45 protein-coding genes, 3 tRNA genes and 1 pseudogene (2 of these 49 only partly in view) are annotated in these 57,671 nt (G+C 71.1%); 25 read left to right on the top strand and 24 right to left on the bottom strand.

Translation table 11 applies throughout. From position 1 onward, the window contains the following. Positions 1-109: the 5' end (the start) of a hypothetical protein gene (locus AB5L52_RS30175; protein WP_369367208.1), read on the bottom strand. 389 nt of this gene lie to the left of the window's left edge; the window shows 109 of its 498 coding nt (coding positions 1-109); it begins with the start codon at positions 107-109; its stop codon lies beyond the left edge, outside the window. A gap of 2,054 nt (positions 110-2,163) precedes the next feature. Between AB5L52_RS30175 and AB5L52_RS30170 the strand changes: the two genes are divergently transcribed. Further along, positions 2,164-2,670, top strand: coding sequence for a LysR substrate-binding domain-containing protein (locus AB5L52_RS30170; protein WP_369367207.1), 507 nt, complete (start codon positions 2,164-2,166; stop codon positions 2,668-2,670). 96 nt (positions 2,671-2,766) lie between these two features. Here the strand turns inward: AB5L52_RS30170 and AB5L52_RS30165 are convergent, their stop codons facing one another. The 6 genes from AB5L52_RS30165 to AB5L52_RS30140 form a co-directional block, all read right to left on the bottom strand. Continuing rightward, the gene (locus tag AB5L52_RS30165) at positions 2,767-3,207 is read right to left on the bottom strand and encodes a hypothetical protein (RefSeq protein WP_369367206.1); all 441 of its coding nucleotides are present in this window, start codon (positions 3,205-3,207) and stop codon (positions 2,767-2,769) included. 55 nt (positions 3,208-3,262) lie between these two features. Then, the gene (locus AB5L52_RS30160; protein WP_369369001.1) at positions 3,263-5,365 is read right to left on the bottom strand and encodes a PrsW family glutamic-type intramembrane protease; all 2,103 of its coding nucleotides are present in this window, start codon (positions 5,363-5,365) and stop codon (positions 3,263-3,265) included. A gap of 301 nt (positions 5,366-5,666) precedes the next feature. Then, the gene (locus AB5L52_RS30155; RefSeq protein WP_369369000.1) at positions 5,667-6,620 is read right to left on the bottom strand and encodes a DUF6177 family protein; all 954 of its coding nucleotides are present in this window, start codon (positions 6,618-6,620) and stop codon (positions 5,667-5,669) included. Continuing rightward, positions 6,582-6,658, bottom strand: a tRNA-Ile gene (locus tag AB5L52_RS30150). The genes AB5L52_RS30155 and AB5L52_RS30150 overlap by 39 nt, the downstream gene beginning before the upstream one ends. A gap of 176 nt (positions 6,659-6,834) precedes the next feature. Next, a tRNA-Asn gene (locus AB5L52_RS30145) sits at positions 6,835-6,907 on the bottom strand. A gap of 6 nt (positions 6,908-6,913) precedes the next feature. Then, positions 6,914-6,986 (bottom strand) — tRNA-Asn (locus AB5L52_RS30140). 158 nt (positions 6,987-7,144) lie between these two features. Between AB5L52_RS30140 and AB5L52_RS30135 the strand changes: the two genes are divergently transcribed. From AB5L52_RS30135 to AB5L52_RS30120, 4 genes are all read left to right on the top strand, one after another. Beyond that, positions 7,145-7,450 carry a YtxH domain-containing protein gene (locus tag AB5L52_RS30135; protein ID WP_351020568.1) on the top strand — a complete coding sequence of 102 codons (306 nt, stop codon included), beginning with the start codon at positions 7,145-7,147 and terminating at the stop codon, positions 7,448-7,450. 144 nt (positions 7,451-7,594) lie between these two features. Beyond that, positions 7,595-9,046, top strand: a complete 1,452-nt coding sequence (locus AB5L52_RS30130) for an FGGY family carbohydrate kinase (RefSeq protein ID WP_351020566.1) — start codon at positions 7,595-7,597, stop codon at positions 9,044-9,046. A gap of 166 nt (positions 9,047-9,212) precedes the next feature. Next, complete coding sequence (locus tag AB5L52_RS30125; protein WP_369367205.1) at positions 9,213-10,946, top strand: ABC transporter ATP-binding protein; 1,734 nt, start codon at positions 9,213-9,215, stop codon at positions 10,944-10,946. Further along, positions 10,946-12,874 carry an ABC transporter ATP-binding protein gene (locus AB5L52_RS30120; protein ID WP_351020562.1) on the top strand — a complete coding sequence of 643 codons (1,929 nt, stop codon included), beginning with the start codon at positions 10,946-10,948 and terminating at the stop codon, positions 12,872-12,874. Before AB5L52_RS30125 ends, AB5L52_RS30120 begins: the two co-directional genes overlap by 1 nt. A gap of 32 nt (positions 12,875-12,906) precedes the next feature. Here AB5L52_RS30120 and AB5L52_RS30115 read toward each other — a convergent pair whose 3' ends face one another. After that, positions 12,907-14,184, bottom strand: coding sequence for an RNA polymerase sigma factor (locus tag AB5L52_RS30115; protein WP_369367204.1), 1,278 nt, complete (start codon positions 14,182-14,184; stop codon positions 12,907-12,909). Positions 14,185-14,372: 188 nt separating this feature from the next. Between AB5L52_RS30115 and AB5L52_RS30110 the strand changes: the two genes are divergently transcribed. Next, a complete protein-coding gene (locus tag AB5L52_RS30110) occupies positions 14,373-14,717 on the top strand; it encodes a hypothetical protein (RefSeq protein WP_369367203.1) in 345 nt (114 codons plus the stop codon). 6 nt (positions 14,718-14,723) lie between these two features. On the opposite strand, the gene dnaG is transcribed toward AB5L52_RS30110, so the two are convergent. The 4 genes from dnaG to AB5L52_RS30090 all read right to left on the bottom strand — a co-directional run bounded on the left by dnaG (position 14,724) and on the right by AB5L52_RS30090 (position 20,284). Continuing rightward, positions 14,724-16,628 carry a DNA primase gene (dnaG, locus tag AB5L52_RS30105; protein ID WP_369367202.1) on the bottom strand — a complete coding sequence of 635 codons (1,905 nt, stop codon included), beginning with the start codon at positions 16,626-16,628 and terminating at the stop codon, positions 14,724-14,726. 39 nt (positions 16,629-16,667) lie between these two features. After that, positions 16,668-17,930, bottom strand: coding sequence for an FAD-dependent oxidoreductase (locus tag AB5L52_RS30100; RefSeq protein ID WP_351020554.1), 1,263 nt, complete (start codon positions 17,928-17,930; stop codon positions 16,668-16,670). 114 nt (positions 17,931-18,044) lie between these two features. Then, positions 18,045-19,313, bottom strand: coding sequence for a deoxyguanosinetriphosphate triphosphohydrolase (locus AB5L52_RS30095; RefSeq protein WP_351020552.1), 1,269 nt, complete (start codon positions 19,311-19,313; stop codon positions 18,045-18,047). Positions 19,314-19,429: 116 nt separating this feature from the next. Continuing rightward, entirely contained in the window at positions 19,430-20,284 is an 855-nt protein-coding gene (locus AB5L52_RS30090) for a sirohydrochlorin chelatase (protein ID WP_369367201.1), read from the bottom strand. Positions 20,285-20,437: 153 nt separating this feature from the next. Between AB5L52_RS30090 and AB5L52_RS30085 the strand changes: the two genes are divergently transcribed. The 3 genes and pseudogenes from AB5L52_RS30085 (at position 20,438) to AB5L52_RS30075 (ending at position 24,586) form a co-directional block, all read left to right on the top strand. Then, entirely contained in the window at positions 20,438-21,115 is a 678-nt protein-coding gene (locus AB5L52_RS30085; RefSeq protein WP_369367200.1) for a vancomycin high temperature exclusion protein, read from the top strand. A 574-nt stretch (positions 21,116-21,689) separates the two neighbouring features. Then, a pseudogene (locus AB5L52_RS30080) lies at positions 21,690-23,699 on the top strand (molybdopterin oxidoreductase family protein). A 56-nt stretch (positions 23,700-23,755) separates the two neighbouring features. Further along, positions 23,756-24,586: an arylamine N-acetyltransferase gene (locus tag AB5L52_RS30075; protein ID WP_369367199.1), complete on the top strand. Its 831-nt coding sequence runs from the start codon at positions 23,756-23,758 to the stop codon at positions 24,584-24,586. Between the two features lie 19 nt (positions 24,587-24,605). Here AB5L52_RS30075 and AB5L52_RS30070 read toward each other — a convergent pair whose 3' ends face one another. Beyond that, positions 24,606-25,049: a gamma-glutamylcyclotransferase family protein gene (locus AB5L52_RS30070; RefSeq protein WP_351569476.1), complete on the bottom strand. Its 444-nt coding sequence runs from the start codon at positions 25,047-25,049 to the stop codon at positions 24,606-24,608. 74 nt (positions 25,050-25,123) lie between these two features. On the opposite strand from AB5L52_RS30070, the gene AB5L52_RS30065 reads away from it, so the two are divergent. From AB5L52_RS30065 to AB5L52_RS30050, 4 genes are all read left to right on the top strand, one after another. Continuing rightward, positions 25,124-26,092 (top strand): histidine kinase dimerization/phospho-acceptor domain-containing protein, encoded by a 969-nt coding sequence (locus tag AB5L52_RS30065; RefSeq protein WP_369367198.1) that lies wholly within the window; start codon positions 25,124-25,126, stop codon positions 26,090-26,092. Next, the gene (locus tag AB5L52_RS30060; RefSeq protein ID WP_369367197.1) at positions 26,077-26,373 is read left to right on the top strand and encodes an ATP-binding protein; all 297 of its coding nucleotides are present in this window, start codon (positions 26,077-26,079) and stop codon (positions 26,371-26,373) included. Before AB5L52_RS30065 ends, AB5L52_RS30060 begins: the two co-directional genes overlap by 16 nt. 243 nt (positions 26,374-26,616) lie before the next feature. Continuing rightward, entirely contained in the window at positions 26,617-27,120 is a 504-nt protein-coding gene (locus AB5L52_RS30055) for a hypothetical protein (protein WP_351020536.1), read from the top strand. A 318-nt stretch (positions 27,121-27,438) separates the two neighbouring features. Further along, positions 27,439-28,086 carry a class F sortase gene (locus AB5L52_RS30050; protein ID WP_369367196.1) on the top strand — a complete coding sequence of 216 codons (648 nt, stop codon included), beginning with the start codon at positions 27,439-27,441 and terminating at the stop codon, positions 28,084-28,086. Positions 28,087-28,121: 35 nt separating this feature from the next. Here AB5L52_RS30050 and AB5L52_RS30045 read toward each other — a convergent pair whose 3' ends face one another. Further along, positions 28,122-28,904 (bottom strand): sulfite exporter TauE/SafE family protein, encoded by a 783-nt coding sequence (locus AB5L52_RS30045; protein ID WP_369367195.1) that lies wholly within the window; start codon positions 28,902-28,904, stop codon positions 28,122-28,124. Between the two features lie 142 nt (positions 28,905-29,046). On the opposite strand from AB5L52_RS30045, the gene AB5L52_RS30040 reads away from it, so the two are divergent. The 3 genes from AB5L52_RS30040 to nirD are packed head-to-tail and all read left to right on the top strand — an operon-like array spanning position 29,047 to position 33,226. Further along, positions 29,047-30,261, top strand: a complete 1,215-nt coding sequence (locus tag AB5L52_RS30040; protein WP_369367194.1) for an NAD(P)/FAD-dependent oxidoreductase — start codon at positions 29,047-29,049, stop codon at positions 30,259-30,261. Then, a complete protein-coding gene (gene nirB, locus AB5L52_RS30035; RefSeq protein WP_369367193.1) occupies positions 30,261-32,879 on the top strand; it encodes a nitrite reductase large subunit NirB in 2,619 nt (872 codons plus the stop codon). Before AB5L52_RS30040 ends, nirB begins: the two co-directional genes overlap by 1 nt. After that, a complete protein-coding gene (nirD, locus tag AB5L52_RS30030; protein ID WP_351020526.1) occupies positions 32,876-33,226 on the top strand; it encodes a nitrite reductase small subunit NirD in 351 nt (116 codons plus the stop codon). Before nirB ends, nirD begins: the two co-directional genes overlap by 4 nt. A gap of 6 nt (positions 33,227-33,232) precedes the next feature. Here nirD and AB5L52_RS30025 read toward each other — a convergent pair whose 3' ends face one another. The 5 genes from AB5L52_RS30025 to AB5L52_RS30005 form a co-directional block, all read right to left on the bottom strand. Then, positions 33,233-34,066: a carbohydrate ABC transporter permease gene (locus tag AB5L52_RS30025; RefSeq protein ID WP_369367192.1), complete on the bottom strand. Its 834-nt coding sequence runs from the start codon at positions 34,064-34,066 to the stop codon at positions 33,233-33,235. Next, positions 34,059-34,961, bottom strand: coding sequence for a sugar ABC transporter permease (locus AB5L52_RS30020; protein WP_351020522.1), 903 nt, complete (start codon positions 34,959-34,961; stop codon positions 34,059-34,061). Before AB5L52_RS30020 ends, AB5L52_RS30025 begins: the two co-directional genes overlap by 8 nt. Beyond that, entirely contained in the window at positions 34,958-36,220 is a 1,263-nt protein-coding gene (locus AB5L52_RS30015; RefSeq protein ID WP_351020520.1) for a sugar ABC transporter substrate-binding protein, read from the bottom strand. Before AB5L52_RS30015 ends, AB5L52_RS30020 begins: the two co-directional genes overlap by 4 nt. A gap of 105 nt (positions 36,221-36,325) precedes the next feature. Beyond that, entirely contained in the window at positions 36,326-36,739 is a 414-nt protein-coding gene (locus AB5L52_RS30010) for a cupin (protein WP_351020518.1), read from the bottom strand. Then, positions 36,736-38,199 carry an MFS transporter gene (locus AB5L52_RS30005; protein WP_369367191.1) on the bottom strand — a complete coding sequence of 488 codons (1,464 nt, stop codon included), beginning with the start codon at positions 38,197-38,199 and terminating at the stop codon, positions 36,736-36,738. Before AB5L52_RS30005 ends, AB5L52_RS30010 begins: the two co-directional genes overlap by 4 nt. A gap of 170 nt (positions 38,200-38,369) precedes the next feature. Here AB5L52_RS30005 and AB5L52_RS30000 point away from each other — a divergent pair, with 170 nt between their 5' ends. Beyond that, the gene (locus AB5L52_RS30000; protein ID WP_351569508.1) at positions 38,370-39,044 is read left to right on the top strand and encodes a TetR/AcrR family transcriptional regulator; all 675 of its coding nucleotides are present in this window, start codon (positions 38,370-38,372) and stop codon (positions 39,042-39,044) included. Between the two features lie 50 nt (positions 39,045-39,094). Here AB5L52_RS30000 and AB5L52_RS29995 read toward each other — a convergent pair whose 3' ends face one another. Beyond that, entirely contained in the window at positions 39,095-39,781 is a 687-nt protein-coding gene (locus AB5L52_RS29995; RefSeq protein WP_369367190.1) for a DUF4097 family beta strand repeat-containing protein, read from the bottom strand. Between the two features lie 224 nt (positions 39,782-40,005). On the opposite strand from AB5L52_RS29995, the gene AB5L52_RS29990 reads away from it, so the two are divergent. From AB5L52_RS29990 to AB5L52_RS29980, 3 genes are all read left to right on the top strand, one after another. Further along, on the top strand, positions 40,006-40,761 hold the full coding sequence (locus tag AB5L52_RS29990) for a helix-turn-helix domain-containing protein (RefSeq protein WP_351020511.1): 756 nt from the start codon (positions 40,006-40,008) through the stop codon (positions 40,759-40,761). Between the two features lie 214 nt (positions 40,762-40,975). After that, positions 40,976-41,575, top strand: a complete 600-nt coding sequence (locus AB5L52_RS29985) for an isochorismatase family protein (RefSeq protein WP_369367189.1) — start codon at positions 40,976-40,978, stop codon at positions 41,573-41,575. A 10-nt stretch (positions 41,576-41,585) separates the two neighbouring features. Continuing rightward, on the top strand, positions 41,586-42,497 hold the full coding sequence (locus AB5L52_RS29980; protein WP_351569520.1) for an AraC family transcriptional regulator: 912 nt from the start codon (positions 41,586-41,588) through the stop codon (positions 42,495-42,497). A gap of 166 nt (positions 42,498-42,663) precedes the next feature. Here AB5L52_RS29980 and ppdK read toward each other — a convergent pair whose 3' ends face one another. Together ppdK and AB5L52_RS29970 are read right to left on the bottom strand one after the other, a co-directional pair. Continuing rightward, a complete protein-coding gene (gene ppdK, locus AB5L52_RS29975) occupies positions 42,664-45,384 on the bottom strand; it encodes a pyruvate, phosphate dikinase (RefSeq protein ID WP_369367188.1) in 2,721 nt (906 codons plus the stop codon). A gap of 430 nt (positions 45,385-45,814) precedes the next feature. Next, positions 45,815-47,047, bottom strand: a complete 1,233-nt coding sequence (locus tag AB5L52_RS29970; protein WP_351569526.1) for an ROK family protein — start codon at positions 47,045-47,047, stop codon at positions 45,815-45,817. Between the two features lie 142 nt (positions 47,048-47,189). On the opposite strand from AB5L52_RS29970, the gene AB5L52_RS29965 reads away from it, so the two are divergent. The 3 genes from AB5L52_RS29965 to AB5L52_RS29955 all read left to right on the top strand — a co-directional run bounded on the left by AB5L52_RS29965 (position 47,190) and on the right by AB5L52_RS29955 (position 52,669). Next, a complete protein-coding gene (locus AB5L52_RS29965; RefSeq protein ID WP_369367187.1) occupies positions 47,190-48,797 on the top strand; it encodes a hypothetical protein in 1,608 nt (535 codons plus the stop codon). After that, complete coding sequence (locus AB5L52_RS29960; RefSeq protein WP_369367186.1) at positions 48,794-50,731, top strand: glycogen debranching N-terminal domain-containing protein; 1,938 nt, start codon at positions 48,794-48,796, stop codon at positions 50,729-50,731. Before AB5L52_RS29965 ends, AB5L52_RS29960 begins: the two co-directional genes overlap by 4 nt. 369 nt (positions 50,732-51,100) lie before the next feature. Further along, positions 51,101-52,669, top strand: a complete 1,569-nt coding sequence (locus tag AB5L52_RS29955) for a CDP-alcohol phosphatidyltransferase (RefSeq protein WP_369368999.1) — start codon at positions 51,101-51,103, stop codon at positions 52,667-52,669. Here the strand turns inward: AB5L52_RS29955 and dusB are convergent, their stop codons facing one another. Together dusB and AB5L52_RS29945 are read right to left on the bottom strand one after the other, a co-directional pair. Next, positions 52,670-53,827 carry a tRNA dihydrouridine synthase DusB gene (gene dusB, locus AB5L52_RS29950; RefSeq protein ID WP_351020973.1) on the bottom strand — a complete coding sequence of 386 codons (1,158 nt, stop codon included), beginning with the start codon at positions 53,825-53,827 and terminating at the stop codon, positions 52,670-52,672. Positions 53,828-53,898: 71 nt separating this feature from the next. Beyond that, entirely contained in the window at positions 53,899-54,864 is a 966-nt protein-coding gene (locus AB5L52_RS29945; RefSeq protein ID WP_369367185.1) for a helix-turn-helix transcriptional regulator, read from the bottom strand. A 101-nt stretch (positions 54,865-54,965) separates the two neighbouring features. On the opposite strand from AB5L52_RS29945, the gene AB5L52_RS29940 reads away from it, so the two are divergent. Both AB5L52_RS29940 and AB5L52_RS29935 read left to right on the top strand, forming a co-directional pair. After that, the gene (locus tag AB5L52_RS29940; protein ID WP_369367184.1) at positions 54,966-56,390 is read left to right on the top strand and encodes an MFS transporter; all 1,425 of its coding nucleotides are present in this window, start codon (positions 54,966-54,968) and stop codon (positions 56,388-56,390) included. Between the two features lie 46 nt (positions 56,391-56,436). Further along, on the top strand, positions 56,437-57,671 hold the 5' portion of the coding sequence (locus tag AB5L52_RS29935) for an MFS transporter (protein WP_369367183.1). The gene runs 217 nt beyond the window's last position; 1,235 of the gene's 1,452 nt are visible here — the first part of the coding sequence; its start codon is at positions 56,437-56,439; its stop codon lies off the right edge, out of view.

Genomic DNA, 57,671 nt, shown 5'->3' with positions numbered 1-57,671 from the left:
CGGTGTCATTGACGGCGGCGGCAGGGGTGGCGATCCCGACGGCGGCGACTAGCCCCGCTACTGCTGCGATACCTCTGCGCTTTTTCCTCGAATGTGTCACTGTGAGCATCGGAATCTCCTTAGTGCCCGCGAATGAACTAATCATTTCGGGTGTTGTTGACGTGTGTGGGAGCGGGCCAGGGGCGGCTCATGAGACTGAATTACCGACCACTTGACCGTGGCCTCACGGGTGGACGCGCAGACGTTCGTAGTCGCGTACGCAGCAACTCCGTTGGAAGATCCACGGGAGGATTACTCCTCGCACCCCTGCACGGGAGGACGACGAAGCCTTCGGCAGGCGCTGTCGACTTTGACCGAGCATCAGATGCTCGGCAAGGAGGTTCGCGCCGGTGACCATCTGACGGCTCCGGAAGAGTTGGCAGCGCCCCTGGCGGCGGACGAAGCGGCACTGTGCCGCTGTACCGCGCTGGCGGTGCCATCCGCGACGGACTGCAGGTCAGCCTGGGCGCCTAGAGAGAGACCGGCGCGAACCTCAGAACTGGCCAACAAGACGCGGGGCTCAGCGGCGCTGAGCGTGGGCTCCGTCTGAGCGATGGCGGCCACGCCAGCCTCAGCGCGGCGGTGCTCAACAGCGGAGGCCACCGGGGCGGCGACGCTGAAGGTGACAGCAGGCCATGGCAGTGGCCGCACTCGTGCCCAAGGTAACGCGCTTCACGTACCCTCTCCTTGTGTGTATCACACGGGTGGAGCGGTCGTGATCTTTGGACGGAATACGGCCGCTTCCACACCCACCTGGTCAACGGTGAGTAAAGTTGATCTAAAGCGAACTCCTCTGCGCAGGTCAACTTGAACCTAGGCGGGTGTGCGATTGGTCACAGTGGTCGCTATGTTGCGATTACGAACTCACCAAGAAACCACTGCGGTTGGAACCTGCGTCGCCTATCACTCGTCGGCAAGCACCAGGATCAGGCCGACACTCACCCTTCAGTTGTAGATCATGATCGGGGTCACAGCTTGTCGATGTCGTTGGCCAGATAACTGGCATGTATGCACGTCGAGTTGCTGGAGGTCCCGCCTCAGGTATCAGACCGGGAGCGGGCGGAGGAGTCAGGGCCGATTCGCAGTCCTGGTGATCACGTGTTGGTGCAGGTCAGCCGATGCCGAGCAGGTCGAGCGGTTAGGTGAAGGGCGCGTAGGAGGCCTGCCGGAGCCCGGCGGCGATGCTGTGGTGTCCGGCGTCGCGGAGGATGTTGACCGCGAGGTTGCGCAGGGGCCATGTTCGCCGGGCCGTGCCCGGTGCGGACCTTCGAGGCGTGCTCGGCGAAGGTGGTGTCTCTCACATGGTGCAACCGCAAAACTTCCCGTCACGCGCCAAGAAGAACCAGCAGCGGGTCACGGCAACGTGATCCGACTACCCGACCACAGGTCTTGCCTCGCCGTTCACCTCCGGCGCCCCGTCACGATCGCGGCAGAGGCTTCGTCAGGCCGGACTCATCCGGACGAGAGCCCGCCGACCCAGCTCAAGATCACGATCCCCGCAAACTCGAGGGGCGGGGGAGGATCGGGATTCCTGGGGAAAAGTTGGTTGGTGGATGGGCGGTTCGCGGTTCGCGCGACCTGCTGGCGCGCTGTGGCCCCCTGTCCTCCGGGGGCCAGGGCGCGCACGAGAGCGGCCGGGCAGTCCGTCCGAACACGGCGCGGCCCCTTGCACCGAGCTGGCAGTGCGCGCGGTGGTCCGCCAGGGTGCTTGTCGCCACGCCGCACAGCAAGCTCGCGCCGCAGTGCGGCGGGTGATGCTGTCGCGCCGGCGGAGTGACCTCCGTCCGCGCGGCGCGTTGTGTTTCGTGTCAGTGAAGAGGTGAAACCGATCCCCCCATCTGGTCCGGTTCCATGTGGTGACGGCCTCGACTCCCGCCCGGCGTCGAGGCCGTCACTGTGTTGGTCACGCCTTGAAGACCTCGCCGGTGTTGCAGGCTGCACGTGCCGGCCGGGACCTCCCTGAGCAACGAGCGCATACGCCTCGGTGGGGTGTAGGGCCCGCGTTCGTTCACGCGCGGCCGAGTGAACGAACGGGTGAACGATGTCGGCGGCGGCTTGAACCCCGAAGTCCCCCGCCGCGCGCCTCCGCGACGCCCGTTACGGCGGCCCGAAGGTGATGTTGCCGTGGACGTCGCGAGCCTGGATGAGGTTCGTGACGGTTCCGCTGTTGGTGTTGTGCAGGTCAGGCATGTCGGGCAGTTCGCGTACGACGTCGAGCAGGGTCGGGCGCTCCGCAAGAACGCCAGCGAGGAGCCCCGGATGCGCGTGGTCCCGCGCGGCCATCCCTTGGCCGACCGTGCGTCGGTGACCGCGGAAGAACTGGCCGGCGAAGAGGCGGCGCCGTGCGCGTTCGAGACCGCAGACTGGACTTCCTACCGGATCCTCGGGGCTGGCGTGCCGCCGATCGAGAGCTATGAGGACAAGCTCGAACTCGTTGCGAGTGGCGAGGCGATCGCGGTGCTACCGGTCGGCGATCGGCGTAGCTCACTGCGTCCCAACCTCGTTACTGTCCCGATCGAGGGCGCTCCCTCCAGCCAGGTCGTCCTGGTCAGCCGCAAGGGAGACCCAAATCCGATGATCAGGAATCTCCGGCTGGCGGCCAAGGCCGCCCTGACCGCCCCGGCAGCCTGACCGGGACCAGCCGACTCGCTTGGCGCAGAACTGCACCAAGCGGTGCTCACCGGGGTCGGTGGCCGCAAGTGTCCCTTCAGTTGGCAGTCCCCAGCGTCAAGCACGGTCGCGTCGAATCAACGCATCGTAGGCACCGAAGCTCGGAACCGACTCCCAGTTTCTGGTGACGTCAATGCCGTGCCGGCTTTCCTTGGATTCCTCCCCATCGACCTCCACAGTGCGCCGGATGATGCCATCGGTGGTGAACTCGTAGGATTCCACGCGTTCCGCGTCTGCATATCCACCGCGCTCCTGTGAATCGCCGTAATCGTATGAGGTAGCTGTCTCCAGGAAGAGGGAGCCGTTGATAAGGGTGAAGGTGCAGTCGAGGGAGTCGCGGCCGTGCTCATCCATGAAAATGACTGAGGTGTATCCGGTTTCCAGGCGCATTTCCACGCGCAACGTTGCGGCGGAGTGCTCATCGGGGGAGGCAACGGCGGTGTACAACTGGCCGGATGTGTGCCTGGCTTGAGCCTGGTCGGACGTCAGCGGGTTCATAGGCGTCTCGGTAAGGTTGTTCCACTGCTCGCAGTAGGTCCAGATCATGGCTGACTTAGCCCGTGCCCTTCGGTAGCCGGTATACGAAGCCCTGCACGTCCCGGATTATCACGCCGTGGTCCGCCGCTTCCCTGAGTGCCCAGTCTGGCACAGGCTGGGACTGAACCGGGACTTCCAGATAATACTTACCCTTCAAGGGCTTTCCGATCAACTGCGGGTATTCTCTGCGCGCCTTTGGCGTGTCCGGGATCTTTGTTCCCGCCTTATATTTCTGATTTATCTCGCGCAGATAATTCCTAAACGTGTCCGGCTTGATCTTCCATATCTGTGTCTGTTTGCGCGATACGATCTCTCTTCCGGGCCGGTACGAGTCCAGGACCTTACCGTTTTCGAGATAGATTTCGTTTGCCGGGTAGTGCGGCCAGTTGTCCTCGTTGAACTGACGTCCCTCGTTCCACTTGTCGCGCAGCCACTGCGGGACTTTGCTGCGCTTCCCGCTGCTCGACTCGCCGCCACCGGTTCCTCCTGCCCCGACCGCCATCAACACGACGCCGGCGGTACCGAGGACGCCGGCGTTGAGGGCAGCTTCGGTGGTGAGGGCGCCGATTGCTCCGCCTCCGGCGAGCGCGAGGCCTCCGGGAGGGAACAGGGCGAGGAGGGACAACAGCAGGAGGGCGAAGCCGAGGTAGACCAGGAAGGCGTTCAGCGCGTCGAGCAGGTGGAAGGTGTGGATCGCCCTGCCGCCAGGGCCGGCGTCGCCGAACCCGCGCCACAGCAGAAGTGCGCCGGTGGTGGCCGAGCCCAGTGCGGTTCCGAGACGGAAGCGGTGGATCGCCAGCGGTTCCGCCGTGGGCTGGGCCGACGCCGTTCGCCAGGTACGAAGCAGGACGGTGAGCTGATAGGCGATCCAGGCCAGGGCGGCGATGCCGAAGCTCATGAGGATCTTCGGCCCTGAGCCGGTGCTGAAGAACCTCTGGAGACCGGCAGCCGAGGTGAACGAGCCGACGCCCAGGAACAGTAACGAAGGCAGTACGAGCACGCATGGGATCGCCAGGAGCCACCGTTCCCGGGAACCGCGGGCCGTTCGGGCTGCCTTCAGCAGGGCGCGGACATTCAGAGCCCGCCAAACGTGCGGGTTGTCGGATACGTCCATCCGAGCGGTGATCCCGGCGGCCACCCGACGCAGTTCCTCGGTGTCGACGGGTGGTGCCGACGCGGCGGCGTACAGCAGGGAGCGCCGCAGTCTGATGTAGCGCAGGACGATCAGCAGGCTCCATGGCGGATGCCAGGCCGCGTACCGCAGCAGGGCTCCCAGGCTGTCGCCGTCGACGCGTTCGGAAGCAAGCAGTACGCCCGGCACGCTGCGTTTACCGCGGTGGATGTGGCGCAGGTCGACGACCATGGCGATGGCCAAGCATATGAGTGGCGCCGCCCATGCCTTCGCGTCCAGGGAATCAAGCCAATGCCTGGCCGGGCTCGCGCGTTTCTGCACTGCGTAGTTGTTCACGGTGTGGTGTACGGCGGCGGCCGCGATCGGGAGCACCGAGAGCAGGCGCAGCCATCCTCGTGCACTCCAGAGCAGCCCAACCCCCAAGCCGGCCATCGCCGTCCACACCAGATGCGAAAAGGTCTGCGCGACCGGCGGGCCGCCCAGGTCGAGTTGGCTGAACGGTGCGGGGAGCCAGGCCGTCAACACCTGCCCCAGGCCCGGCACATAGGGCGGGGACAAGCTGTCCGGGATGATCCAGCCCCCACCCCGAGTAATCGCCCGGTTCGCGTCCAGGCCGTACCGAAGTACCGCCTCCAGCAGCCCGAACCCACCCCCCAGCGCCGCACCCAGCACCACGAAGTCGGTCAGCCCCCACTGGCGGCGAGCCTTCACGCTCAGCCCGGCCAGCAGCAGCGGAGAGACCTTGATCAGCTCTTCCACCCAAGGAGCCACCGTGTAACTGGTGGTGTTCACCACCGTGATCAGCGACTGGCCCGACTGGACCGCGTAGAAGCGGGTGTAGGCGAGCTCCACCAACGCCGTCGCCACGCCGCACCCATACACCCCCACCGCGAGCGCCAGCAGCACCGTTGACAAGCGCACCGAACGCGTCGGCCAGGAAACGGCGAACAGTTGCAGCACACCCCAGACGGCGGCCGCCGCCATCATCAACGTCACACCAGGCCCCCGATGCACTGGAACAACAATCGATTCGCGACAGTGAACGTGATGCTATGGCGTCAACTCCGTAGGCAGCAACTGAGTTGCCAGACTCAATGAGAAGTCGCCAATGAGGATGCAAATGTTCGTCCTGTGCCAGGTGCTGAAGGCGCTGGATTGCGTCGGCAAGACGACGGTGGGGTGGGGGGCTTCGGCTCTGCTGCGCGAAGGTCCTGCCTGCCGAATTGGGTGTCAGTGGCGACTGGCAGCGTGGCCAATATGAGCCGGATCATCTCGTACATTCAGAAGCTCATCGCGGTGCCCTGAGGTGATCGTTGAGCTGTTTGAGGCGTTGCCAGGAGGTGAGGTCGGTGCCGTCGCCGAGCGGGTAGTGGAGGGCGGGCCGTGACGCGGGGCCGAGGCGGATGGGGCAAACGTCTGGGCCCGACTCGGCAACCGTAGGACCTACGAGACGTACCGCGTCGCAGCCCAGGGTGAAGGAGAGCGGAACGAGTGGCGCCTCGTGGTGCGGCGGAATGGTCGGGTCGGCGCGGGCGGTGCGGAGGTAGGTGAGCATGGAGGTGAGGCGGTGGCGGGTGGCCAGCGTCTCGGCCAGCTCAGCGAGAGCGTGGAGAGGAGCCCGGCCAGCGGTGTAGCCGAAGGCGAGTGTGATCTGTTCCTCCACACCGGCCGGGGTTCGGATGACACGGCAGGTGGCGATCGCTGGGCGGTCGGGGGCTCCGACGGCGACCAGCCAGGTGGGGGCGGACTTTTCGGCTCGGGTACGGGCCAGTTCGGTCAGCTGGCGTGGTGACCAGGGGAGGTTGACGGGTTCGGCGGTGGACCAGCCGGCGGGTGGGGCGCCGGTGAGTGCCTGCCAGGTGGCTTCCAGGGCGCCGCCGAGGAGGAGGTTGTCGTCGGCGGGGTGGGTGGTGCGGATGGAGAGGTGGAGTTGCTGTTCACCTTGGGTGGCGGGGTGTGCCTCGAAGGCATCCGCGACCGATGCCCGGCCGTCCGCCGTGGGCGCGGGAGTGAAGCGGCCCTCGTGCCAGTGGAGCACGGCGCCGGTGAGACCGTCGTAGTAGGTCCGTCCCCTGGAGTGGCCTGTGTCCCCTGTGTGTCCCCTGGATCTTGATCTGAACGAATGAAGAGGGCCGCCACGCCGGGCGTGGCGGCCCTCCTTCTCCGCTGCCGCAGGTAGAAACGCTTCTGCACCTGCGACGCCTGGTGGGGCGGGTGGGACTCGAACCCACGGCCGACGGATTATGAGTCCGCTGCTCTAACCGGCTGAGCTACCGCCCCATAGCGGCGTGTCGCGTACATGTGTGCGCGCCGTCTGCCGCAGCATAGCCGCTCATACGATCTCCTGCTTCGGATGGTCGGCATCTGCGCTGCTCATGACCTTGAGGACATCGGCGCAGGCACGGCGGTTCCCGCGGGCATGAAAAAGGACCCCCAAGGGGTCCTCGTTCACTGCGCTCCCCCGACTGGACTCGAACCAGTAACCTGCCGGTTAACAGCCGGCTGCTCTGCCAATTGAGCTACGGAGGACCGAAGCTCCCCCGACTGGACTCGAACCAGTAACCTGCCGGTTAACAGCCGGCTGCTCTGCCAATTGAGCTACGGAGGATCGCCTCGATTGCATCGAACGTACCTACCTGGGTATTCGCCAGGGGGCGGGCGCTCGCTGCGACACATACATTAGCGCAAGCAGGGGGGTGCTCCGCCAATCGGTTCCCCCGGCGCCCACGTCGCACCGCAGACCAAGGCAAGGGAAGGGTGGCAGTCATGCGCTACCGGCTCACGTTCGTCGCCGGACTGGCCCTCGGTTACGTACTCGGCACGAGGGCCGGTCGCGAGCGCTACGAGCAGCTGAAGAAGTCCGCCCGGCGGATCGCCCAGAACCCCGCCGTCCGCAACACGGCCGAGAGCGCTGCCCACCAGGGCCGCCAGTACGCCGGCAAGGCCTTCCACACGGTCAGCGGCAGGGTGGGTGACCGGGTTCCCGAGACCGTCGCCCAGCGGGTGCGCTCACTCCGCGAGCGGAACCTCAACGGCACCCCCGAGGACGACTGGGGCACCAGCAACACGTAAGCGGGCCGAGCGCCGTTTCCCCAGGGCTGCGGGGAACTGCGCGACCGGCCACCACGGACCCGCACCCGCCGCTACGGAGACGGTCCCACCCCATTGGGCGCCCATCGGCCGAAGCCGGCGCGGCGATGCGGCAAAATTCTCCGCATGGGGATAGTCGCCGGGCTGGACAGCTCACCGGACTTCACACGCATCGTGGTCTGCGACGCGGACACCGGTGCCGTACTACGGCAGGGATACGCACCGCATCCGGTCGAGGCGCCGGACGGCGCCCGCCCGAGCGACACGGACCCTCAGGCCTGGCTGCTCTCCCTCGGCGAAGCCGCAGGTGGCGGCCTGCTGGAGGGCGTGCAGGCGATCGGTGTGTCGGCCCAGCAGAACGCGCTGATCCCGCTGGACGCCCAGGGCAACACCGTCCGCCCGGCCATGGTCGGCGGTGACAAGCGGGCCCAGGTCGCGGCGGCCGATCTCATCGACGCGCTCGGCGGGCGCGAGGCCTGGGCGCAGGCCGTGGGGTGCGTGCCGTCGGCCGCGCAGCCGGTCACCAAGCTGCGCTGGCTCGCGAAGAACGAGCCCGAGAACGCCCGCCGAACGGCCGTGCTGCTGCAGGCGCACGACTGGCTGGTCTGGCAGCTGCTCGGGCGCCCGGTGCGCAGGACCACGGATCGTGGCGGGGCCTCCTCGACCGGGTACTGGTCGGCCGGCACCGGTGCCTACCGGCCCGACCTGGTCGAGCTGGCGCTCGGCCATCAGGCGATGCTGCCGGAGGTGATCGGCCCGTCGGACGCGGCCGGTACGACCCCGGAGGGGCTGCTGATCTCCGCGGCGACCGGGGAGACCATGGCCGCCGCGTTCGGGCTGGGGATCGGGCTGGGGGACGCCGTCGTCTCGCTGGGGGCGTCGGGCTCCGTGATGGCCGTCCATCCCGAGGCGCTCGCCGACCAGTCCGGGATGATCACCTCCCTCGCCGACGCCACCGGCATGCACCTGCCGGTCGTCACCACCCTGAACGCCGTACGCACCCTGCGCGGCACCGCGGAACTGCTCGGACTGCCGGATCTGGAGAGCCTGTCCGACCTGGCGATGAAGTCCACTCCGGGTTCCCACGGGCTGGTCATGCTCCCCTATCTGGAGGGCGAGCGGACGCCGAACCTGCCGCACACCGCCGGGACGATCGCCGGGCTCAGGCGGGAGTCGATGAAGCCCGAGCATCTGGCGCGGGCCGCGTTCGAGGGCATGCTGTGCGGGCTCGCCGACGCGCTGGACGTGCTGCGCGGGCGGGGCGTCGACGTGCGGCGGATCTTCCTGCTGGGCCCGGCCGCCGAGCTGCCGGCGGTGCAGGCCGCGGCGCCCTCGCTGTTCGGTGCGCAGGTCGTCGTACCGCAGCCCGCGGACTACGCGGCGATCGGCGCCGCCCGGCAGGCGGCCTGGGCGCTGGGGGTTTCCCAGGGCACGCTCGATCCGCGCACCCCGCCCGCCTGGCAGGGGGCCGCGGCGCAGGTGCTGGAGCCGGGTGACGAGCTGGCCGTGGGGCAGGCGGTGCGGCAGCAGTTCGCGGCGGTGCGGGAGCAGACCCACCCGGGAGCATTCCGCTCCTAGCGCACCGGCAGCACCCCGGCCCTCTGAGCTCCGCGAACCGAGTCCAGAGGGCCGTACGCGCTGCGCCGTCGGGTTAATTCGGTTGAGGTAACGCGGGTGGAGTGTCCGACGATAGGGGCCAAGGGCACACCGACCCGGCCCTGTCGCCGACTCCGAGAGACCTAGCGTGCTCATACGACTCCTGCGGACCTATCTGAGGCCCTACAAGAAACCCATAGCCTTGCTGGTGCTGCTGCAGTTCCTGCAGACCTGCGCCACCCTCTATCTGCCCACCCTCAACGCGCACATCATCGACAACGGTGTCGTGAAGGGTGACACGGGTTACATCCTGTCCTTCGGCGGCTTGATGATCGGCATCTCGCTGGCGCAGGTCGTGTGCAACATCGGTGCCGTGTACTACGGCGCCCGGACCGCCGCCGCGCTCGGCCGGGACGTGCGCGGCGCCGTCTTCGAACGGGTGCAGTCCTTCTCCTCGCGTGAAGTGGGTCACTTCGGGGCGCCGTCGCTCATCACGCGTACGACCAACGACGTACAGCAGGTCCAGATGCTGGCCCTGATGACGTTCACGCTGATGGTGTCGGCGCCCATCATGTGCGTGGGCGGCATTGTGCTGGCGCTCGGCCTGGACGTGCCGCTGTCCGGGGTGCTCGTCGCCGTGGTGCCGGTGCTCGGCATCTCCGTGACGCTGATCGTGCGCCGGCTGCGGCCGCTGTTCCGGTCCATGCAGGTCCGCCTCGACACGGTGAACCGGGTGCTGCGCGAGCAGATCAGCGGCAACCGGGTGATCCGCGCCTTCGTCCGCGACGAGTACGAGCAGGAACGGTTCGGGAAGGCCAACGGCGACCTGACCGAGATGCAGCTGGCCACCGGCCGGATGCTCGCGCTGATGTTCCCGATCGTCATGACGGTGGTGAACCTGTCGTCGATCGCGGTGGTGTGGTTCGGCGCGCACCGCATCGACAGCGGCGGCATGGCGATCGGCGACCTGACCGCGTTCCTCGCCTATCTGATGCAGATCGTCATGTCCGTGATGATGGCCACCTTCATGTTCATGATGGTGCCGCGCGCGGAGGTGTGCGCCGAGCGCATCGAGGAGGTCCTCGGGACCGAGTCGAGCGTGGTGCCGCCGGTGGCGCCCGTCACCGAGCTGCGCCGGCACGGCCATCTGGAGGTCCGGGGCGTCGGCTTCCGCTATCCGGGTGCCGAGGAGCCGGTGCTGAAGGCCGTCGATCTGGTGGCCCGGCCGGGTGAGACCACCGCCGTGATCGGCTCCACCGGCAGCGGCAAGTCGACGCTGCTCGGGCTGGTCCCGCGGCTGTTCGACGCCACCGAGGGCGAGGTCCTCGTCAACGGCGTGGACGTGCAGGAGGTCGAGCCGAAGCTGCTGGCGAAGACGGTCGGCCTGGTGCCGCAGAAGCCGTACCTGTTCGCGGGCACCGTCGCCACCAACCTGCGCTACGGCAACCCGGACGCCACCGACGAGGAGCTGTGGCACGCGCTGGAGGTGGCGCAGGCCAAGGACTTCGTGAGCAAGCTGGAGGGCGGCCTGGACGCGCCGATCGCGCAGGGCGGCACCAATGTCTCCGGCGGCCAGCGCCAGCGCCTGGCCATCGCCCGCACCCTCGTGCAGCGCCCGGAGATCTACCTCTTCGACGACTCCTTCTCCGCGCTCGACTACGCCACCGACGCGGCGCTGCGCGCGGCGCTCTCCCGCGAGACCGCCGAGGCGACCGTCGTGATCGTCGCCCAGCGGGTGGCGACCATCCGGGAGGCCGACCGGATCATCGTGCTGGACGAGGGCCGGGTCGTCGGCACCGGCCGGCACCGGGACCTGATGGCGGGCAACGACACCTACCGGGAGATCGTGCTCTCCCAGCTGACGGAAGCGGAGGCTGCCTGATGGCCGGGCCCATGGGTCGCATGATGGCCGGGGGCGGCCCCGACCAGCGCTCGATGGACTTCAAGGGGTCGGGCAAACGGCTCGTCTCCCTCTTCAAACCGGAACGGCTCACGATCTACGGCCTGCTGCTGTGCGTGGTCGTCAGTGTGACCCTGAGCGTCATCGGGCCGAAGATCCTCGGCCGGGCCACCGACCTGGTCTTCGCCGGCATCATCGGCCGTCAGATGCCGGCCGGGGCCACCAAGCAGCAGGTCCTCGACCAGATGCGGGCCCACGGCAAGGGCCGGATCGCGGACATGCTGGGGAGCACCGACTTCACGCCCGGCAAGGGCATCGACTTCGGTGCCGTCGGGAACATCCTGCTGCTCGCGCTCTGTACGTTCCTGGTCGCCGGCCTGCTGATGGCGGTGGCGACCCGGCTGGTCAACCGGGCCGTGAACCGCACGATGTACCGGATGCGCGAGTCCGTGCAGGCGAAGCTGTCGCGGCTGCCGCTGTCGTACTTCGACAAGCGACAGCGCGGCGAGGTGCTCTCGCGCGCGACCAACGACATCGACAACATCGGGCAGACGCTCCAGCAGTCGATGGGCCAGCTGATCAACTCGGTGCTGACCATCATCGGCGTGCTCGTGATGATGTTCTACGTCTCCTGGCTGCTGGCGCTGGTCGCGCTGGTGACGGTGCCGCTGTCGTTCGTGGTCGCCACCCGGGTCGGCAAGCGGTCGCAGCCGCACTTCGTGCAGCAGTGGCGCTCCACCGGCAAGCTGAACGCCCACATCGAGGAGATGTACACCGGGCACACCCTGGTGAAGGTGTTCGGCCGGCAGGACGAGTCGGCGAAGCAGTTCGCCGAGCAGAACGAGGCGCTCTACCAGGCCGGGTTCAAGGCCCAGTTCAACAGCGGTGTGATGCAGCCGCTGATGATGTTCGTGTCGAACCTCAACTACGTCCTGGTCGCGGTCGTCGGCGGGCTGCGCGTCGCCTCCGGTTCCCTCTCCATCGGTGACGTCCAGGCCTTCATCCAGTACTCGCGGCAGTTCTCGATGCCGCTGACGCAGGTCGCGTCGATGGCGAACCTGGTGCAGTCCGGTGTCGCCTCGGCCGAGCGGGTCTTCGAACTCCTGGACGCGGAGGAGCAGGAGGCGGATCCGGTGCCGGGCGAGCGGCCGGCCGAGCTGCGCGGGCGGGTGCGCCTGGAGCGGGTGTCCTTCCGGTACGACCCGGAGAAGCCGCTGATCGAGGACCTCTCGCTCACGGTGGAGCCCGGTCACACGGTGGCGATCGTCGGCCCGACCGGCGCGGGCAAGACCACGCTGGTCAACCTGCTGATGCGGTTCTACGACGTGTCGGGGGGCCGGATCACGCTCGACGGGGTCGACATCCGCGGGATGTCCCGGGACGAACTCCGGTCCGGGATCGGCATGGTGCTGCAGGACACCTGGCTGTTCGGCGGCACGATCGCGGAGAACATCGCGTACGGGGCGTCGAGGGAGGTCACCCGCGGGGAGATCGAGGAGGCCGCGCGGGCCGCGCACGCCGACCGGTTCGTCCGCACCCTCCCCGACGGGTACGACACCGTGATCGACGACGAGGGCACGGGGGTCAGCGCGGGTGAGAAGCAGCTCATCACCATCGCGCGGGCTTTCCTGTCCGACCCGACGATCCTGGTGCTGGACGAGGCGACGAGTTCGGTCGACACCCGGACCGAGGTGCTGATCCAGAAGGCGATGGCGAAGCTGGCGGCGGGGCGGACGTCGTTCGTGATCGCGCACCGGCTGTCGACGATCCGGGACGCGGACACGATTCTCGTGATGGAGAACGGGTCGATCGTGGAACAGGGCGCGCACGCGGAGCTGTTGGCCGCCGACGGTGCGTATGCGCGCCTGTACAAGGCCCAGTTCGCGCAGGCTGTGGCCGAGGTGGACTAGCCGCACGGGGGCCGCCGGCGGGCGGCCCCCGGTCAGTCCAGGTAACCCCTCAGCTGGTCCGCAAAGGCGTGGTCGCGGAGCTTGTTGAGGGTCTTGGACTCGATCTGCCGTATCCGCTCCCGGGTCACCCCGAACAGCCGGCCTATCTCCTCCAGCGTGCGGGGCCGGCCGTCGATGAGCCCGTAGCGGAGCTGTACGACCTTCCGCTCCCGCTCGCCGAGGGTGGAGAGGACGGCCTCCAGGTGCTCCCTCAGCAGCAGGAACGCCGCCGACTCCACGGGGCTCGCGGCATCCCCGTCCTCGATCAGGTCACCGAGGGCGACGTCGTCCTCCTCGCCGACCGGGGCGTGCAGCGAGACCGGTTCCTGGGCCAGCCGCAGCACCTCGGAGACCCGCTCGGGCAGCAGGTCGAGATGGGCGGCCACCTCTTCGGGCGTCGGCTCGTAGCCGCGCTCCTGGAGCATGCGCCGCTGCACCCGCACGACCCGGTTGATCAGCTCGACGACATGGACCGGGACACGGATGGTGCGGGCCTGGTCGGCCAGGGCCCGGGACATCGCCTGGCGGATCCACCAGGTCGCGTACGTCGAGAACTTGTAGCCGCGGGCGTAGTCGAACTTCTCCACGGCCCGGATCAGCCCGAGGTTGCCTTCCTGGACGAGGTCGAGCATGGTCAGGCCGCGTCCGACGTACCGCTTGGCGACCGACACGACGAGCCGCAGGTTGGCCTCTATGAGCCGCCGCTTGGCCATCCGCCCCATGACGACGAGCCGGTCCAGATCGAGCGCCAACTGGCTGTCCAGATCGGGGGTGTTGAGCAGCTTCTCCTCGGCGAACAGGCCGGCCTCGACCCGGCGGGCGAGTTCGACCTCCTCGGCGGCCGTGAGCAGTGGGATACGGCCGATCTCGCGCAGGTACTGGCGGAACAGGTCGGCGGAGGGGCCGCCGGTGTCGGCCCGGGTCGAGACCGGTGTCTCGACGGGCTCGGCGGCCTCCAGTGGTTCGCCGGCCGCCACGGGCTCGTCCGCGAGGGCTTCCGCCGGTGGTTCCGTCGGTTCGGCGGCGGGCGCCTCCGGGTGCCGGGCAGCGGGGCCCTGCGGGGGCACGGCCGCGAGGACGTCCGGCTCCGCGTCCGGCTCGTCCGCGGCGGTGCCGGTGGTGCTGTCGGTCTGGGTGAGGGTCTGGGTCTGCACGGGGGCGACCTCCAGGATGATCACTGCTGAAGGTGTGCGGCAGCGGTTTCGGGAGTGGAGAGTCGACGGCCTGCGCTCCGCGGACTCGGACACCGCCCCCAGTGTGGAGTACGACACATCCCCGCCACGAGGGGCTTGCGGTGACTTTTTGCATCCGGTCCGTGACCGGTTGGTGATCCGGGGGCGAAAACCGGACGCGCAAGCTCATGGGCTCATCCGTGTCCGGTCGGTTACTCAGCTCGTTGGACCATCCGACTGGCATATGCGGGCACTGGTCCGCACCGACTTGGGGCAGGATGAAAGGCATGAGCGAGATGGAAGAGCTGCGGCGGCGTCTGGAGGCGCTGGAGGCGCGGGTGGACGAGGTCGTGGCGGAGCACACGACAACCCGCAATCTTGCCGTGGGGTCGGACAGCGACGTGGCGGCTCTTCAGGTACAACGACGCGCGGACATGCAGGTGATCAGGGCCCTGCGGGATACGCAGCTTGAGCACGGCAAGACACTGGAGGCGCACGGCAAGACGCTGCAGGAACACAGCAAGCTGCTCGGTGCCCTGGTCTCCGGTCAGGTGGCGATGATGGAACAGCTGCAGGCGATCACCAGCCACTTCGGAATCACCCCGCCCGAGCAGCCCCGAGAAGAGGGCTAGCCTCCTTCACAGCGCCTCCGCGCCCCGCTCCCGCAACGCCTGGTCGTACTGCTGCAAGACCCACATCTCGTTCTGGACGGCGGTCAGTTGGGCCGGGTCGCCGCCGGTGGCCAGGCGGGTCAGCTGGGACTGGATGTCGTGGATGCGGCGCTCGACGGCGCGGCGGCGGATCTGGACCAGGACCGTGCCGGCGTAGGTCTCGTCCACCGTGCGCCGCAGGATCGGCTCGACGGCCAGTTCGGTGACCATCGCACGGACGGTGTCGTCGGGTGCGGCCTCGCGGACCCGGACCAGATACTCCTGCGAGTCCGGGACGCCGTACTCGGCGCCGCCCGCCTCCGCGACCGCTTGACGTACGGCGGCGTACGGCGGCGCGGTGAACTCGTCCACGCCGTACGCGTCGAAGGCCGGGGAGACCAGCTCGGGGCGCTGCAGGGCGAGTTTGAGCAGTTCGCGTTCCGCGGCGTAGACGGGGTTGCGCAGGGTGAGGGCCGGGCCGGAGGAGGCGGGGCGGGCGGCCGACCACTGCTGCTCCGCGCCGCGTGGGCGGTCCTGCTGCGGAGCCCTGCCGCCGCGGTCCCTCGCCCAGCGGGCCAGCTGGGCCACGCGGCGGACCACGAACTGGGTGTCGAGGATGCCGAGCATGCCGGCCAGTTCGACGGCGACCTCGTGCTGGGCGCCGCTGTTCTTGATGCGGGCGACGATCGGCGCCGCCTCGTCCAGGGCGCCCGCCCGGCCCGCCGGGGTGTCCAGGTCGTAGCGGCTCACGATCTGGCGCAGCGCGAACTCGAAGAGCGGCGTGCGGGGTTCGACCAGGTCCGCCACCGCTTCGTCGCCCTTCGCGAGGCGCAGTTCGCACGGGTCCATGCCGTCCGGTGCGATCGCGATGTAGGTCTCGGCGGCGAACTTCTGATCGTCCTCGAAGGCGCGCAGGGCGGCCTTCTGGCCTGCCGCGTCGCCGTCGAAGGTGAAGATCACTCGGGCCGAGCCGTTGTCCATCAGCAGCCGGCGCAGGATCTTGATGTGGTCGCCGCCGAAGGCCGTACCGCAGGTCGCGATCGCGGTCGTCACGCCGGCCAGGTGGCAGGCCATGACGTCCGTGTAGCCCTCGACCACCACCGCCCGGCTGGCCTTGGCGATGTCCTTCTTCGCGAGGTCGATGCCGTACAGGACCTGGGACTTCCTGTAGATCGCCGTGTCGGGCGTGTTGAGGTACTTCGGGCCGTTGTCCGCCTCGTACAGCTTGCGGGCGCCGAAGCCGACGACTTCGCCGCCGATGTCCCGGATCGGCCACATCAGGCGGCCCCGGAAGCGGTCGATGGGGCCGCGGCGGCCCTCCTGGGAGAGGCCGGAGAGCAGGAGCTCCTTGTCGGTGAAGCCCTTGCCGCGCAGATAGCGGGTGAGGTGGTCCCAGCCCTGGGGGCTGTAGCCGACGGAGAAGTGCTCGGCGGCCGCCTGGTCGAAGCCGCGCTCGGCGAGGAACTTGCGGCCGGTGTCGGCCTCGGGGCTGGTCGCGAGCTGTTCGACGTACCACTGCGCGGCGATCTTGTGGGCCTCGACCAGGCGGATGCGCTCGCCGCGCTGGTGGGCCGGGTTGTACCCGCCCTCCTCGTACCGCAGGGTGATGCCGGCCTGGGCGGCCAGGCGCTCGACCGCCTCCGAGAAGGAGAGGTGGTCCACCTTCATCACGAAGGTGATGGTGTCGCCGCCCTCCTGGCAGCCGAAGCAGTGGAAGAGTCCCTTGCTCGGGCTGACCTGGAAGGACGGCGACTTCTCGTCGTGGAAGGGGCACAGGCCCTTGAGATTGCCGCCGCCCGCGTTGCGCAGCTGGAGGTACTCGGAGACCACGGCGTCGATCGGGACCGCGTCCCGTACCGCCTTCACGTCCTCGTCGTTGATCCGTCCTGCCACGAGGTGATTCTACGGGGGCGGACCGACAGCCCCGGCGGTTCAGGAGGCCAGGCTGTCCAGCGGGACGTGCGGGTCGGCCAGGGCCTCCGGGTTCACCTGGGCCTGGGACCGGATCAACTGCTGGATCCGGTCTGTGACATCCCACACGTTCACATTCATCCCGGCCAGCACGCGCCCCTCCGCGATCCAGAACGCGATGAACTCCCGCTTGCCGGCGTCCCCCCGGATCACCACCTGGTCGTACGACCCCGGCGGCGCCCATCCGCTGTACTCCATCCCCAGGTCGTACTGGTCGGTGAAGAAGTACGGCACCCGGTCGTAGACCACGTCCTGGCCCAGCATCGAGCGTGCCGCCGCCGGTCCGCCGTTCAGGGCGTTGGCCCAGTGCTCGACCCGGATCCTGGTCCCGAAGAGATCGAGCGGGAAGGCGGCGACGTCACCGGCCGCGTAGATGTCGGGGTCGGACGTCCGCAGCCGTTCGTCCACGACGACACCGCCGCCCCGCGCCCGGTCGGCCAGCTCCAGCCCCGCCGCCTCGGCCAGGCCGGTGCGCGGAAGCGCGCCGATCGCCGCGAGGACGTCGTGCGCCGGATGCTCCTCGCCGTCGTCGGTGCGGACCGCGAGGACCATGCCGTCCTGGCCGACGATCTCGGTGAGCCGCCGCCCGAACTGGAAGCGGACGCCGTGCCCGCGGTGCAGCTCGGCGAAGACGCCGCCCAGCTCGGGGCCGAGCACATGGTGCAGCGGGGTCGGCAGCGGCTCGATCACCGTGACCTCCGCGCCGTACTCACGGGCCGCCGCGGCGACCTCCAGGCCGATCCAGCCGGCGCCCGCGATCACCAGGTGCCCGTTGTCCCGGCCGAGGGAGGTCAGCACGCCCTTGAGCCGCTCGGCGTGCGCGAGCCGGCGCAGATGGTGCACACCGGCCAGGCCGGTGCCGGGGATGTCGAGACGGCGGGGTTCGGCACCGGTGGCGAGGAGGAGCTTGTCGTAGCGGATGACGGTGCCGTCACCGAGGCGGACGGTCTTGTCCACGCGGTTGATCGCGACGGCGGGCTGGCCGAGGTGCAGCTCGATGTCGTTGCGCGCGTACCAGGCGGGCTCGTGCACGAAGACGCTGTCGCGCTCCTCCTTGCCGAGCAGGTAGCCCTTGGACAGCGGCGGGCGCTCATAGGGGTGGTCGCGCTCGTCACTGATCAGTATCACCCGGCCGGTGAAGCCCTCCGCCCGGAGCGTTTCGGCCGCCTTCGCCCCGGCGAGACCGCCCCCGACGATGACGAATGTCTGATCCGCGTCGACCACTTGATGCCTCCTCGTAAGGGTGCCGCCATATGCCGCCCTAGGCGAGCGTCCCGCACACGCCGTGCTGCGGGAAGAGGGAGTGACCCGATCAGGCCACCGCGCGTCACGTTCCTCTCACATATGCCCCGTCAGTCTCGCGTGCAGGGAACGTGCGGAGGCATCGGTGAGGGAGGCGATCTGGTCGACGATCACCCGCTTGCGCGCGTGGTCGTCGCCTGCCCCGTAGAACAGGGCCCGAAACTGCGGATCGAGACCGTCCGGCGCGCGAGCGGTCAACGCCTGAGCCAGCTCCGCCACGATCACCCGCTGGTCCGCGCGCAGCCGCTCCTGCTCGGCGCGCTGCATCACATACCGGTCCGCGACCGCCTTCAGCACCGCGCACTCCATGCGGGCCTCGCGGGGTACGACGAGTTCGGCGCCGTACCGGGTGAGCCGGCCGCTGCCGTACGCGGCGCGCGTGGCGCCCTCGGCGGCCAGACAGAACCGGCCGATGAGCTGGCTGGTGGCGTCCTTCAGGCGGGCCTGGGCGACCGCCGTGCCGTCGTAGCCGTGCGGCCACCACTCCTCGTCCTGGAGCCGGTCGAGGGCGGCGGAGAGTTCGGCCGGGTCGGTGCCGGCGGGCACGTACCTGCCGATGGCGACGCGGAACACCTCCTGCCGCTCGGGCTCGGCGTGCAGGCAGTTGGGGTCGATGTGCCCGGCGTGCAGACCGTCCTCGACGTCGTGCACCGAGTACGCCACGTCGTCCGACCAGTCCATGACCTGGGCCTCGAAGCAGGTGCGGGTGCCGGGGGCGTGCGCTCTGACCCAGTCGAACACCGGGCGGTCGTCCGCGTAGACACCGAACTTGCGCGAGGCCGGGTCGGTGGGGTGGGCGCCGCGCGGCCAGGGGTACTTGGTGGCGGCGTCGAGGGCGGCGCGGGTGAGGTTGAGGCCGACGGAGCCCTCCGGGGTGAATCGTTTGGGCTCGATGCGGGTGAGGAGTCTGAGGGACTGGGCGTTGCCCTCGAAGCCGCCGCAGTCGTCGGCGAAGGCGTTCAGGGCCTGTTCGCCGTTGTGGCCGAAAGGCGGGTGGCCGAGGTCGTGGGCGAGGCAGGCGGCTTCCACGAGATCGGGGTCACAGCCGAGGGCCGCGCCCAGCTCTCGGCCCACCTGGGCGCATTCGAGGGAGTGCGTGAGTCGGGTGCGGGGGCTGGCGTCCCATACCCGGCTGCGGGTTCCTGGGGTGACCACCTGTGTTTTGCCCGCGAGGCGGCGTAGGGCGGCGGAGTGGAGGATGCGGGCGCGGTCGCGTTGGAAGGCGGTGCGGCCGGGGCGTTTGTCCGGTTCGGGGGCGTAGCGTTCCAGTGCGGCGGGGCTGTAGCTGAGCGCGGTGCCGTCCATGACTCGACAGTAAGCCTACTGATCCGCCGAGTTCCGTGATCTCGCGGCTACCGGCTGTGCGTGGCTTCTCGCGCCCACGCGGCGGAGCCGCACATCGGTACAGCCCCGCGCCCTTACTAGGCGGCTGTCGCCCCTCGCGTCGTCACGCTCTCCTCGTAACGCTGCAGGACCAGGCGGGCCATCGCCGGATGGGCGCCCAGAGGATCCGCGGCGATCCATGGCGCTGCCTCCGCGCACTGTGTCGCGAAGCGGCCCGGGGCCGTGAAGTACGACGCGATCGCCACCCGGTGGCGGCCCCGCGCCGCCAGTGCGCGGACCGCCGCCGGGACGGTCGGGGTCGCCGCCGAGGCATAGGCGGGAACGACCGGGACGCCCAGGCGGTCGGCGAGGGAGCGGGCGGTGCGGCGGGTGTCGGTGGCCGCGTCGGGGTCGCGGGAGCCGGCCGCGGCGAGGACGACCGCGCACGCGCGGCGGGTGGCCGCGTCCATGGGCGTGGGCCAGCCGGCCTCCAGCAGGCGGTCGTAGAGGGTCTCCACCAGGAGCGGATGCGGGCCCAGCGGGGTGGCCACGTGTGCGCGTACCCGCGCCGTGGCGGCCATCGCGGGGATGTCGTGCTTGATGTGGTAGCCGCGGGAGAGGAGCAGCGGGACCAGGACGGCGGGGGTGTCGCCCAGGGCGGCGAGGGTGTCCGGGAGGAGGGGCTCGTTCAGTTCGATGTGGCCCAGGTGGACGGCGAGGCCGGGGCGCAGCTCACCGATGAGGTCCCGCAGGGCCCGTACGGTCTGCAGCGCGCGCGGGTCGCGGCTGCCGTGGGCGACCAGGACGAGGGCGGGCCGGGCCGGGCGGCGGCCGCCGAGCGGGGAGACGAGCCGCAGCTGGCCGGCGAGCTCGTTGCCGATGCTGTTCATGAGGTTCGCCGTGCTGTCGAGGCGGGCGAAGGACTCGGGGCGGGAAGGGTGCGACGCCGTCATGGAAGGATCCTGCCGGGGTCAGGTTGCATGGCCGTTGCCGGGCCGTCACGAGCGTTTTCCACGGGTTCACGTCGTACACACGCACGATGTGAGGCGAACCGGAGCGGCGTCGAGCACGTCCTTGATGGTCGACAGCCGATTCCGGGGGGCCATATGAAGATCCGTCGACCTCGGCTGCCGCGCACCCGTCGGGGGCAGCGGCGGCTGGTGCAGGCCGTGATGGCCGGGTGTGTGCTGGCGCTGCTGCCGGTGACCTGGCTGTACGTGTCCACGGCGGACCGGCTGCGGACGACGGCGGACGCACCGCGGGCGCAGGTCGCCGTGGTGTTCGGGGCCGGGCTGTGGAACGGTGAGCCGTCGCCGTACCTCGCGAACCGGCTGGACGCGGCGGCGAAGCTGTACCGGGCGGGCCGGGTCGAGGTCGTCCTCGTCACCGGGGACAACAGCCGCAGGGACTACGACGAGCCCGACGCCATGCGGGGCTATCTCAGGAAGCACGGGGTGCCGGACCGGCGGATCGTCAGCGACTACGCCGGGTTCGACACCTGGGACTCCTGTGTGCGGGCCAGGAAGATCTTCGGGGTGGACCGGGCCGTGCTGGTCAGCCAGAGTTTCCACATCCGGCGGGCGGTGGCGCTGTGCCGGGCGGCGGGGGTCGACTCGTACGGGGTCGGGGTCGACGCGACGCACGATGTGACCTGGTACTACGGCGGGACACGCGAGGTGTTCGCGGCGGGCAAGGCGCTGCTGGACGCGGTGTTCCACCCGGATCCCACGTTCCTCGGACCGAAGGAGCCGGGGGTGACGCGGGCACTGGCGGCCGGGCGGTGACGGGCGGGCGCCGGGCGGTGACGGGCGGGCGCCGGGCGGTGACGGGCGAGTGCTGGCGGGGGATCGGTGGCGGTCGGCGACGGGCGCTGGCGGTCGCCGTCGGTCGGTCACCGGCGCCTCACAGTGGGCCGGGCGGCGGCAGGCAGTGACCGGCGGGAGCTGGCGGACGATCGGTGATGGTCGCCGGCAGTCGGCGGACGCTGGCAGAGGGTCGGTGGCGGGCGGTCGGGGCCGGCGCCTCACGGTGGGCCGGGCGGCGGCATGCGGTGACGGACGGGTGCTGGCGGGCAGGCGCTCGCGGGCGGCGGTCGGCGGGCGGTGGCGGACGATCGGTGATGGTCACCGTCGGTGGCGGGCGGTGGCGGACGATCCGTGGCGGTCGCCGTCGCTCGGCGGGCGCTGGCGGTCGGCGGCGGGCGGTGGCGGGCGGCGGGCGGACGGTCCGGGGCGGTCGCCGGCGGGTGGTCGGGGGTCGGTGCCTCACGGTGGGGCGGGTGGTGTGGGGAGGTCGTGGTGCCGGGCGTGTAACCGGGAGCGGTCGGGCGCCGTAACACGGCGGACGCACGCTGGGCGTATGGAGACGATCGCCTCGACGCCCACCCACTGCCCGTACTGCGCCCTGCAGTGCGGTATGAACCTCACGCCCCTGGCGGCGGGGGGCGTCGAGGTGACCGAGCGGCCGGACTTCCCGGTGAACCGGGGTGCGCTGTGCGGCAAGGCGCGGACGGCGGCCGCGGTGCTCTCGCCGGCGGTGCGGCTGACCTCGCCGCTCGTGCGGTCGGGTGGCCGGCTGGTCGAGGCGAGCTGGCCGGCGGCGCTGGATCTGATCGCCGAGCGGCTCGGGAGCACGCGGGAGGCGTACGGCGCCGACGCGCTGGGGGTGTTCGGCGGGGGCGGGCTCGCCCATGAGAAGGCGTACACGCTCGGCAAGTTCGCGCGGGTGGTGCTGGGCACCTCGCAGATCGACTACAACGGCCGTTTCTGCATGTCGTCGGCCGCGGCGGCCGGGACGGGGCGTTCGGTCTGGACCGGGGGCTGCCGTTCCCGCTGGAGGACATTCCGAAGGCCGGATGCGTGATCCTCGTCGGCTCCAATCTCGCCGAGACCATGCCGCCGTCCCTGCGCTTCTTCAGCGAACTGCGGGAGAACGGCGGCACGTTGATCGTCGTCGACCCGCGCCGGACGAAGACGGCCGAGCAGGCGGACCTGCATCTGACCCCTCGCCCGGGCACCGATCTCGCCCTCGCGCTGGGCCTGTTGCACCTGGTGGTCACCGAGGGGCGGACGGACGAGGAGTACATCCGGGAGCGGACGACGGGCTGGGCGGAGACCCGGGCGGCGGCGATGGCGCACTGGCCGGAGCAGGTGGAGCGGATCACGGGGGTGTCCGTTCCCCGGCTCCGGGAGGCGGTACGACTGTTCTGTGCGCCTCGGGCCGCGATGGTGCTCACCGCGCGCGGGCCGGAGCAGCAGTCCAAGGGCACGGACACGGTGGGCGCGTGGATCAACCTGTGCCTGGCGACCGGGCGGGCGGGCCGCCCGCTGTCCGGGTACGGCTGCCTGACCGGGCAGGGCAACGGGCAGGGCGGCCGCGAACACGGCCAGAAGGCCGACCAGCTGCCCGGCTACCGCAAGCTGGACGACCCGGCGGCGCGGGCGCACGTGGCCGGGGTCTGGGGCGTGGACCCGGATGCGCTCCCGCCGACACCACGGGGTTGGGGCCCACATCGAGGAGCGGCTGCGCTCGCTGGACTTCCTGGCGGTGGCCGACGTCGTCCTCTCGGAGACGGCGGAGCTGGCGGATGTGGTGCTGCCGGTCACGCAGTGGGCGGAGGAGACGGGTACGACGACCGGTCTGGAGGGCAGGGTCCTGCTGCGCCGCCGGGCGCTCGCCCCGCCGCCCGGGGTCCACGGCGACCTGTACGTCCTGCACGAGCTGTCCGCCCGTCTCGGCGTCGAGAAGGGCTTCCCGACCGACCCCGAGGAGGTCTTCGAGGAGCTGCGCCGGGCGAGCGAGGGCGACCCCGCGGACTACTCCGGGATCACCTACCGCCGGCTGGCGGAGGAGACCGGGGTGTTCTGGCCGTGCCCGGAGAGCCCGGACGGGGCGGCCCACCCCGGCACCCCCCGCCTCTTCCTGGACCGCTTCGCCACCCCCGACGGCCGGGCCCGCTTCGCCGCCGTGACCCATCGGGCGACGGCGGAGGAACCGGACGCCGACTATCCGCTGCTGCTGACCACCGGCCGGGTCGTGGCGCAGTACCAGTCGGGGGCGCAGACCCGGCGGGTCGCCGAGCTGAACGCCGCCGCGCCCGGCCCGTTCGTGGAGCTGCACCCGCGTCTCGCGGCCCGCATCGGCGCGGCCGAGGGCGACGCGGTGACCGTGATCTCCCGGCGGGGCCGGGCCACCGCGCCCGCCCGGATCACCTCCGCCATCCGCCCGGACACGGTCTTCATGCCGTTCCACTGGCCGGGCGAGGGTCGCGCCAACACCCTCACCAACCCGGCCCTCGACCCGACGTCCCGCATGCCGGAGTTCAAGTCGTGCGCGGTGCGGGTGGAGGTCGTAGGGCCAGCTCAGTAGTACGGGTCGGTCCGCGGGGCGGGGTGGGGAGCGGTGCGGGGGCGTAGGTTCGGCGTATGTCCGATCCTGAGCAGTTCGATCTCGACGCCTATCTGGACCGCATCGGCTGGCAGGGCGGCCGGCGGGCCGGCCTGGAGACGCTGCGGGGTGTCCATCTGGCGCACGCGCTGTCCGTGCCCTTCGAGAACCTGGACGCCCTGTCCGGGCGGGCGCCCTCGCTCGCCCCGGCCGATCTGCTGGCCAAGATGGTCCACGGCGGGCGCGGCGGCTACTGCTACGAGCACAACACGCTGCTCCGGCTGGCCCTGGAGGCGCTGGGCTTCCCGGTGACGCCGCTGGCCGGGCGGGTGGTGCTGGGCGCGGAGACCCCGGAGAGCCGGCCGCGGACCCATGCGATGCTGCGGGTCACGGTGCCGGGCGAGCCGCAGCCGTATCTCGCGGACGTCGGCTTCGGCTCGGTCGGGGCGCTGCTGGCGCCGGTGCCGCTGGTCACCGGCGTCGAGTCCGAGGGCGGTGGACGCCGGCACCGGCTGATGCCGCTGCCGCGCCAAGGCCCGCTGGAGCTTAGGGAGTTGCAGGCCTACGACCGGCGGAGGCGGGAGTGGGCCGGGCAGTACGCCTTCACCCTGGAGCCGTTCACCGCGCGGGACTTCGAGGTGTTCAACTGGTACATCAGCACCCACCCGCGCTCTCCGTTCACCCAGCGTGCCTTTCTGCAGCGGACCACCGCCGAGCGTCATCTGTCCCTGGACGGCAGCCTGTTGACGGAGACCCGCACCGACGGCGCGGTGACCGAGCACAAGCTGACGGACGAGGCGGAGGCACGGCGCGTCGCGGCGGAGGAGTTCGGGATCGCCGTACCCGAGGGGCTGACGCTGCTCGGCTGATCCGAACGGGCTGCTCCCGCTAGCGCCGGGACAGCCAGTCACCGTCCTCGATCCGGGTGCCGGTGACGCGCAGGGCGGCGGCGACGCGGGGCGCGGCCAGATAGACCCAGGCCCGGACGCGGGCGCCGTCGGCGGTGCGGACGACGTGCCGGGCGACGCGTTCGTACAGGCTCCGCGGGTCGCCCGGGGTGTACTCCTCCAGCCGGTCCAGGGCGGCGAGCAGCTCGGCGTAGGACTCCGGCCGGGCGGTGACCAGTTCGCCCCGTATCCCGCCGCCCGGCCGCTCGACGGCGTAGGGGTAGCCGGGGCCGTCGTAGAGCGCCGCGCCGGGCAGCCGGGCCGGCTCCTCCGCCGCGGTGCGGCCCCGCAGGAAGAGGTCGTGGTTGACCGCGCCGGGGCGCAGGGTGCCGTAGACGAAGAAGGGCAGCGGGGTCCCGGGCCCCTCGGACTCCTCAGCGATCACGGAAACGATTCTGTACCCCCTTCGCCTCCTCACACATCTCCACGCGCGGCAAGGACAGCGGGAACGGCAAGGGCGTGCTGCGCCGGCTCGGGCTGCGCGGCAAGATCGCCCTGCTGCTCGCCGTCGGGTGCGCGCTCGTCGCCGTCGCCATCGGGCTGCTCGTGCACCGGGCGCGGCTGGAGCAGGTCGCCGACGGGGCACGGGCGCAGGCCGTGGCTCAGCTGCTCCGGGTCCGGCAGGTGTACGAACTCACCGGCCACGTCGACGAGGACGACGTCGAAGGCGCCCTCGACTCCACCGCCGTACCGGAGCCGCTGCGGCGCGCCGCGCTCGACGGGCGGCGCACCACCTACCTCGCCCTGTCCTCGGACCGCCCCGCCGTGTGGGCGGCGCGGCCGATCGGCGGTCATGTGCTGTCCGTGCGCGAGCCGCTGGACGAAGAGGCCCGGGAAATGGCCGGGTTCGACCGGCAGCTGATGCTCTCCGGCGCCGGTGTGGTGGCGCTCGGCGGTGCCCTGCCGGCCGGCCGGCTCAGCCGTGAGCTGCGGACGGCTGCGGCGACGGCGCGCCGGATCAGCCAGGGCGAGCCGGACGCCCGGATCGGCGGACCGGGACCGGCCGGCGGCCGGAACGAGGTGGCCGAACTCGGCGCCGCCGTCGACACGATGGCGGCGAGCCTGCAGCGCCGGCTGGAGGCCGAGCAGCGGTTCACCGCCGATGTCGCCCATGAGCTGCGCACCCCGCTGACCGGCCTGCGCACGGCGGCCGAACTGCTGCCTCCGGGCCGGCCGAGCGAGCTGGTCCGGGACCGGGTACAGGCGCTGCGGACGCTCACCGAGGACCTGCTGGAGATGGCCCGGCTGGACGCCGAGGTGGAGCGGCCGGACCTGGCGGTGCGTCCGCTGGGTCCGCTGGGTCCGCTGGGTCCGCTGGTCGCCGGGATCGTACGGCGGGCCGGGGAGGACGTGGGGCTCACCGGTGCCGCGGCGAAGACCCCGGTACGGACGGACGCGCGCCGGAGGAGCGGGTGCTCGCCGACCTGATCGGCAACGCCCGGCGGCACGGCGGCGGCCGGGTCGAGGTGTCCGTGTCCGGGTGCGCGGTGACCGTACGGGACCACGGGGGCGGCTTCCCGGAGCGGCTGTTGCGGGCGGGGCCGCGGCGGTTCCTGACCGGGGCGGCCGAGCGCGGTCAGGGCGCCGGGCCGGGGCTGACCATCGCCTTCGGGCAGGCGCAGGTGATCGGGGCGCGGGTGCGGCTGCGGAACGCGCCGGACGGCGGAGCCGAGGCGGAGGTGCTGTTGCCGGCGGCGGCCGGGGACTGACGTGTCCTCACCCGTTCAACGGTGGGCGTCGCTCCATTCGTGTGCTCTTCGCACGGTCATCTCGTCGACCCCTTCCGTGCGCCTGTGACCTGCCGGAACTCGGCGGCCGCCACGCCGTGCGGGACCGGTCGCGACACCCGTTCACCGTATTCCTGACGGGCCATCAGGGAGCGGGGCCGGGCGAAAGCCAGTTACCTCGGAAGGGCAGAGGACACACGAGTCGGACGAGCTCTGGGGAACACCATGCGACGCACCGCCCGTCTGCTGACCGGTACCGCGCTCGTCGTGGCGGCCGCGGCACCCGCCTACGCCGGCAGCAGCTCAAGCCTGGAGGTCTACCCCTCCAGCGTGGTGCCCGGTACCGAGGTCACGGTGAACACCGCCGCGTGCGGCGACAAGGGCTCGGCGATCGGGGACGCGGGCGCGGTCGGCGCCGGAACCTTCACGCTGGCGCCCAGCGCGCACGAGGGCGAGGCGGTCGGCCAGTTCCAGGTGCCGGAGAGCGCGCAGCCGGGGACGTACGAGATCGTCGCCAAGTGCGCCGAGGGCAAACGGCAGGTGACGGGCGACCTGGTGGTGGCGTTGAGCGCGGCGCATGGGCAGCCGCGGGGAAGTCTGAAGACGGGGGTCGGCGGCGCGCTCGGTCCCGACCCCGTGCAGACCGCGGTGGGTGTGGCGGCATTGGCCGTCGCCGCCGCGGGCGGTACCTGGCTCCTGCATCGCCGGGCGAGAGGCGACGGGATCTGACGGACACCCTCCGCTGTCCGTCCGCCGGTACCGCATATCCCGCCCCCTCCGGGTCCGATGCCCCTCGCGGCCCGGAGGGGGAGGGGGTCCCCGGGGGTCCGCCTCCGGGAGAACCGGGGGCTGCTTCCGGGAAATCCGGGGCCTGCCTCCGGAGACCCGGGGCCTGCCTCCGGGAAATCCGGGGCCTGCCTCCGGGAGAACCGGGGTCCGCCTCCGGAAACCCGGAGTCCGCCTCCGGGAGAACCGGGGTCGCCTCCGGGATATACGGAGGTCCGCCTCCGGGACGTTCGGGGGTTCGCCTCCGGGAGAGAGGTCGGTATGCGCAGGAGCGCGAGGCGAGGCCGCCGCGCCAGACTCGGCGACGCCGCGATAGCCGCGGTCACCGTCGTGGCCCTCGGCTGCGGGGTGTGGCTGCTCGGCGGCGGTGCCGGGGCGCACGCGCCGCCGCAGCCGGCCGCCGCCGAGGGCCGCCCCGACGCGGGCGTCGAGCGGCCCACGGCCCCCGCCCTCGCCCCCTCCCCGCCCACCCGGATCCGCATCCCCGCGATCCGGGTGGACGCCCCGCTGATGGGCCTGGCCCTCACCCGCTCCGGCAGCCTGGACGTGCCACCCGCCCGGAACAAGAACCTGGCCGGCTGGTACGAGTCCGGCACCATGCCCGGCGAGCCGGGCACCGCGATCGTCGCGGGGCATGTCGACAACGCCGAGGGGCCGGCCGTCTTCTACAACCTCGGCGCGCTCAGACGGGACGCCCGGATCGAGGTGGACCGCAAGGACGGCAGCGTCGCCGTGTTCACCGTGGACGCGGTGGAGGTGTACGCGGCGCACGACTTCCCCGACGAGAAGGTGTACGGCGCCGCCTCCCGCCCCGAGCTGCGCGTCATCACCTGCGGCGGCCCCTATTCGAAGGCCACCGGCTACCAGGGCAACGTGGTGGTGTTCGCCCATCTGACGGACAGCCGCTGAGGGCTCCGCCGGCAGGGCCGCAGGAAAGACCTCCGCTAAGCCACCCACTGCTCGTACGCCAGGTTCGCCACCAGCGCGAGGACGACCGTCAGCAGGACGACCCGGACGAAGCCGCTGCCCTGCTTGAGCGCGGTGCGGGCGCCGAGGGTGCCGCCCGCGAGGTTGAAGACGGCCAGCAGGGCCGCCAGTTTCCACAGGACCGTGCCCTGCCAGGCGAACATCGCGAGGGCGCCCGCGTTGGTGCAGCAGTTGACGATCTTCGCGGTGGCGGAGGCGGTGACCAGGTCGAGGCGGAGCAGCGCGGTCAGCGCGAGGACCAGGAACGTCCCGGTACCGGGGCCGATCAGGCCGTCGTAGCAGCCGATGCCCAGGCCGGCCAGGCCGATCGCGGCGAGCCGCTGCCGGCGGGTGGCCGGGCCGGGCGCCGGGGCGGTGCCGAAGGCCGGGCGCAGGATCACGAAGGCGGCGACCGCGAGCAGCACCATCATGATCACCGGCTTGAGGACGTCCGTGCTCATCCCGGCCGCGAAGAAGGCACCGGCCGAGGACCCGGCGAGCGCGGCGAGCCCGATGCGCACGGCCATGCCGACGTCCACCGGCGCCTTGCGGACGTAGGTCACGGCGGCGCCGCTGGTGCCGACGATCGCGACGGCCTTGTTGGTGCCGAGCGCCCACGCGGCCGGGGTCGTCGACGGCAGCCCGAGCAGCAGGGCCGGCAGAAGCAGCAGCCCGCCCCCGCCGACCACCGCGTCGATCCACCCTGCCGCGACGGAGGCCAGGCACAGCAGGGCTACGACGGTCATGGGTATGTCGGGCATGATCGCGACCCTAACCTCACAGCGCTCCCCTGCGCGCGCACGGACCCCTCACACCCTCCGCCCGCCCCCGCTGAGGGCAGCGTTCCTCACGGGAAACAGATGTGATGCGACCGGGTAACGTCCGCGCCGCACGCTCAAGGGCATGACCTCGAATACGCGTGTGGTGGTGATCGGCGCCGGCCTCGCGGGCGTACGGCTCGCCCGGCGGCTCGGCGAGCTGGGCACGCCCGCGCTGCTCGTCGGCGAGGAGGAGCACCCGCCGTACAACCGGGTGCTGCTCGCCGAGGTGCTGGCCGGCCGGTACGCGCCGGAGGTGATCACCCTCCCGGCGCCGGACGGCCTGCTCCGCGCCCGGGTCACCGGTATCGACCGGGCCGCCCGCACCCTCGCGTGCGAGGACGGCGGCTCGATCGCATACGACACGCTGGTCCTGGCCACCGGCTCCAACCCGGTGCTGCCGCCGCTGCGCGATCTGTTCACCCCTGACCACCAACTCCCCGAGGGCGTCCACGCGTTCCGCACCATGGACGACTGTCTGGGCCTCGCCAAGGCGGTGCGGCCCGGTGCGCGGGTGGTCGTCGTCGGAGGCGGACTGCTCGGTGTGTCGGCCGCCCGCGCGCTCGCGGCGCGCGGTGCGCAGGTGGTCCTCGCCCAGCAGGCCGAGCGGCTCATGGAGCGCCGGCTCGACCCGGACGCGTCCCGGCTGGTACTGCGGCACCTCACCGACCTGGGCGTCGAGGTGCACACCGAGTGCCGGGTGCGGGACGTGCGCTGTGTCGCGGGCGCGGTCCGCTCGGTGGAGCTGGCCGACGGGTACGCGCTCGACGCCGACCTCGTCGTCCTCGCCTGCGGGGTGCGCCCGCGCACCTCACTCGCCGAGCAGGCCGGTCTCGCCGTCCACCGCGGCATCCTCGTCGACGACGAGCTGCGCACCTCCGACCCGCACATCCACGCCGTCGGCGACTGCGTCCAGCACGACGGCACGGTCTACGGCCTGGCCGTACCCGCGCTCGAACAGGCCGACCTGCTCGCCGAGTCGCTCGCCGGAGACGCCGAGGCGCGCTACCGCGGCACCCGTTCCCTGACCCGGCTGACCCTCACCGGCCCGGGCTCCCCCTTCGACCTGGCCGCGTTCGGCGAGACCGAGGCGCTGCCCGGCGACGACGTCGTACGGCTCGCCGACGCCACCCGCGGCACCTACCGCAAGGTCGTCGTCCGCGAGGACCGCCTGGTCGGCGGGGTGCTCGTCGGCGACCTCGGCACCGTCGGGGCGCTCGCCCGCGCCTGGGAGGGAGCGGAGCCGCTCCCCGACGACGGGCCCCTGCTCCACCTGCTCACCCACGATGGAGGCTCCTGATGACCACCGACCCGGGGGCCACCCCCACGATCGTGCTCGTCGGCCACGGCATGGTCGGCCAGCGCTTCCTCGAAGCGCTCGCCGAGCGCGGCCTGACCGCCACGCACCGCGTGGTCGTGCTCTGCGAGGAGCCGCGTCCGGCGTACGACCGCGTCGCCCTCACCTCGTACTTCTCGGGCCGGACGCCTGAGGAACTCTCCCTGACGGACGGGAAGTTCATCGCCCTGCACAGCATCGAGCTGTACCTCGGCGACCCCGCCGAGACCGTCGACCGCGAGGCGAGGAAGGTCACGGCCAGGTCCGGCCAGGTCTTCGACTACGACGTCCTCGTGCTCGCCACCGGCTCGTACCCCTTCGTGCCCCCGGTCCCGGGCAAGGACGCGGTCGGCTGTTTCGTCTACCGGACCATCGAGGACCTCCTCGCGATCGAGGAGTACGCGAAGACGAAGGCGACGACCGGTGCCGTGGTCGGCGGCGGTCTGCTGGGCCTGGAGGCGGCCGGTGCGCTGAAGGGGCTCGGACTCACCTCCCACATCGTGGAGTTCGCGCCGCGGCTGATGCCGGTGCAGGTGGACGAGGGCGGTGGCGCGGCGCTGCTGCGCACCATCGAGGACATGGGCCTGACCGTCCACACGGGCGTCGGCACCCAGGAGATCGTCACGGACGACGCGGGTGCCGTCACCGGCATGAAGCTGTCCGACGGCTCCGAACTGGCCACGGACCTGGTGGTGTTCAGCGCCGGTGTACGGCCGAGGGACCAGCTGGCCCGCGACTGCGGTCTGGCGGTCGGCGAGCGCGGTGGCATCACCGTCGACGAGCAGTGCCGTACCGTCTCCGACCCGCACGTCTTCGCGATCGGCGAGTGCGCGCTGGCCGCCGACGGCCGGGTGTACGGCCTGGTGGCGCCCGGCTACGAGCAGGCCGAGACGGCCGCGGCCACCATCGCTGAGGACGAGACCGAGCAGTTGACATTCACCGGCGCCGACCTGTCCACCAAGCTGAAGCTGCTCGGCGTCGACGTCGCCTCCTTCGGCGACGCGCACGGCACCACCGAGGGCTGCCTGGACGTCGTCTACTCCGACTCCCGCGCCGGCCTGTACAAGAAGCTGGTCATCGGCCGCGACGGGACGCTGCTCGGCGGCATCCTGGTCGGCGACGCGGAGGCCTACGGCACCCTGCGCGCACTGACCGGTTCGGTACCCCCCCTCTCCCCCGAGTCGCTCGTCCTGCCCGCCGGAGCGGACTCGGGGGCCCAGCTCGGCCCGTCGGCCCTGCCCGACGAGGCGGTCATCTGCTCCTGCCACAACGTCAGCAAGGGCACGATCCGCGGCGCGGTCACGGAGCACTCCTGCACGACCGTGCCCGAGGTGAAGAAGTGCACCAAGGCCGGTACGGGCTGCGGCAGTTGCGTCAAGGTGCTCGGCCGGCTCGTCAACGCCGAGCTGGAGGCGAACGGCGTCGAGGTCGACAAGGGGCTGTGCGGCTGCTTCTCGCAGACCCGCGAGGAGCTGTACGAGATCGTCCTCGCGCTGCGCATCACCAGCCACCGGGACCTGCTCGACCGCTACGGCCGCGAGGACGCCCGGGGCGGCGACGGCTGCGAGACCTGCAAGCCGGCCGTCGGCTCGATCATCGCCTCCCTCGCCCCGACGATCGGCGCGAGCGGCTATGTCCTGGACGGCGAGCAGGCGGCCCTGCAGGACACCAACGACCACTTCCTCGCCAACCTGCAGAAGAACGGCTCGTACTCGGTCGTGCCGCGCATCCCGGGCGGCGAGATCACGCCCGAGAAGCTGATCGTGATCGGCGAGATCGCCCGGGACTTCGGCCTCTACACGAAGATCACCGGCGGTCAGCGGATCGACATGTTCGGCGCCCGGGTCGAGCAACTCCCGCTGATCTGGGCCCGTTTGGTGGACGCCGGCTTCGAGTCGGGGCACGCGTACGGCAAGGCGCTGCGCACGGTGAAGTCCTGCGTCGGCTCCACCTGGTGCCGCTACGGGGTGCAGGACTCGGTGCGGATGGCGATCGACCTGGAGCTGCGCTACCGGGGTCTGAGGTCCCCGCACAAGCTGAAGTCGGCGGTCTCCGGCTGCCAGCGCGAGTGCGCCGAGGCCCAGTCCAAGGACTTCGGCGTGATCGCCACCGCGGGCGGCTGGAACCTGTACGTCGGCGGCAACGGCGGCGCCACCCCGCGCCACGCGGACCTGCTGGCCCAGGACCTGTCGGACGCCGAACTGGTCCGCCTGATCGACCGCTTCCTGATGTTCTACATCCGCACGGCCGACCGTCTGGAGCGCACCAGCGTGTGGCTGGAGCGGATCCCCGGCGGCCTGGACCATCTGCGCGACGTGGTGGTGCACGACGCGCTCGGCATCTGCGACGAGCTGGAGCAGCTGATGCGGGCGCATGTCGCCCACTACCGCGACGAGTGGGCACAGACCGTCAACGACCCCGAGAAGCTGGCCCGGTTCGTGTCCTTCGTGAACGCTCCGGACACCCCGGACCCGGTCGTCGCCTTCGTCCCCGAGCGCGACCAGATCAAGCCCGACCTGCCGCTGCTGTCCATCGGCCTGCGGCCCGCCGACGACGCCCTGGAAGGAAGCGCCCAGCGATGACCCTGGCTCCCGAGACCACCGGTCTGAAGGTCCAACTCCGGCTGGCGGACGGCTGGTTCACGGCCTGCGAGCTGAGCGCGCTCACCCCGGGCCGCGGGGTGGCCGCCCTGCTGCCCGACGGCCGTCAGGTCGCCCTCTTCCGTGACCGCGCCGACCGCCTGTACGCCGTCGACAACCGCGACCCCTTCACCGGCGCGGCCGTCCTGTCCCGCGGTCTGACCGGCACCCACCAGGACCGCCCGTTCGTGGCCTCGCCCCTGCTGAAGCAGCGCTTCGACCTGATCAGCGGGGAGTGCCTGGACGACGGGGCGGTGCGGGTGGCGGCGTACGAGGTGCGCACGGCCTGACCCGGATCAGTCGATCCCCGACCGCTCCACCCCCGCCACGATCCACCGCTGGAAGCACAGGAACACCACCAGCAGCGGCAGGATCGACACGACGGCCGCGACGAACAGTTCGTGCAGCCGGATCACCTGGGACGTCGTGAACGACGACAGCGCCACCTGCACCGTCCAGGCGCTCCGGTCCTGCCCGATCACCAGCGGCCACAGGAAGGAGTTCCACGCGCCGAGGAACACGATCGTGCCGACGGCGGCGAACACCGGCCGCGCGTTCGGCACGACCACCAGCCAGTACGTGCGCCAGTAGCCCAGCCCGTCGACCTGGGCCGCATCCTCCAGCTCCCGGGGGAATCCCAGGAAGTACTGCCGGAAGACGAAGCAGGCGAACGCGGAGAACAGGGTCGGGATGATCAGCCCGCGCAGGGTCGAGATCCAGCCCAGCGTCGACACCAGCACGAAGCTCGGTACGAAGGTGACGGCGGCCGGGACGAGCAGGGTGCCGAGGATGCCGTAGAAGACCTTGTTCGCGTGCCGGTAGGGGATGTGGGCGAGGCCGTAGCCCGCCAGGGAGGCCAGGAGCAGGGTGCCCGCGGTCGTGGCGACGGCGATCAGCGCGGAGTTGAGCAGGGAGCGGGCGAAGGGGACGGACGGGTCGTCGAACAGCTCCCGGACGTTCCCCCACCTCAACGCGCCGGGAAAGAAGGTCCATTGGGGCGAGGTGATGTCCTGCTCGCTCGACAGGCCATTGCGGACCAGCAGATAGAAGGGGATCAGGAAGAGCAGGGCGAGCGCGATCAACAGCACCAGCCGGAGCGCGCGTCCGGCCCGCACCAGGGCGTCATCCATCGGTGTCCGTCCTTCCCAGCCGCAGCCACCGTGCCTGCCCCACCGTGACGAGCGCGATGACCAGCGCGAGGATCACGGCGCCCGCGCTGCCGAGCCCGAGGTTCTGCCCCTGCCCGAGGGCGGTGTAGTAGAGGTAGACGAGCGGCGGCCGGGCGTAGGGCGGATAGCCCCGCGCGTCGGAGAGCAGGTTGTAGAACTCGTCGAAGGCCTGGAAGGCGTTGATGACGAGCAGCAGCGCCACCGCGACCGAGGTGGCCCGCAGCTGGGGCAGCGTGATGTGCCGCAGCACCGTCCAGCCGGGCCGGGCCCCGTCCACGGCGGCCGCCTCGTACAGCACCGGGTCGATGCGCTGCAGCCCGGCGAGGAACAGGATCATGTAGAACCCGGCCTGCAGCCACAGCCGTACCGTGACGATGACCAGCCAGTACCAGGGCGGATCGGTGGTGGACAGCCAGGCGACGGGATCGCCGCCGAACCAGTCGAGGACGGTGTTGGCGAGCCCGAACCGCACCCCGTTGAAGAGCGACATCTTCCACACCAGGGCGGCGACGACATAACTGCACGCGGCCGGCAGGAAGAAGACCGACCGGAAGAACGCCCGAGCGCGTTCGAGACGGTTGACCATCAGGGCGAGGGAGAGTGAGAAGACGAAGGTGGCCGGCACGATGAAGGCGGTGAAGACGAGGAAGGTCTTCAGGCTGCCGAGGAACGCGTCGTCCTGCAGCATCGCCGTGTAGTTGTCCAGGCCGACGAAGTGCGTGGGCGTGACGGTGTTGTGCGCGTCGAAGAAGCTGAGGCCGACGCTCCACAGCAGCGGAACGTAGGTGAACAGGGCAAGCCCGAGCGCGAACGGCCCCACGAACACCCAGAACCAGAGGGTCCTGCGGCGCCTCACGACGTCTTCTTCGCGTTCTTCACACGGTCGAGCTCGCCGGCTACCTTCCGTACGACGGCACGCAGTTCGCTCTCCGGATTCGCCCCGCTCCTGATGATCCGGCTGAGCGCGTCCTGGTAGGCGGTCCGGGCGGCCGGCGTCCACAGCAGGGGCTCGGCGTAGCCGTGGTCGGTGGAGAAGCGGACGGCGTCGGCGGCGGGACCGTTCCGGAGTGCGGCGGCCTTCTTGGCGAGGGAGATCCGGGCCGGGATGTGGAAGCCGTAGGACAGCGCGAAGTCCTCCTGGTAGTCGGTCCGTTCGACCCACAGCCAGCGCACGTACTCCTTGGCGGCCGCTCTGTGCCTGCTGCGTGCGCTGACGGCGGCGGCGTAGGCCCCGACGGGAACGCTGGGCCTGCCCCGACCGCCGTCGGCGGGGAAGGGCAGCACCCCGAAGTCGTCGCCGAGTTCCTTCCGCACCTGTGGCAGCGCCCACAGTCCGGACCACTGCATCGCGGTCAGCCCCTGCAGGAGGGCGGACGGGTCGGACCAGTCGGTGGGCGCGCCGAGGAGGAGGGACTTGTCGGTGTACAGCTGGCGCAGCTTGCCGAGGGTGCGGGCGGCGGCGGGGTCGTCGAAGCCGACCTTGCCGTCCTCGGTGACGAGCTGCAGCCCGGCGGCGTACAGGGGCGTACCGCCGAGCACGCCGGCTCCCCCGTCATTGCCCAGGAAGAGCCCCTTGACCTTGCTGCTGGTGAGCTTCTTCGCGGCGTCCACGAGGGCGTCGAGCGTGGCCGGCGGCTCGACCCCGGCGTCCTTCAGCAGGCTCTTGCGGTAGTAGAGCAGCTGCATGTCGACGACCTGCGGGATGCCCCAGATCCGGCCGTCGTACGTCTTCGGCGTGAGCACCGCCGTGTTGAAGTCGCCCTTGACGTCCTTGAGGAGCTCGGTGAGGTCGACGACCTGACCGCCCTGGATCTGGTCGATCGTGGGTCCGTTGACCTCGAAGACGTCCGGTCCGGAGTCGGTGAGCAGGGCGGCCGCGGTCTGCTGGTCGTAGTTCCCGGGCCGCCACTGCACCGTGACGCTCGCCTTCTTGTACGCGGCGGCGTACCGCTCGACGGCCTGCTCGGTGCCGGTCTCGCCGTACTGGTGGTACCACTGCGCCAGTTTCGTGCCCGAACTCCCGCTTCCGCGCCCGGTGTTGGATCCGCAGGCGGCGAGCAGTCCGGCACCTGCCCCGGCTCCCACGGCCAGCAGTGTCCTGCGCCTCATGGTCATCGTCTGCGCCCCCTGGCGTCCGTCATCGATGCACGGCCCAACGATCAACCATGCGCATCGATTACGAAAGAGGGCCCCGTCGGGCGCGGCGCTCGGCGGTGCGGATCAGTCGCCGGGGCCGGTCCGCTTCTCCAGGCGTGAGCCGCTGCGCCGGGTGATCGACATCAGATCGCTCGGCGCGTCCAGTGCGAGGCGGTGCCAGCGCCCGCGGGGCACGATCAGGGCGGTACCCGGCCCCAGCCGTACGACCTCCTCGATGCCGATCTCCTCGGTGCCGCTCTCCTCGACGGGACGGAAATACAGACGCACGCCGCCGGTCAGGCAGCACACGGCCTCCTCGCCCTCGGGATGCATCTCCCAGTGGTCGGCGTGCACATCGGCGTCGGTCTCCGCATGGAAGGCCGCGACCTGCCAGGAGCCGGGGTCGCCGTCCGTCATCCGCCGGGCACCGGCCAGGACGCCGCCGTCGGACCGGAAGTCCAGCATCGAGGAGAAGAGATCCACGGTCGTGAGGGTCATGACGATGCTCCTTCTCTGCGCGTGTCCGTGTGGACCACCGCGGCTACGGGAATCGGGGCCGAGGATCCGGTGCCGCTCCGGCGCCGGGGCAGCACACAGACGGCCACGACCGCCGCGAGCAGCAGGAGCGCGGCCGTGACGGCCAGACCGAGGGCGTATCCGGCGCCCAGCGCACCGGGGTCGGTGGCCGTACCGGTGCGCTGGGCGGCGACCGTGGCCAGGGTGGCCACGCCGAGGCAACCGCCCAGCTGACGTGCGCTGTTGAACAGGCCGGAGGCCATGCCGGCCTCGCCGGCCCGGACGCCGGTCGTCGCCGCAGCGGCCGCCGGCGCGAACACCAGCCCGATGCCCGCGCTGGTCAGCAGGGAGGGCCCGAGCACGTCGGTGAGAAAGCCGCCGTGCGGGCTGATCATGGCGAACCAGGCCAGGCCCATGGCGGCGAGCAGCGCGCCGGGCATGAGGGAGGCGCGGGGCGAGCGGGTCGCGGTGATGCGGGTGGCGACGGCGGTGGCGGCCACCGAACCCACGCTGAACGGCAGGAACGCGGCGCCGGTCGCGGCGGCGCCGAGGCCCAGGACCTGCTGGAGGTAGAGGGAGATGAAATAGAACGCGGTGAACTGCCCGGCCGCGGCGAGAAACACCAGCAGGTTGGCGCCGGCGACCCAGCGGCTGCGCAGCAGCCCGAGCCGCAGCAGCGGGGCGGGCGCCCGGGATTCGACGAGTCCGAACGCGACGAGCAGGACGGCGGCGACGCCGAGCGTGCTCAACGTCCGGGCGGACGCCCACCCTTGGACATCGGTCCGTACGACGCCGAACACGAGCAGCCCGGTCCCGCCGGTCGCCAGCAGGGCTCCGAGCACATCGGGCCGCTCCCGCCGGACGGGCCTCGGCTCGGCGGGTACGGCCGCGTGGGCCAGCGCGAGCGCCGTGGCCACGATGGGCAGATTGATCAGCATCACCCAGCGCCAGCCCGCGTACTGGGTGAGCACCCCGCCCACCAGCACGCCCAGCGCGCCGCCGACGGCGTTCATCCCGCTCCACACACCGAGGGCGCGGACGCGCCGGGGGCCGTCGGTGAAGGTGGTGGTCAGCAGCGCCAGCGCGGCCGGCGCGGTGGCGGCCGCACCGACGCCCTGTCCGGCACGGGCGGCGACCAACTGCCAGGGTTCCCGGGCCAGTCCGCCGGCGAGCGAGCAGACACCGAACACGACCAGCCCCGTGACGAAGAGCCGACGTCGGCCGTACAGATCGCAGGCCCGGCCGCCGAGCAGCAGAAACCCGCCGAAGGTGAGCGCGTACACATGCACGACCCAGGACAGGCCGAGCGGATCGAATCCGAGAGCGGTGCGGACCTCCGGCAGCGCGACATTGACCACGGCCATGTCCAGCGCGACGACGAACTGCGCCACGGCAGCGGCCGCGAGCACGGCCGGGGGGTTTCCCCGTAAGTTTCTATACATGTAAGAAAACTAGCGCGCACCGGTCGCCGCTGTCGACACCCGGGGATCCCGGAAGGGGATGGGGAGGGGGTGGGGAGGGGATGGCGAGGGAACTGAGGAGGGGATGGCGAGAGGACCGCGAGGGGATCGCGAAGGGATCACGAGGGGAGGGCGAGGGCATGATGGGAGCCATGCCGCAATCGCCCGCACCCCGTAAGACCACCGGCCGGCCCGCCCGCATCTCCCGTGCGGAGATCATCCGGACGGCGCTCCGGATCGTGACGGACGAGGGCGTGGACCGGCTGACGATGCGCCGGCTGGCCGCCGAGGTCGGCAGCACACCCATGGCGCTCTACCATCACGTCCGCGACAAGGAGGAACTGCTGCTCCTCCTGCTGGACGACTACGCCGCACAGAACCTGCGCAGGCCGTCGACTCCCCCCGCCGACCCGCGCGCACGCGTCATCGCTGCGGCGACCGCGATCCACGAGGTGCTGGCCGACTGCCCCTGGGTGGTGGAGGTACTGACGGCGGACGACCTGATGGCGAAGTCCGCGCTGTGGTTCGTGGAGCAGATCGTGGACGGGCTGACGGCCTGCGGGCTCTCCCTGGAGGCCGCCGTGCACGGATACCGCGCGATCTGGTACTACACCGCCGGCGAGGTCGTGATCCGTGCGACAGCGGCCCGCCGCCGCACGACCGACGACCGCCCGACCTTCCGCGACCGGGTCTTCGCCGACCTCGACCCACACGAACTCCCGCGCCTGGCGGAGGTGGCGGACCGCTGGGCACCACTGACCGCACAGGACACATACACGGACGGCCTGACGGCCCTGCTGAACGGCCTGTTGCCCACACCTCGGTGAGGTAGGGGCGGCACCCGGACCGGGTACCGCCCCGGTGGCCGGCAAGGCGGTCAGAGGCTGCGGGCGGTGATGTTGCCGTAGGCGGTGGTCGCATGGATGTTCAGGTCGGGGGTGCCGGTGTTCTTGAGGGTGTTGCGGATGCGGCCGTAGGCGGTGCCGGCGTCAAGGGAGGCGGAGGTGGTGGGGGCGGCGCCGACGGTGATGTCGCCGTGCTGGGTGTTCAGCGTGAGCGTGCCGCGCACGGCCTCGGTGATCCGGAGGTCGCCCTTTTGGGTGCTGAGCTCGCCGGGGCCGGTGAGGCGGCCGACCGAGACGTCGCCGGCCTGGAGGGTGAGGCGAGCGCTCGCGGCCTCGTCGAGCTTGATGGTGCCGTGTGCGCTGTCGAGGGTGACGTCGCCGAGGCGTCCGACGCCGCGGAGTTCGGCGCTGGCCGCCTTCGCCTCGACGTGGGAGCCGGCGGGCAGCTGGACGGTGACGTCGACGGATCCGGAGTGTCCGAGCATCGGGTGCGTCGGAGTCGGGGTCTCGATCCGCAGGACGCCGTCGGCGTAGGAGACCTGGATCCGCTCCGCCGCCTTCACGTCGCGGCTCTTGGCGGCGTCCGCGGGCAGGATCTCGACGGTGGTGTCGCCCCGGTCGGCGGCGATGAACTGGACGCGTCCCGCGGGGATGTCGAGGACGGTGGAGATGGGGGCGGGGGTGTCGAACTTCTGCGTGATGCCCTGGTTCTTCTGCATCGTGCGCTCCTTTGACTCGCTTCTTTCCGATGACAGAAACGCTACGTTGCATTCCAGAAACCGGCAACAAGTTCGTTGCGTACGAGCGACATATGCGCAGGTCAATGCCAGAAAATCATTGCAACGGCGGTGAATCTAACGCAACACCCCTCACTTCATTCGTTGCAATGAATGGGAAATGAACGCTACACTGGGAGACATCACGGACCACAAAGGAGAGTGCGATGCCCGGAGGCAGACTCACCCAGCAGGAACGCCAGCAGATCGCGCTGGGACTGGCCGACGGGCTCGCCTACGCGGAGATCGCCCGGCGCCTCGACCGCCCCACCTCGACCGTCACACGCGAGGTCATGCGCAACGGCGGCCCCACCACGTACCGCGCCGACCTGGCCCACCGCGCCACCGAACGCCGCGCCCACCGCCGCAGGCAGACCTCACCCCGGGACTCGAAGACGCCCCCGCAGCCCGACGGACGCGACGCCGAGGCGGTGCGCGAGTACGGGGAGACGTTCACCACCGTCTTCATGCAACAGGGCCTGCCCAAGATGACGTCCCGGGTGCTGGCCTGCCTCTACACCACCGACGCGGGCAGCCTCACCGCCTCCGAACTCGCCCAGCGCCTCCAGGTCAGCCCGGCGTCCATCTCCAAAGCGGTCACGTTCCTCGAAAGCCTGGACCTCATCCGCAGGGAACGCGACGAACGCCGCCGCGACCGCTACGTCGTCGACAACGAGCTCTGGTACCAGGGAATGATCGCCGCCGCCCGAGCCCAGACCCAACTCGCCGAGACCGCACGGCAGGGCGTCAGCGTCCTCGGCCCCGACACCCCCGCCGCCGTCCGCCTCGAGAACATCGCCCGCTTCGTCGACTTCGTCGCCGAAAGCATGGCCCGCGCCGCCGAACAGGCCCGCGACGTCCTCTACACACAACCCGAGACCCCCACGGCCGACACCGCCGAGCCGGGCTCGGATCACGGATAGACAGCCCCGAGGCAACGGGGACGACTGGAGACGCGACGGCTGGTTCGCCCCCTGGGGCAGCGCGAGCCGGGGGCCCGCAAGGCTTGTTGCCCACGCACAACCGAGGAGGGGCGGTACCCGCGACCAGGAGGAGGAGAGCTGTGACCAGATCGGTCCGCTCCCGGACCCGATGAGGCCTGTCGCCGCTGCGGCTCCGCCGGTGAGGCTTGGGGGTATGACCCGAGCACTGATCGTCATCGACGTCCAGGAATCCTTCCGTGCCCGCCCGCTGTGGGAGACCATCTCCAACCCGAAGATCGCCGACCAGGTGGACCGGCTGGTCCGGCTCGCCCGCGAGGCTGGAGACCTCGTGGTGTGGGTGTTGCATTCCGAGCCCGGCAGCGGCGATGTCTTCGACCCCGCCCTCGGCCATGTCCGGCTGATGGAGGAGTTGCAGCGCCGGGACGGGGAACCACTGATCCACAAGACGTCGCACAACGCCTTCACCACCACCAACCTGCAGCAGCTCCTCACGGAGCGCGGCATCCGCGAGCTCACCGTCTGCGGCATCCGAACCGAGCAGTGCGTCGAGACCACCACCCGCGTCGCAAGCGACCTCGGCTACCTGGTCACCTTCGTCATCGACGCCACGGCGACCAACCCCATCCCGCACCGTGACGCTCCCGCCGACCGGAGCGTCGCCGAACTGCTGTCGGACCCCCGCACCCTGAGCGCCGAGGAGATCATCAGGCGCACCGAATACGCCCTTGCCGGACGCTTCGCCACCATCACCACCGTCGGGCAACTGGAGGCCGCGGCCGGGCCTCGGGCATGATGACCGGATCGTGAGCCACATCGCCTTCCTGCTGGTGCCCGGAGTCCATCTGCTGGATCTGGGAGGCCCCGCGCAGGTCTTTTCCACGGCCGCCGACTTCGGGCACCCCTACACACTCAGCTACATCGCCGAGCAGCCGCTGGTCTCCACCGCTCAGGGCCTGTCACTGGTGGCCCGGCTCGACTGGCCCGAGCTCGGCCCCGAGGACCTGATCGTGGTGCCCGGCTGGCGAGCGCTCACCCTGGCCGGCAGTCCTGCCATCGGCGCGGCGTTGCTGCAGTCTCTCCGGGACCACCACGCCAGGGGCGGGACCGTTGCGAGCGTCTGCGCCGGAGCCGAGGCGCTCGGCCGCGCCGGCCTGCTCGACGGCCGCCGCTGCACCACCCACCACGATGTGCAGGACGAGCTCGCACGCCGCTACCCCAGGGCGACGGTCATTCGCGATGTCCTGTATACGGCCGACGACCGGGTGGTCACCTCGGCCGGCATCGCCAGTGGCATCGACCTGGCCCTGCACCTGATCGCCACCCGGCACGGCCCCGCCGTCGCCGCCCAGGTGGCCCGGGACATGGTCGTCTACGCGCGGCGGAACGGCCATGAACCGCAGGCCAGCGCCATGCTCCGGTACCGGTCCCACCTCGACGACACCGTGCACCACGCCCAGGACCTGCTCGACGCCCGCTTCGACCAGCCGTTGCCCCTGCCCGCCCTGGCCGCGGCAGTGGGGGTGAGCGAACGCACCCTCACCCGCCTCTTCACTCGCGCCACCGGCGGCCTCACCCCGCTGCGCTATCAGCAAACCCTGCGTCTCGAACGCGCCGAGCACCTCATCAGCCACGGTGCCACGGTCGATGCCGCCGCCCGCGCGGTCGGCTTCGCGGACACCCGTATGCTGCGCCGCCTGCGAGCACGCGAGCACTGAACGCCGGTGGACGCATCCGGATCGTGTGCTGACCAGCACGGACAAACCTGCGAAGCGAGAGAGGCGGCACCCCCGCACAGGGTGCCGCCTCTCTCTTCGTGGTCCGGAGCCGTCGCCCATCGGTTGAGGGTCGGGGACGGGCGGCGGCTCCGGCGTCAGGGGAGGGTCAGCGGTGGTCGCTGCCCGCCGAGTTCGTCGCCGCGCGGCCGGCTTCCAGGCGGGCGACCGGGATGCGGAACGGGGAGCAGGAGACGTAGTCCAGACCCACCTCGTGGAAGAAGTGGACCGACTCCGGGTCGCCGCCGTGTTCGCCGCAGACGCCGAGCTTGAGGTCGGGGCGGGTGCGGCGGCCCGCTTCCGCCGCCAGCTTCACCAGGGAGCCCACGCCGTCCCTGTCGATCGTCTCGAAGGGGGAGACGCCGAAGATGCCCTTCTCCAGGTATGCCGTGAAGAAGGAAGCCTCTACGTCGTCCCGGCTGAAGCCCCACACCGTCTGCGTCAGGTCGTTCGTGCCGAAGGAGAAGAACTCCGCCGCCTCCGCGATCTGGCCCGCCGTCAGCGCCGCTCGCGGCAGCTCGATCATCGTGCCGATCGCCAGCTTGAGCTGCGTACCGGTCGTGGCCTCGACCTCCGCAATGACCTTGTCGGCCTCCTCGCGGACGATCTCCAGCTCCTGGACCGTACCGACCAGCGGGATCATGATCTCCGCCCGCGGGTCGCCCTTCGAGGACTTGCGTTCCGCCGCAGCCTCGGCGATCGCGCGGACCTGCATCGTGAACAGGCCCGGGATGACCAGGCCGAGGCGTACGCCGCGCAGGCCCAGCATCGGGTTCTGCTCGTGCAGGCGGTGCACCGCCTGGAGCAGGCGGAGGTCGTTCTCGTGCGGCTCCTGGCGGGACTCGGCCAGGGCCACGCGGACCGACAGCTCCGTGATGTCCGGCAGGAACTCGTGCAGCGGGGGGTCCAGGAGGCGGATCGTGACCGGGAGGCCGTCCATTGCCTCGAAGAGTTCTACGAAGTCCTTCTTCTGGAGCGGGAGCAGCGCCTTCAGGGACTTCTCGCGCTCCTCCTCCGTGTCCGCCAGGATCAGGCGCTCGACCAGCTCGCGGCGGTCGCCGAGGAACATGTGCTCCGTGCGGCACAGGCCGATGCCCTGGGCGCCGAAGCGGCGGGCGCGCAGCGCGTCTTCCGCGTTGTCGGCGTTGGCGCGCACGCGCAGGCGGCGCTTGCGGTCGGCGAAGGCCATCATGCGGTGGACCGCCTCGACCAGTTCGTCGGCGTCGTCGGCGCCCGGGTGCATCCGGCCCTCGAAGTACTCCACCACCGGGGACGGGACGACCGGGACCTCGCCGAGGTAGACCTTGCCCGACGAGCCGTCGATGGAGATCAGGTCGCCCTCTTCCACGACGTGTCCGCCGGGGACCGTCATCCGGCGGCGCTTGGTGTCGACCTCCAGCTCCTCCGCACCGCAGACACAGGTCTTGCCCATGCCGCGGGCGACCACGGCCGCGTGGGACGTCTTGCCGCCGCGCGACGTGAGGATGCCCTCCGCCGCGATCATGCCGTCCAGGTCGTCGGGGTTGGTCTCACGGCGGACCAGGATGACCTTCTCGCCCGAGCGGGACCACTTCACGGCCGTGTACGAGTCGAAGACCGCCTTGCCCACCGCGGCGCCGGGAGACGCGGCGATGCCACGGCCCACCTGCCCGACCTTCGCGTGCTCGTCGAAGCGCGGGAACATCAGCTGGGCCAGCTGGGCGCCGGTCACCCGCTGGAGGGCTTCCGTCTCGTCGATCAGGCCCTGGTCCACCAGCTGCGTGGCGATGCGGAAGGCCGCGCCCGCCGTGCGCTTGCCGACGCGGGTCTGAAGCATCCACAGCTGACCGCGCTCGATCGTGAACTCGATGTCGCAGAGGTCCTTGTAGTGGTTCTCCAGCGTCTCCATGATCTGCATGAGCTGGTCGTACGACTTCTTGTCGATCGACTCCAGCTCCGCGAGCGGGACGGTGTTGCGGATGCCCGCCACCACGTCCTCGCCCTGGGCGTTCTGCAGGTAGTCGCCGTAGACGCCCTGGTGGCCCGAGGCGGGGTCGCGGGTGAACGCCACGCCCGTGCCGGAGTCCGGGCCCAGGTTGCCGAAGACCATCGAGCAGATGTTGACGGCCGTACCGAGGTCGCCGGGGATGCGCTCCTGGCGGCGGTAGAGCTTCGCCCGGTCGCCGTTCCACGAGTCGAAGACCGCCTTGATGGCGAGGTCCATCTGCTCGCGCGGGTCCTGCGGGAAGTCCCGGCCGGCCTCCTTCTTGACGATCTTCTTGAAGGCGGTGACCAGCTTCTTCAGCTCGGCGGCCTCCAGGTCGGTGTCGACCGTGACCTTCTTGGCCTCCTTGGCCGCCTCGAGGGCCTCCTCGAAGAGGTCGCCGTCGACGCCGAGGACGGTCTTGCCGAACATCTGGATGAGGCGGCGGTAGGAGTCCCAGGCGAAGCGGTCGTCGCCGGCCTGCTTGGCCAGGCCCTGCACCGACTTGTCGGAGAGGCCGATGTTCAGGACCGTGTCCATCATGCCGGGCATGGAGAACTTGGCGCCCGAGCGGACCGACACGAGCAGCGGGTTGTCGGCCTGGCCGAGCTTCTTGCCCATGCGGGATTCGAGGGCGTCGAGGTGCGCACTCACCTCGTCACGCAGTGCCGCGGGCTCCTCGCCGCTCTCCAGGTAGACCTTGCAGGCCTCCGTGGTGATGGTGAAGCCGGGAGGGACCGGCAGACCGAGGTTGGTCATCTCGGCGAGGTTGGCGCCCTTGCCGCCGAGGAGGTCCTTGAGGTCCTTGTTTCCCTCGGTGAAGTCGTAAACGAACTTCACTCCGTGGGGTTCTTTGTTTTCCGACACGGGTCTCGACTCCTTGAGGCCACGGTGGCTGCCCTGACGGCGAGGAACATACCCAGATCGAAGGCACATGGGTACGTCTACTTGTGCGTCATGCGCCTGTAACCAGTAGTCCGCCAGCGGATCGAAAGTCAAAGCTTGGCAAGCCAGCAGGGCCGGATGTTTTCACTTCTTGAACGCAAGCATCCCCAAACGCGAGGCATTCCGCTCAAATGAGCGGTCATCCTGCACGTCTGATTTCGATCGATGAACGATCAAGGGGTGGCACCCAGTGCCACCCCTTGGAGAAGTGCAGTCGCCCAAGATCCGCTCATCTGAGCGCAACCCTTATCAAGGGTGGCGAGAATCACGCTGCCACAGCCCGCCGGATTTCACCATGCGGACCGCTTCCGATCCCGGAAACACCCACGTCACACGCCCGGCAGCAGCGGCGTCACACGCCCAGCGCCCGCAGCCGCTCCTCGACCCGCTCCGGCGCGTAGAGGTGTTCCACGACCAGCGCCCCCGCTCCGATGAGCGCGGCCCGCTCCCCCAGCCGCGAGGTGACGACGTCCAGGTGGGCCGTGGAGCGCGGCAGCGCCCGCTGGTAGAGCAGCTCGCGCAATCCGGTGAGGAAGGGCGTGCCGGCGAGATCGCCCGCGATCATCAGCACGCCGGGGTTGAGCAGGGTCACGACCGTCGCCAGCACCACACCGACCTGGCGCCCGGCCTCACGGGCCAGTGCCGTCGCCTCGGGATGACCGGCGGCCAGCAGGTCCCGTACGTCCGCGCCGGAGGCGGCCGGCACCCCGCTCTCCGCCAGCCGGCGGGCCACGGCGCCGCCGCTCGCGACGGCGGCGAGACAGCCGTGCGAGCCACAGCGGCACAGCGCGTCCGCGCCGACGCGGATGTGCCCGATGTCGCCCGCGCCGCCGTCGATCCCCCGGTAGATCGCGCCGTCCACGACCACCCCGGCGCCTATGCCCGTGGACACCTTGACCAGCACGAAGGCCGCGCAGTCGGGGTGTCCGGCGCGCTGTTCGCCGTAGGCCATGAAGTTGGCGTCGTTGTCCACCAGGACCGGGACCGCCGCCGCGCCGGTGTGCTCGGTGAAGGCGCGGGAGAGGCGGCCCCTTATGTCGTAGCCGTCCCAGCCGGGCATCATCGGGGGCTGCACCACCCGGCCGGTCCCGGTGTCCACCGGGCCGGGCACGGCGAGGCCGATGCCGCAGACGTCCGCCGCCGGTCGCCCGGTCTTCTCCAGCAGCCGGTCGAACCAGTGGCCGAGTTCGCCGAGCACGGCCTCCGGGCCGTCCTCGACGACCAGGGTTCCCGAGTGCTCGGCGAGGATCTCGCCGGTCAGGCCGAGGACGGCCGCGCGGGCGTGCCGGGTGTCCAGGTCGGCGGCGAGGACGACGGCGTGGCCGTCGTCGAACTCCAGGGTGATGGAGGGGCGGCCGCCGAGCGGCGAGCCGACCGGGCCGCCCGCGCCCTCGCGCAGCCAGCCGGCCCGGAACAGCCGGTCCAGGCGCTGCCCGACGGTCGCCCGGGACAGCCCGGTGACCTGCTGGAGCGCACCGCGTGTCACGGCCCGGCCGCTGCGTACCAGTGCGAGCAGCTCTCCGGCGCCGGCCTGGCCGGCCCGTCTGCCGGGCCTGTCCTGACGGTCGGTCATACGGTCGGGCATGCGCACCCCCTTGTGTTTCCCAACCATGCATTACATATTGAGTTTTGCGTGTTAAATAGACGTAACTCTACGGTCGTAACAACAGAACCGGTCGGCTCGGCCGGGCGTCTTCGTCTCCGCCTTCGTCTTCGGGGAGCCCCGAGTGGATCGCAGCACGCAGCTCACTGCCCGTCCCACGGAGTACGAGGTCGCGTACGGTCCCCCGGCCGCCGCGGCGTCCTTACCCGCCAGAGCGGCCAAGGTGCTCGACGCGAACTGGACGGGCAGCTCGACGGTCCCCTCCCGGAACCTGTATCCGCACCAGTGGTCCTGGGACTCGGCGTTCATCGCGATCGGCCTGCGGCACGTCTCTCCGCGGCGGGCCCAGACGGAGCTGGAGACGCTGCTGGCCGCCCAGTGGGCCGACGGACGCGTCCCGCACATCGTCTTCAACCCCTCCGTGCCGCTCGACGCGTACTTCCCGAGCCCCGACTTCTGGCGTTCCACCACCGCCGGGCGCCCGGCGGGCGCCCCGCGCACCGTACAGACCTCGGGCATCGTGCAGCCACCGGTGCACGCGCTGGCGGCCTGGCTGGTGCACTGCGCCGACCCCGGCCTGTCCCGGGCGCGCGGCTTTCTGGCCCGGGTCTATCCGCGGCTGGCCGCCTGGCACCGCTATCTGCTGCACCACCGGGACCTGGGCGGCGCAGGGCTGGTGTCGGTCGTCCACCCCTGGGAGCAGGGCATGGACAACAGCCCCTGCTGGGACGCCCCGCTGGCCCGGATCACCCCGGCCCCGGCCCGCTCCTTCCGCCGCGCCGACCTCGCCCACGGCGCCCCCGAGGACCGGCCGACGGATCTCGACTACGGGCGGTACGTGCGGCTGGCCGCCGACTACCGGGACGCCGGGTACAGGGATGGGGCGGGCGGGAGCGACAGGGGCGGGGCGGGCGGGAGAAGTAGGGCTGGGGCGGGCGGGAGCGACAGCGCCGGGGACGGGGAGTTCGCCGTCGAGGATCCCGCCTTCAACGCCCTGCTCATCGCCTCCGAACACGCGCTGGCCCGGATCGCCACGGAGCTGGGCGCACCCGGCACCGCCCGCCACATCCGCGCCGAACGCCTGACGGCGGCTCTGGTGACACGGCTGTGGGACCCGACGGCCGGGATGTTCCTGTGCCGGGACCTGCGGGGCGGCGGGGCGATCAGCGAGCGGGGGGCGTCCGGGCTGATCCGGGAGCGTGGGGTTTCCGGGCTGGTGCCGCTCGTTCTTCCCGGGCTGCCGCAGGAGGTCGTCGCCGCGCTGGTCCGCACGCTGTGCGGCCCGCACTTCGGGCTGGGTGGGCAAACCCGGCTCGTGCCCAGCTACGACCTGCTCGGGAAGGCCTTCGACCCGCACCGGTACTGGCGTGGGCCGGCCTGGTTCAACACGAACTGGCTGCTGGAGCGGGGCCTGCGGGTGCACGGCCGGCGGGAGCGGGCCGACGCGCTGCGCGCGGCCGTGCTGCACCTCGCCGACACCACGGATTTCGCGGAGTACGTCGACCCGTACACCGGCGAGGCCTGCGGCGCGACCGGCTTCGGCTGGACCGCCGCGCTCGCCCTCGACCTGCACCACCAACTGCACCGGGACCCGCGCCAGGTGCACCGGGACAGGCACCCGGACCCGCGCCGAGAGCTGCACAAAGACCTTCCCAAGCGCCCCGGCGAGGGCGTGTCCAAGGCAGCCACCGGCACGTTCGACAGCAGTGACGAAGGAGGAGACCGGGGATGACCGACCGGCATCATCTGCTCGTGCACGGAGCGACGTTCGCCGCCGTGGGCGACCGGGGCGACATCAGCGGCGTCCGGGGCAGTGGTGCCCCGGACGGATTGTTCGTACGGGACGCCCGGCATCTCAGCCGCTGGCAGCTCACCGTGGACGGCGCCGTGCCCGAGGCGCTCACCCCGGTCACCGACGGCGACGCGGCCCGCTGTGTGCTGGTCCCGCGCGGCGGCCGGCAGGAGCCCGCGGCGCACACGCTGTTCCGCCGGCAGGCGGTCGGCGACAGCTCGTTCGTGGAGTCGCTGCGGGTGACCAGCAACCGCCCGGAGCCGACCACGGTCCGGCTCGCCATCACCGCCGATGCCGACTTCACCGACCAGTTCGAACTCCGCTCCGACCACCGCACCTACGCCAAGCCCGGTGCCGTACGCTCCCGTGAAGTCCTCGACGACGGCATCGAGTTCACCTACCGGCGCGCCGAATGGCACTCGTGTACGACCATCACCGCCGACCCCGCTCCCGACGCCGTGGAGGAGACCGGCACCGGCGCCCGGCGCCTGGTGTGGACCCTCGGTCTGGATCCGCACGGCACGACCGAGCTGCTGCTCCGGGTGATCGCCCGCCCGCACGGCGAGAAGCGCGCCCTGCGCGTGCCCCGCGACCCCGCGTCCCAGGACGAACAACTCCTCGCCCTGGAAGGGGAGTTCATGGAGGGCGTGGCCTTCCCGAGCGGCTGGCCGGAGCTGGCGGCGGCCTGCGCACGCGGCCTCGCCGACCTCGCCGCGCTCCAGGTGCCGGCCACCGGACCGGACGGCGAGGAACTGCGCGTGCCGGCCGGCGGAGCCCCCTGGTTCCTCACCCTTCTCGCCCGCGACGCCCTGCTCACCTCGCTGTTCGCGCTGCCGTACCGCCCGGAGCTGGCCGCCGCGACGCTCCCCGCGCTCGCCGCGACCCAGGCGACCGGCACCGCACTGTCTCCGGTCGCCCAGCCCGGCAAGATCGTGCACGAGGTACGCCACGGCGAGCTGGCGCACTTCGGGCAGGTGCCGTTCGGGCGGTACTACGGCTCGGTCGACGCGACCCCGCTGTTCCTGATCCTGCTCGGCGCGTATACCGAACAGACCGGGGACCAGGTCCCGGCCCGGCGCCTGGAACCGCACGCGCGTGCCGCCGTCGGCTGGATGCTGGACCACGGCGGCCTGACCTCGCGCGGCTACCTCGTCTACCGCGCCGACGAGGGCGGCCTCGCCAACCAGAACTGGAAGGACTCCCCCGGCGCGATCTGCTGCGCCGACGGCACCCGGCCCACCGGCGCGGTCATGGCGGCGGGCGCGCAGGGCTACGCGTACGACGCGCTGCGCCGCACGGCCTGGCTGGCGCGCACGGCCTGGGGCGACGCGACGTACGCGGCGCTGCTGGAGCAGGGGGCGGCCGATCTGCGGGACCGGTTCCAGCGGGACTTCTGGATGCCGGAGCGCTCCTTCCCGGCGCTCGCGCTGGACGGCGAGGGCCGCCAGATCGACGCGCTGGCCTCCGACGCCGGGCATCTGCTGTGGTCCGGGCTGCTGGACAAGGAGTACGGCGAGGTGGTGGGCCGTCGGCTGCTGGAGCCGGACTTCTTCTCCGGCTGGGGCGTACGGACGCTGGCCGCGGGGCAGGCGGCGTACCACCCGATGTCGTATCACCGGGGTTCCGTGTGGCCGCACGACAACGCGCTGATCACGTTGGGGCTTGCGCGGTACGGACTGCACGACGAGGCCCGTACGGTGGCGCGTGCGCTGATCGACGCGGCGACGGTGGCGGGGCATCGGCTGCCGGAGGTTTTGGCGGGGTACGGGAGGGACACGCATCCGGAGCCGGTTCCCTATCCGCATGCGTGTGTGCGGGAATCGCGGTCGGCCGCGGTTCCGCTCGCGCTGCTCACGGCGGTGGGGGGTGGGTAGCGCAGTTCCGCGCGCCCCTGGGTGGGTGCGGTGAGCGTTTGCCAGGTGTTTGCCCTGTGCTGTGAACAGGGGTTGTGGGGTGGCCGTACGGAGTGACGTCACGGGTGTCGTACGGAAGGACCTCGGGTGTCTCAGGACACGAGCACGCGCCAGCTGGAGACCGGAGCACCGGACGACGACGCCCCCGTCGCAACGCCCGCGCCCACTCCCCGCCCCTCCTGGCGGCTGTGGGCCGCCCGGCTCCGGCGTCCCTGGGTCGCCTGGCGGACGCGTACGCGGCGCTGGCGGGAGGGGCATCCCGAGGTCGTCCGGGTGCTGTCCGGCGCGCTCGACGTGCTCGCCGCCGTTCTCGTCGTCGCCGCGCTCGTGATGCCGAACTCCATGGACGGGCTGGAGCTTTCGACGTTTGTGCGGATACCGGCGGAGGGGGTGATCGGGGCCGCCGTGATGCTCGCGCTGCCGCGCCGCCCCAGGGTGGCGCTGGCCGTCGTGTCCGGGGTCGCGCTGGCCGCGCTGACCGTGCTGAACCTGCTCGACATGGGCTTCAACCAGTACCTGGGCCGCGGCTTCAACCCCGTCCTCGACTGGAGCCTGCTCGGCGACGCCCAGTCGTATCTGGTGGACTCGCTGGGCCGTACGACCACGCTCGCCGTCACGGCCGGGGTGATCGCCGTCGTACTGCTGCTGTTCACGCTGCTGTCGCTGTCGACCGTCCGGCTCGCCAACCTGCTCGCCCGGCACTCCGGCATCGCGACCCGGGGCACCCTGATCGCCGGCGTCGTCTGGATCACCTGCTCCTCGCTCGGTGTGCAGATGTCCGGCACGCCGCTCGCCGTCGACCGCACCGCGACCGCGCTGAAGGGGCAGGTCCGGCAGGCGCGGAACACCCTGCGGGACGAGGCGGAGTTCGAGAAGGTGGCCAGGGTGGACGCCTTCGGGAACACCCCGGGCAGCCAGCTGGTGCCGGATCTGCGCGGCAAGGACATGATCTTCACGTTCATCGAGAGCTACGGCCGCAGCGCGGTCGAGGACCCGGTCATGGCACCCGGGGTCGACAGCACCCTCGACGCGCGCACCAAGGCCCTGGCCAAGGCCGGTTTCCACGCCAGGAGCGGCTGGCTGACCTCGGCGACCTACGGCGGCAGCAGCTGGCTCGGGCACTCCACCACCATGTCGGGCCTGTGGATCAGCGACCAGCAGCGCTACCGCACGGTCATGGCCAGCGACCACATGAGTCTGACCGACGCGTTCAAGAAGACCGGAGCCTTCGACACCGTCGGCGTCATGCCGGGCGTGCAGAAGGGGTGGCCGGAGCAGAAGTGGTACGGCCTGGACAGGGTCTACAACGCCTTCCAACTCGGCTACAAGGGACCGAAGTTCAGCTGGTCGACGATGCCGGACCAGTACACGCTCCAGCAGTACCAGGACCGCGTGCACAGCAAGAAGCCGGCCGACGGCAAGTCCCGTATGTCGCTGCTCATCCTCACCTCCAGCCACACCCCCTGGGCGCCGATCCCCACAATGGTCCCCTGGAACCAGCTGGGCGACGGCTCGGTCTTCGACTCCATCGAGAAGGCGGGCCACCCGTCGACCTACACCCTCACCGACGACACGCACACCAAGGAGGAGTACGGCAAGTCCGTCCAGTACACGGTGACGGCGCTGACCGAGTGGCTGGAGCGCTACGGCAACGAGAACACCGTGCTGGTCTTCCTCGGCGACCACCAGCCGAACGCCCACGCCAGCGGCAACCACGCCAGCCGTGACGTGCCGGTCTCGATCGTCGCCAAGGACCCGAAGCTCCTCGACAAGATCGCCGGGTGGGGCTGGACCGACGGCCTGCGGCCCGCGCACAACGCGCCGGTGTGGAAGATGAGCGCCTTCCGCGACCGCTTCCTGACGGCGTACGGCTCGACCCCTCACCCGAAGAAGGGCTGATCAGCCTCCGGAGGTGTCCAGCTCCGCGTCCTCGCTCACGCCCGCGCAGTCGTACGGGTCCTTGAGCCAGCCGTCCGGCAGCACCACCCGGTTGTTGCCGGACGTACGGCCGCGCGGGCCGTCGGCACCGAGCGGCCAGGCCTGGTCGAGGTCCAGCTCGTCCAGGCCGGCCCGCAGCTCCTCCAGGGAGGACGTGATCGCGAGCCGCCCCCGCATCTCGGAGCCGACCGCGAACCCCTTCAGGTACCAGGCGACGTGCTTGCGGAAGTCGATCACGCCCTTGGACTCGTCGCCGATCCACTCGCCGAGCAGCCGGGCGTGCCGGACCATGACGTCGGCGACCTCCCGCAGCGACGGCCGGGCACTGCATCCATCAGTGCCTTCGGCACGGGCGTCCAGGCGCCCCTCGAAGGCGGCGACCAGGTCCGCGAACAGCCACGGCCGCCCCAGGCACCCGCGCCCCACGACCACCCCGTCGCAGCCGGTCTCCCGCACCATCCGCAGCGCGTCCTCGGCCGACCAGATGTCGCCGTTGCCGAGCACGGGGATCTCCGGGACGTGCTCCTTCAGGCGTGCGATGGCGTCCCAGTCGGCGGTGCCGCCGTAGTGCTGGGCGGCCGTACGGCCATGGAGCGCGATCGCCGTGACGCCCTCCTCGACGGCGATACGGCCGGCGTCGAGGTAGGTGATGTGATCGTCGTCGATGCCCTTGCGCATCTTCATCGTCACCGGCAGGTCACCGGCGCCGCTCACCGCCTCGCGCAGGATGGCGCGCAGCAGGTTCCGCTTGTACGGGAGGGCCGAGCCGCCGCCCTTGCGCGTGACCTTGGGGACCGGGCAGCCGAAGTTCAGGTCGATGTGGTCGGCCAGGTCCTCTTCCGCGATCATGCGGACGGCCTTGCCGACGGTCGCCGGGTCGACGCCGTACAGCTGGATCGAACGCGGGCGCTCGCTCGCGTCGAACCTGATCAGCTGCATGGTCTTCTCGTTGCGCTCGACCAGCGCCCGGGTCGTGATCATCTCGCTGACGAACAGGCCCTTGCCACCGCTGAACTCCCGGCACAGGGTGCGGAAGGGCGCGTTGGTGATGCCCGCCATGGGTGCGAGCACGACGGGCGGTGTCACGGCGTGCGGGCCGATGGAGAGCGGGTGGGTCATCGTCAGGGCTCCGGGACGGATGTAGGGCACTGGGACACGGGGCAAGAACCCATTGTCCCTCACCCGGCCGGTCACCCGTCCGCCAGCTCCGCCAGCCTCTCCAGCCGCTCCTCGCTCTCCTCGTCGGCGGGGAGGTACGCGACCACGCGGTGGGCCGGCTGCTGTGGTGCCAGCCACATGTTGCGGTGCTCCAGGCGGATCAGGCCGACGACCGGGTGGAGGTACCGCTTGACGTGCGGGGACATCGGCGCGACCTCATGCCGTTCCCACAGCTCGCGGAACTCTCCGGAGACCGCCAGCAGCCCCTCCAGCCGCTCCTTCCACGCGGGCTCGGCCACATGCTCGGCCATGGCCACCCGGTACTTGGCGATCAGGTCCCGCAGCATCTCGTCCCGGTCGAGGAAGTCCCGCTTCCAGCGTTCGCTGGTGGTCAGCAGCCACAGACAGTTCCGCTCGGCCGGCGGCAGCTCGGCGGGGTCGCCGAAGACCTGGGCGAAGGGGCGGTTGGCGGCGAGGACGTCGTACCGGGCGTTCTGCAGGGAGGCCGGATAGGGCGCGAGCCGTTCGACGACCTTCCGCGCGGACGTGGAGACCACCGGGCACTCGGGGTCGGTGCGCGGGTCGGCGGTCCCGGCGAGGGCGAAGAGGTGGGCACGCTCGGTGGGGTCCATGAGCAGGGCGCGGGCGACGGCGTCCAGCACCTGCGCGGAGACATGGGCGGCACGGGCCTGCTCGATCCACGTGTACCAGGTCACGCCGACCGCGGAGAGCTGGGCGACCTCCTCCCGGCGCAGTCCCGGCGTACGGCGACGCGGGCCGCGCACCAGGCCGACCTGCTCCGGGGTGATGCGCTCGCGCCGGCTGCGCAGGAACGCGGCCAGTTCCCGGCGCCGGATGTGCTGCGCCTTCGGTGGCTCCGCGCGGATGTGCTGTGCCGTCGGCTGCTCGGTGCGGATGTGCTGCGCCGTCGGCGGCTCCCCGCGGACGTGCCGCGCTTCCGGCTGCTCCGTGCGGTGTTCCGGCGCTGCGATGCTCATGCACCAAGGGTGCCGTCCCGCCGTAGCCCGGTTCCAGTTGGTGCCGGTACCTGGATGAGCACCGCCTGGTACCCCGCTGGGAGCTGTCCCAGAGTCGAGGCGTGACCACGACGACGATCTCTCCGCCGACCGAAGCCCCGGCCCGCGGGCTGACGCCCCTGGGCCTGCTCACGCTCCTCCTCGGGACCGCGCTCCCGATGATCGACTTCTTTATCGTCAATGTCGCGCTGCCGACGATCGAGCGCGATCTGCGTGCCACGCCGGCCACGCTGGAGATGGTGGTGGCCGGGTACGCGGTGGCGTACGCCGTGCTGCTCGTCCTCGGCGGCCGGCTCGGCGACGGCCACGGCCGCCGCCGGCTGTTCCTGTGGGGTGTGGCCGGTTTCGGGCTGACCTCGCTGGCCTGCGGGCTGGCACCGACCGCCGGGTGGCTGGTGGCGGCGCGGATCGCGCAGGGTGCCGCGTCGGCGGCGCTGCTGCCGCAGGTGCTGGCGACCATTCACGCGACGACGTCCGGGGAACGGCGGGCCCGTGCGGTCGCCCTGTACGGCTCGGTCGGCGGGGTGTCCGTCGTGCTCGGGCAGGTGCTGGGCGGGGTGCTGGTGGCCGCCGATCTGGCCGGCACCGGCTGGCGCGCGGTGTTCCTGGTGAACGTGCCGGTGGCGGTCGCCGCCCTGGTCTGTGCGCTCCGGGCGGTGCCGGAGAGCCGGGCCGAGCGGCCGGCCCGCGGCGACCTCGCCGGTACGGCGCTGCTGGCGGCGACGCTGATCGCGCTGCTGCTGCCGCTGACCGAGGGCCGGGCGGCGGGCTGGCCGCTGTGGTCGGTGCTGCTGTTGTGCGCGGCGCCGCTGTGCGGGGCGGCGTTCCACGGAGTGGAGCGGCGGGCGGAGCGGGCCGGCGGGAGCCCCTTGCTGCCCCCGTCCCTGCTGACCGCGCCGGACGTCCGCCGGGGTCTGCTGCTGGGCCTGCCGGTGTTCATCGGCTTCGCGGGCTGGATGTTCGTGAGCGCGGTGACGCTGCAACAGGGCCTCGGCTACGGGGCGTTGGGGGCAGGGCTGACGCTGGTGCCGATGGGGGTGGCGCAGTTCGCGGCGTCGATGCTGGCGCCGCGTGCCGTACGGCGGTTCGGGGGGCGGGCGGTGACGCTGGCGGCGGTGGTGCACATCGCGGGTCTGGCCACGGTGACGGCGACCGTGCTGCTGGGCCCATGGCCGCACCTGAGCCCGCTCGCCCTCTCCCCCGGCCTGGTGCTGTGCGGCCTCGGTCAGGGCCTCCAACTGCCCCTGTACTACCGGATCCTGCTGGCGGCGGTCCCGGCCCGGCTGGCGGGCACGGGCAGCGGACTGGCGGCCACGCTCCAGCAGTCGTGCCTGGCCGTCGGGGTCGCGACGCTCGGCTCGCTGTTCCTGTCCCTCGTCCCCGGTCTCGGCATGCGTCAGGCGCTGGCAGTGGTGCTCGCCGTGCAGGCGGCGGAACTGCTGGGGCTGGGATGGCTCGGCCTGCGGCTGCCCGCCAAGATCATGTAGCGATCATTAGTTAGACACACTATTGAAATCCACGTACGATGGGAGCATGCCCGAGTTGAGCCATCGCCGCCGTCTGCTCGTGCTCGCGATCTGCTGTATGAGCCTGCTGATCGTGAGCCTGGACAACACCGTGCTGAACGTGGCGCTGCCGTCCATGCAGCGCGATCTGGACACCACCACCTCCGGCCTGCAGTGGACGATCGACGCCTACACGCTGGTCCTCGCGTCGCTCCTGATGCTCGCGGGCTCGACGGCCGACCGCATCGGCCGCAAGAAGGTCTTCATGGCCGGACTGGTGGTCTTCTCCGTCGGCTCACTGCTGTGCTCGATCGCCCCGAGCCTGTCCCTGCTGGTGGTGTTCCGCATGGTGCAGGCGATCGGCGGTTCGATGCTCAACCCGGTCGCCATGTCGATCATCACCAACACCTTCACCGATGCCCGGGAGCGGGCCCGCGCGATCGGTGTGTGGGGCGCGGTGGTCGGCATATCGATGGCGGCGGGCCCGCTGGTGGGCGGTCTCCTCGTCCAGTCGGTGAGCTGGCGCTCGATCTTCTGGATGAATCTCCCGGTAGGCCTCGCCGCTCTCCTGCTCACCCTCCGCTTCGTGCCCGAGTCCCGCGCGCCGAAGGCCCGCCGCCCCGACCCGGTCGGGCAGCTCCTGGTCATCGTCCTGTTCGGCTCGATGACGTACGCGATCATCGAGGCGCCGGAGTCGGGCGCGGCCGCGGTGGCCCCGTTCGCCGTGATCGCGCTGGCCGCGCTCCTCGCCCTGCTCCACTACGAGCCCCGCCGTGCCGAACCCCTCATCGACCTGCGCTTCTTCCGCTCGGCTCCGTTCAGCGGGGCCACGGTGATCGCGATCAGCGCGTTCGCGGCGCTGGGCGGCTTCCTCTTCCTGTCGAACCTCTACCTGCAGAACGTCCGCGGTCTCGACGCCCTGCACGCGGGCCTGTGGATGCTGCCGATGGCCGCGCCGACGTTCCTGTGCGCGCCCCTGTCCGGCCGCCTGGTCGGCAGCCGCGGCCCGCGCCTGCCGCTCCTGGTGGCCGGTACGGCGATGACCGCGAGCGGCGTCCTCTTCGCGGCCTTCGGGGCGGAGACGTCGAACGTCACCCGCTTCCTCGGCTACGTCCTGTTCGGCGTCGGCTTCGGTTTCGTGAACGCGCCGATCACCAACACGGCCGTCTCCGGCATGCCCCGCGCCCAGGCCGGTGTCGCCGCCGCGGTCGCCTCCACGAGCAGGCAGCTGGGCCAGACCCTCGGCGTCGCGGTGGTCGGCGC

It is taken from the genome of Streptomyces sp. CG4, assembly GCF_041080655.1.
In the GTDB taxonomy this organism is placed as follows: domain Bacteria; phylum Actinomycetota; class Actinomycetes; order Streptomycetales; family Streptomycetaceae; genus Streptomyces.
Note: the sequence above shows the minus strand (reverse complement) of the source record. Positions and strands in the feature narration are given on the sequence as shown.

Bases quoted from the DNA above. Each gene is read 5' to 3' on its own strand.
- AB5L52_RS29945 (WP_369367185.1), bottom strand. From the start codon at position 54,864: ATGAGCATCGCAGCGCCGGAACACCGCACGGAGCAGCCGGAAGCGCGG.
- AB5L52_RS29960 (WP_369367186.1), top strand. From the start codon at position 48,794: ATGACCGACCGGCATCATCTGCTCGTGCACGGAGCGACGTTCGCCGCC.
- AB5L52_RS30050 (WP_369367196.1), top strand. From the start codon at position 27,439: ATGCGCAGGAGCGCGAGGCGAGGCCGCCGCGCCAGACTCGGCGACGCC.
- AB5L52_RS30055 (WP_351020536.1), top strand. From the start codon at position 26,617: ATGCGACGCACCGCCCGTCTGCTGACCGGTACCGCGCTCGTCGTGGCG.
- AB5L52_RS30025 (WP_369367192.1), bottom strand. From the start codon at position 34,066: ATGGATGACGCCCTGGTGCGGGCCGGACGCGCGCTCCGGCTGGTGCTG.
- AB5L52_RS30040 (WP_369367194.1), top strand. From the start codon at position 29,047: ATGACCTCGAATACGCGTGTGGTGGTGATCGGCGCCGGCCTCGCGGGC.
- AB5L52_RS29970 (WP_351569526.1), bottom strand. From the start codon at position 47,047: ATGCCCGACCGTATGACCGACCGTCAGGACAGGCCCGGCAGACGGGCC.
- AB5L52_RS30000 (WP_351569508.1), top strand. From the start codon at position 38,370: ATGCCGCAATCGCCCGCACCCCGTAAGACCACCGGCCGGCCCGCCCGC.
- dusB (WP_351020973.1), bottom strand. From the start codon at position 53,827: ATGACCCACCCGCTCTCCATCGGCCCGCACGCCGTGACACCGCCCGTC.
- AB5L52_RS30075 (WP_369367199.1), top strand. From the start codon at position 23,756: ATGTCCGATCCTGAGCAGTTCGATCTCGACGCCTATCTGGACCGCATC.
- AB5L52_RS29990 (WP_351020511.1), top strand. From the start codon at position 40,006: ATGCCCGGAGGCAGACTCACCCAGCAGGAACGCCAGCAGATCGCGCTG.
- AB5L52_RS30090 (WP_369367201.1), bottom strand. From the start codon at position 20,284: ATGACGGCGTCGCACCCTTCCCGCCCCGAGTCCTTCGCCCGCCTCGAC.
- AB5L52_RS30010 (WP_351020518.1), bottom strand. From the start codon at position 36,739: ATGACCCTCACGACCGTGGATCTCTTCTCCTCGATGCTGGACTTCCGG.
- AB5L52_RS30110 (WP_369367203.1), top strand. From the start codon at position 14,373: ATGAGCGAGATGGAAGAGCTGCGGCGGCGTCTGGAGGCGCTGGAGGCG.
- AB5L52_RS30005 (WP_369367191.1), bottom strand. From the start codon at position 38,199: ATGTATAGAAACTTACGGGGAAACCCCCCGGCCGTGCTCGCGGCCGCT.
- AB5L52_RS30085 (WP_369367200.1), top strand. From the start codon at position 20,438: ATGAAGATCCGTCGACCTCGGCTGCCGCGCACCCGTCGGGGGCAGCGG.
- nirB (WP_369367193.1), top strand. From the start codon at position 30,261: ATGACCACCGACCCGGGGGCCACCCCCACGATCGTGCTCGTCGGCCAC.
- AB5L52_RS29995 (WP_369367190.1), bottom strand. From the start codon at position 39,781: ATGCAGAAGAACCAGGGCATCACGCAGAAGTTCGACACCCCCGCCCCC.
- AB5L52_RS29985 (WP_369367189.1), top strand. From the start codon at position 40,976: ATGACCCGAGCACTGATCGTCATCGACGTCCAGGAATCCTTCCGTGCC.
- AB5L52_RS30045 (WP_369367195.1), bottom strand. From the start codon at position 28,904: ATGCCCGACATACCCATGACCGTCGTAGCCCTGCTGTGCCTGGCCTCC.
- AB5L52_RS30165 (WP_369367206.1), bottom strand. From the start codon at position 3,207: ATGAACCCGCTGACGTCCGACCAGGCTCAAGCCAGGCACACATCCGGC.
- AB5L52_RS30160 (WP_369369001.1), bottom strand. From the start codon at position 5,365: ATGATGGCGGCGGCCGCCGTCTGGGGTGTGCTGCAACTGTTCGCCGTT.
- AB5L52_RS30120 (WP_351020562.1), top strand. From the start codon at position 10,946: ATGGCCGGGCCCATGGGTCGCATGATGGCCGGGGGCGGCCCCGACCAG.
- nirD (WP_351020526.1), top strand. From the start codon at position 32,876: ATGACCCTGGCTCCCGAGACCACCGGTCTGAAGGTCCAACTCCGGCTG.
- AB5L52_RS30135 (WP_351020568.1), top strand. From the start codon at position 7,145: ATGCGCTACCGGCTCACGTTCGTCGCCGGACTGGCCCTCGGTTACGTA.
- AB5L52_RS30095 (WP_351020552.1), bottom strand. From the start codon at position 19,313: ATGGACGGCACCGCGCTCAGCTACAGCCCCGCCGCACTGGAACGCTAC.
- AB5L52_RS30130 (WP_351020566.1), top strand. From the start codon at position 7,595: ATGGGGATAGTCGCCGGGCTGGACAGCTCACCGGACTTCACACGCATC.
- AB5L52_RS29955 (WP_369368999.1), top strand. From the start codon at position 51,101: ATGCCGAACTCCATGGACGGGCTGGAGCTTTCGACGTTTGTGCGGATA.
- AB5L52_RS30015 (WP_351020520.1), bottom strand. From the start codon at position 36,220: ATGACCATGAGGCGCAGGACACTGCTGGCCGTGGGAGCCGGGGCAGGT.